This window comes from Verrucomicrobiaceae bacterium (assembly GCA_016713035.1).
In the GTDB taxonomy this organism is placed as follows: domain Bacteria; phylum Verrucomicrobiota; class Verrucomicrobiia; order Verrucomicrobiales; family Verrucomicrobiaceae; genus Prosthecobacter.
Map to the genome: position 1 here is coordinate 1 of JADJPW010000001.1, position 57,671 is coordinate 57,671.

Below are 57,671 nucleotides of genomic sequence, written 5' to 3' on the forward strand. Positions count from 1 at the left end.
CCATTTTTGGAGCACAATCACGCTCCTCACTGGCGTATAGTGGGCATGAACTCTCCTTTTGGCCTCTACCGCCGCGAGATGCTGCGCCAGTCCTGCGCTGGTTTTGGCATGCTTGCGCTCCAGGGTTTGCTAGCGGGCGAGGCAGCGGCCTCTGCCGTCCCTGTGGCCAATCCCATGGCAGCGAAGAGGCCCCACTTCACGCCTCGGGCGAAGCGGATCATCTTTCTCCTCATGAAAGGCGGCCCCTCACAGGTCGATACCTTTGACCCGAAGCCGCTGCTGGATCGCGACCATGGGAAGCCGCCGCCCTTTGCGCTACCGAGGGTGAAATTCGCCCAGACGGGCAATCTGCTACGCTCGCCGTGGAAATTCCGCCAACACGGTCAAAGCGGTCTGCCGGTGAGTGATCTCTTCCCTCATGTGGCGCAGTGCGTGGATGATCTGTGCATCATCCGCAGCATGCATGGGACCAATCCCGCTCACGGTGGAGCCTTGCTGAAGCTGCACACGGGCAGCGATACCTTTGTGAGGCCGAGCATGGGTGCATGGATCAGCTATGGTCTGGAAATACGGAGAATACGGATCTACCCGCCTTTATCACCATCTGCCCTACCCTGGCCCATGGTGGCGTGAATAACTGGGGCAGCGCCTTCCTGCCTGCGAGTACGCCAAGGCACGCCGCTGGGCAATGCCAGCGTCACCGCCGAGCAGGCAGTGGTGAAGCACATCACGAACAAGCGGCTCTCCCCTGCCCTACAACGCATGCAGCTCGATTTTGCCTCGGAAATGAATCGAGATCACCTAGCCGCTGTCGGTGCCAATCAGGCCCTGGAGGCGCGGATAGAGTCCTTCGAGCTCGCTTATCGCATGCAGACATCCATGCCACAGCTCCAGGACATCCGTGGCGAGAGTGAGGCCACCCGGAAGCTCTATGGCATGGATGATCCGCTGACGGAAAACTTTGGCCGTCAGTGCCTCATGGCGCGGCGATTTGCAGAGGCAGGCGTACGCTTCATCCAGGTCACGCATAGTGATGGTTTTGTGCAGTGGGACCAGCACAGTGATTTGCTCAAAGGGCACAGCGAAAATGCGTCCGAGGTGGACAAGCCTATCGCGGGCCTGCTGCGTGATCTGAAGGCGCGTGGACTGCCAGAGGACACTCTGGTGCTCTGGGGCGGTGAGTTCGGTCGCACGCCCGTGGCCCAGGGCAGTGATGGCCGTGATCATAATCCGCATGGCTTCACCATGTGGATGGCAGGTGGCGGGGTCAAGGCGGGCACCGCCTACGGTGCCACCGATGACTACGGTTACTATGCCGCAGAGGATAAAGTCCACATCCATGACCTGCATGCCACGATCCTGCATCTCATGGGCATGAATCACGAGAAGCTGACCTACCGCTTCGCGGGCCGTGACTTTCGCCTCACGGACATCGCCGGTGAGGTGGTGAAAGGTATCATGGCCTGATTGGGCGGACTTATTTCGCAGGCTCCGCTGGGGCGGGCTCTGGCGCGGCCTTCTCCGGCTCGGCAGGTGCGGCGTCTTTCTGCGGCTCTTCTTGAGCAATCAGGCGCAGACGCTCCAGGTCACTCTCCGCCCATTTGCTGCGCGAGCCACTCTGGAGGACTTCACGGGCCACTAGGCGGATATCTTCTGCATTGGGTGATCCTGGATAGACCAGCCGCTCCCATAGATTCAGCACAGCGCTGTCCTCACGCTCCAGCAGTAAGCGGGCTGTCTGCTGGCACATTTCGGCATTCTGGGGCGGATCGAGGTGCAGCCAGGTGAGGAAGATGCTGTACTTTTCATGCGAATAGGGCAGCTGATCGCTATGGCCGGAGAGCAGCATCTGCGTGTCCTTCCAGGTGCCATTTTGGCGGTGATGAATTGCTCTGCGATGTCGGTGTGCTTCGCAGCCATGCTCGCAGCTTGGTTTTCTCTCCAGCTACGTGCTTGTTCTGGCGTGAGCTTTTCTACAGCGTCCTGCGCGGGGAGCGGCGGCGTTCCTCCACCCAAAAACAGCCCACGGAAATCTTTTGCAAGGCGATACACGCCATCAGGAGCGAGCAGTATGGTGCCAGCCATCATCAGCACTCCGAAAGACCAGCCCAGGAAAATCCGCGCCATGCTGCTGGCCTGCGGCTGCACACCATAGACATCTTCATAGTTTGGGCGGCCCCGGTTGAGATAGTTTGCCGGTGGCGCTGTGGTTAGCTCCGGTGCTGGACTAGCACTGGGTGTCGTAGATGCTGCTGCGTCCGTAGTGGGGGGCACGGCTTCTTTGCGCCGCCGTAGCTCGGCCTCCACTTGGCCTTTTTGGAGCGCTAGGCTCCACCACGCGGCTGGGGCCACGCTGGAACACCTCAGCCCCTGGTGCATCCGCATCCAGGCACTCCGCCATCGCATTCAGCGCCTTCACTTCATCCGCAGATTCCCACTTCCAGGCCACGCGTGGGCGGCGGGCACGAGTATCCCATAAATCACGCACTTCTTGGGGCATGCTGGCCGTCATGCGACCTGCCTCGATCCACTTTTTCGCATCGGCCAGTGCCTCAGCATGCTCTTCACCCGCATTTGGAAAAGCTGCATTGAAAAGCTGCTCCGCACGGGCAGGACGGGTGACCGCCAGTGTGGCCGACAGCGCCAGCATGACCTCTGTGGCGGCGCTGTTTTTCATATTTCCCTGCGCAGCCAGGATCGACTCTGCCAGGCGTGCCAGCCGGTGCGTCTCGCCCCGTGTGGCCCACTTTGATGCCACGATGCATGAGATCGCCGCCTCTCCACAACCCAGCTCGATCACTAGGTCTGGCACGCGTGCGAGTTCGGCGAGTCGGTCCTCCTCGCCCTCGAATAGCTCACTGATGAAGGCACTAGCCGGCACGGCACGCTCTGGCTTGGAAAAGGCCTCCGTGCAAAAAGCATCAAAACGCACAGAAATGCCCGCCTGGTGCTTGAGCGAGTCCATCAGGTCGATCGCGGGCTTGCGCAGCTCTGGGGGCAGAGCGGACTCGATCAGCGTCTGCAAGACACCTTCCTTCTGCTCACGCTCGGCCACCGTTTCGAGCAACTGCCCCGGCGCATGTTCCATCACATGCGTGAGGTGTGGGGAGGCGGTCGTGACGGGAGATTCAGCAGACATGACTCTGCATATAAGTGGGGAAAACACGGATGCAAAACAAAGTCTCCCCACTTAGTCCCACCATCACTGCTCCTGCACCTTCAGGCGGAAGAAGCGCATCGGCTCGCCCGATGGTGCGAGCACTACCACAGCGCCACCCTCCGCGAGCGCCACTGCCACCGTTTTGAGTTCAAAAGCAACTACCAATTGATGATGGAGGAGAAAGGCATGCTCATCATCGAGCTGCCCTCGCAAACGTCTTCCGTGCCTTGCAGCACCTCAGCAGGCCGAACCACCCACATCCGCTCTTCCACGCGGTGCTGAAGCCGAGATGCGCGTGGGCCGGTGTACTCTTTGATGGAGACCAGTTGAGGACATGGAGTGAGGAGGCGCGAAGAAGCCTCAACCCACACCTCAGTGCCGTACTTCATATAGCTCTCCGCGTCCGCTACACCGCCTCCCGGCTCTCCCGCAGCAACTGCTGCGCCTCCGCTAACTCGCGGTCAGCGAGCTTCTCAAATATCTCCACCGCGCGATCGGCCAGCGGCAGGCCCTCCGCCGCCCGTCCCTGTCGCAGTAGGGCCAGGGCGAGGTGGTGAGAATGTGCACCGATCAAGTCCAGTCGGCCCAACTGCTCCGCCAAGGGTAAGGCCTGCCGCGCCAGCGCCTCCGCCTGCGTCCAGTCCCGCCGGTTCAGAGCCAGCAAGGCCAGATTCCCTATGTACATGGCCACGCCTTCGCGGTGGCCGACGGTCTGGGCGATGCGCAGGGCCTCCAGGTAGTCCGCCTCCGCAGCCTCCAGCTCTCCGGACCGGCGCTCGGCCTCCGCGATGTCGTTCAGGCAGATGGCTATGCCCTCGTTTTCCGGCTGTGCGCTCCGATGCAGCGCCATAGCCTCCCGGTAGGCGGTAATAGCAGCATGGTAGTCCTCAGTCAATTCATGCCCGATACCACGCAGGCGAATGGCGATTGCCTGCTCGCGTGCCCCGGCCTGGGCCTGGGTCCAGTGGCGGGCCGCGCGCTCTGCGCAGGCCAGCACTTCGGCGGCCTGCCCGCGTTGGTAATACACGAAGCCACTGTCGTAGGCGCGCCAGCCCGCCTTCCCGTGGTCTTGGGTGGCCAGTGCACGTGCCTCTGCCGACTGCACGAGGGCTTGCCACTCATCCCAGCGGCCTTGAAAGTGGAGCACATGTTGAAAGGCATTACACAACTCTTGCAGCCGGTCATTCGGCCCGCTGAGGAAACGCGGCAGGGCGGCAGCCAGGGCAGGCCAGGCGGCATCGATGAGCGGGAAGCGCTCGTGATTGTCCCAGCCGTTTTCCAGGGCCAGGGCGAAGGCGCGGTCCTCCAGGCGCTGGCCGGCCTCGCCGATCAGCTCCGGTTTGGCCACGCGCAGGAAGTCCGCCACCAGCGGCACGAGGGTGTAGTGCTGCTCCTCCGCGTCCGGCACTACTAGGGAACGGTTGATGAGGCTCTTGAGGGCGCGGGTGAGCCAAGGAACGGCGGTTTCCAACCGCTGATTCCCGGCGCTTGAAAAGCGCTTCTCCTTGTCATCGATGAGCAGGGCGATGTGCTCCACCTTCGCCGGAAGTGTGAAGTGGCTCAGGGCACAGAGGGCCTGCGTCTCCTCGGGGGTGAAGTCCTGCACCAGATCGCCAAAGATGAACTCCAGCGGATCATTACCCGGCGGGCAGGAGCGCAAGAAGTCGATGGCGTCCGTGAAAGTGCGGCAGTGGCCGCGGCCGATTTGCCCGGCGGTCCAGCGCAGCAGCAGCGGTTTGCCGCCCGTTTCGCGGTAAAGCACCATCCGCTCCGCCTCGCTGGTCTTGGCGAGATCTGGGTTGTGCCGCGCGAGGTCGGCCAGGGTGTCCAAAGCGGCCTGTTCATCAAGTTTTTCGAGAATCAGCTCCTCAGAGCCGGAGCCGATGCGTCCGCGGCTGGTGAGGATGGCCTTGCAGCCCTGCGGCAGTCGCTTCACGAAGGTGAAGATGTGATCGCGGTCGCCCCGCGCCAGGGATTCGAGATTATCGAGCACCAACAGCGTGCGCGTGGGCCGCAGCGCCTCCAGCACGAGCCGCGCACGCTCGTTTTCGGCGGACTTCGTGATGTCCGCATGCCCTAGCTCGCGGGCGATCTCATTGAGCATCTCCAGCACGCCGTCGATGCGCCCGAGCGAGAGATCGCGCACACCGTCATCATCCAGCTCACGCTGCTTGATGGAGACAAAGACGATGCGCTCAAACTGCTCCGGCGTGCATTCAAGCGCCGCACGCACCGCCAGCGAAGTCTTCCCCATGCCTCCAGGCCCGTCGATGAGCGCCCCCCACGTACGATTCTCCGGATCCAAGGCCTGACGGATGTGAGCCAGCTCTTTTTCGCGACCAAAAAACGGCTGGAGGCGCGGCAGATTGTGAGGGATCGCAGTGCGTGGAAGTACGGCGGGCACGCGCTCGATGTGATGAAGCAGCGCCTCGCTCACCAAACGGCGCAATTCCTCGACAGACGCGAAGGTTTTGCGCACTCGGCCGTCGCAGGCTCGGTTTTTGAAGGCCTTGAGCTTCTTTTGTGCCTCCGCGTCGGCCTCGATGTCTTTTGCCGTGAAGGCGTGATCGTCGGCGGCGATGAAGATGAGCAGTTCCTTTAGTTTGTCCTCGCTTTTGCGCTTCACCGCGTGGTCGAGCTCCATCTCGGTGATCGATTTATCTCCGCCTGCTGGCACCCAGCCGTAGCGCCACGCGTAGATGCCGATGTAAAGGTCTGCTTTATCCACCATGTCGAGCGAGACTTTCACGCCCGTCTGATCCTGCGCGGGCAGCGACTCCATGCCGATGGGAAACACCCCCGCGTCGATGCAGGCGTCCTTCACAGCTTTGCGATGCAACGGCAAATCAATGGCCGTGCTGCTAATCATGGCGGTGATTTGGCCGGGCTTGTGAGATGCGGAAGTGGGAGCGGTCATGCACGAGAGGAAACTCATCCGTATAGAACACCCGCCGAGGCAGCGCGCAAGGAACGGAGAAAAGTGTGCTGTGCATCTGTCTCCTTCTCGTTCCGAGCATCTCAGGCACTCCACCGACTCACTGCTCCTGCACCTTCAGGCGGAAGAAGCGCATCGGCTCGCCCGATGGTGCGGTGATGCTGCGTGTCGTGCCGGTGGGCAGAGGTAGGCCGTTGTTGCTCGGCACATTCCAGAGGGACCAGGTTTGCAGGTTTGTGCTCGTTTCGATCCAGCTTAGGCGGCCTTGTAGGTTCGGGAATTGCACGGTGTAATTGCTCGATCCACTGCCGATGGCTGCCTGGAGCATGCTCGCACCATTAAGCGGCTGCGTGAGGCCGAGAAATTCGTTGTAGTTCGTGATGCCATCTCCGTCGGCATCGGCACTGGGATCACCCGCAGGACTGCTGGAGCTACCGAACTGGGCTAGACGCCATTCTGCATAGGTTTGGCGGCCCGCGATGCTGTTGATCCAGTCCATCACGACCTGAGTGCCATCTGGATCGATGACAGCAGTGCCCAGAGGCGGCATGCGGGTGTAGCCGCCACTGGCGCTGAGGCGATTCCAGATGACAGATTTGTCTGCAAAGCCCCGCACCACGGCTTTATGATCGGGTGCCTGCACATTGCCGACGTGGGCGTCGATCATGGCGGTCTGTGTGAGGCTGAGTTCGGGTCGCAAATCAAAATTCCCGATTCCCGTGCCGCCCGCTTGATGGCAATACGAGCAATTCACCGCCAACCAGCTCCGCGCACGTGTCTCCAGCGTGGCACTGGTATCTGTGGGGGTGTGAAATTTCGGCAGCGTGTTGAACTGTGTCGGCGCATTGCTGAAATAGCCTGCATTGGCGAGGAGCTCCAGGTAGTTGCCAGTCTGGCCTCCCAGCGTGCCCGTGCGATTGAGCTGCGCAGTCTCAAAACTCAATCCATGGCCACCCTGTGGTGTGTGGCATGCTAAGCACTCACTGCGGCTGGGGATACGCCAGTGCACATTCGTGGGCGTGCCTCCGATGGTCACGTTCATGTCAAAATCCTCGCCTCCATCGGCCACGAGGAGGGCATCCGTGCCGGTTTCATTCCAGCGGTAGCTGACTCCATAGCTGCCGGTGGCATTGACCATGAGCAGGCGTGTCTCCAGGCGGATTCTACTCGCTGGATTGCCGCGTGTGACTCGTAGTCGAAGTGCTTGATGAACAGTGCCCCCTCAGGCAGTGACCAGTTTCCATCCTGCACATAGCCGAAGGTGTCCGTATCGTTCGGCAACATGAACCAGCGGCCCTTGATGGCATAATCGCTCCAAAACGGCAGATTGATGTCGTAGCGCTCGATGCCGGGATTGAAGCTCAAATCACTCAAATCGGCAAAAAGGCCCGTTTCGCTCAATTTCGCCGGGAATGTCGTATCGACCGTCTGCGACACGAGACGACGCACTTTGCCCTCACCGTAGTCGAGCATCAAAATGTCGCCATTGGCCGGATCGGGATCGAGCATGAACGCGACAATGCCAGATTCACCCGTGATGCGTTCCACTGTCGGCGGATTGCTGCCATTGCGTGTCAGCGACCAGATGTGTCCGCTGACGAAGTCACCAAAAATGTATTTCCCGGTTAGCGCAGGATATTTGGAGCCACGGTACATCAGCCCACCGGTGACACTACGGCCCTCCAGGGCACCACCACCATGAAAGTAGCTCCACAGCGGCGCGATGGGTGTGAAGCCACCGGGTGGATTGGTCTTCGGCCCTGGTGCTGCGGCCTCCAGATAGCTCCAACCGTAGTTGCCGCCTGGCGTGATGACATTGACCTCTTCCCAGCTATCCAATCCGACCTCCCCTGCCCACATCTCGCCATTCTGCGGGTCAAAGCTGAACTGCCATGGATTGCGCATGCCGATGGCGAAGATCTCCGTGCGCAGTGTGCCTGTCAGAGCCAGTCCATTGAAGCTGGTGGCACCGATGAAGGGATTGTCCGCTGGCACTTTGAAGTAGGCCTGGCTGCTACCATTGAGCACGATGCCAGAGTGCGCATTCGGCTCCAGATTCCCGGCGAGTCGATCCACGTCGATGCGGAAAATGCCGCCCCAGAAGTCCTTGTCGATGCGCTGGGCGTTGTTGTTGCCATCATTGAGCCCACCTGCATCACCTGCGGCCCAGTAGAAGTAACCATCCGGCCCGAATCGGCAGGAGTCGATGTTGTGAATGCTGGAGGGATTGGGGAATGAGATGAAGGGCTGCTCACTGGCGAGGTCTCCCAGATCGAGATTGCCACTCACCGCTGTGAAACGTGAGACGCGGGCATAATCGACACTGCTGATGCGCAGATTGTAGGTGACAAAGAATTGCCGATTCGTGGCGAACTGCGGATGCAGCGCGATGCCTTTGAGCCCCAGTTCATTGCCGTCGTCATACACCGGTAGCGTCATGAAGAGCGACTTCGTCGGCGTGGCACTATGGATGTCGTTGATGAGCCAGATCTGGCCGTTGCGCTGACCGACGAGCACTTTGTTCACACTCCCCGGCACCGCCGCCATGCAGCTCGGGGCATTGAAGTTCATCCCCGGCGTGGAATCGACGACCGCTAAGCCTGTTGTCGGTGGTAGCAGCGGCACGGTGCTGGTCGTATTGGCGATGCGTAGCGCAGAGGTGAAGCTGTAAGTCACCGTGACCGGCGCAGACTCTCCATTGGTGCCGACGAGCTTGTAAGTCAGCGAATCACTGGCTGGAGTGCCTGTGGTGTGCTGGTAAAAAATGCGACCTGCACTATCCACGCTGGCGGTGCCACTGCTCGGTGGTGTGACGATGACCACGCTGCCCACACCAGCGTCGTTTTTGCGCACGTCGAGCAGCGCTTTCTTCGTGTGGCGCATGGTGATGGTATCCGGGAAGGCCGTGGGAGCACCGAGAGCGCTCTGGAGTGACCGCCAGCTCGTGGTGACGGCGAGATTGTCCCACTGCGTATCGCCATCCGCACTGGAGGCAAGGCGCAGGCCGGTGATCCAGTTTGTGCCGGTGTAGGCACGCTCGGCGGCGATGGTGTTGCTGCCTTCCGACCGCGTGAGATCTGGATTCACCCAAAGCAGCAGTTTGTTGGCCACAAAGTCCAACTTGGCCACCACGGTGTAGTTCGTGCCCGCGACGGGCACGATGCCGGAGTAGGTGTGGCCGCTGGCGAGATCATGGATGGCGAACTCCTGCACGCCGCTGCTCGGATTCACCGCAAAAGGCACCCCAAAGAGAAAGCGCTCCGTGCCGAAGTCATACAGACTCATCCCGCCCCAGGTCACGCCGGCATCGCGCTGCATCTCGTAGCGCACGTAGATGGCCTTCGCGGCGGAGGTGTCGGCATCATTGATGGCCCCATCTGCCTCCACGCCATTGAAGCTGCGCATGGCACCAGCATTCCAGGTGCGCAGCTTCCCGGCTGCGATGTAGGGCGAGTTGAACTCATGGCTCCACGCCGCAGGATCACCGGTATAGGCTGGACCAAAGGCGTTCTGGAAATCCCAGTGCTCACCGCCTTGCCGCAGTGCCACAGGGCCATCTCCATATGTAAAGGTATCCGTGCCGATAACGAGATCGCTGCCGCTGGTAGGCGTAGCTGCCGGATACGTCGGCGTCACGACCGCAGTCCAGCTCGTGCCGATGAGGCATTTATCCCAATACGTCGGTGAGTCCCCACCAGAGCCGAAGCGGATGGCGCTGTGAGCATTGGTGAATGCCAATGTCGCATTCGGTGTCCCTGGCTCACCGCCTGTGAGGCTCGGATTCACATACAGCGAGGCAAAACCGGTGGTGTAATCGACTTTGGCGATGATTTGGTATTTCAGACCCGCTACCGGGGCGATACCACTGTAGTTCCACTGATTGGCCCCGAGATTATGGATGCCGAACTCACGGCGGTTGCTGCTCGGATTCTGCGCAAAGGGCACGCCGAACATCAGCCGCTCATTATTGCCCTCATACAGACTCAGGCCGCTCCAGGAGACATTGTCGGCGCTGCGTTGCATCTCGAAGCGGTAATACACCACCTTGTATTGCGAGCTCGTGGCATTGCTGAAGGCACCCTGCGCCTCGGTCCCGTGATACTCGCGTTTTGCGCTGCTATTCCATGTGGTGAGGCGTTTGGAAAAGATGTAGGGCCAGCCTTCGACGTTGTCCCAGTTGCTCGGCGTCTGCGTGTGGCCGATGAAGGCATCATTGGTGGTGCTGTTGTCAAAATCCCAGCCTATTCCGCCATCACTGCCCACGATGTTCCCATTCTCGCCATCGAAGTCCTCACGGGCGATGAGCACATCCGCGCCAGTCACTGCGGTGCTTTGTGGATAGGCCTTTTGCATCGCACCCCAGCTCGACCCCACGGCCACATCGTCCCAGGTCGTCGGCGCACTGCCACCACTACCGAGGCGCAGGGCACTCATCCAGTTATCACCCGTATAGGACCGTGTGGCGTTTGGTAGCCCCTCCGGCTGTGTCAGGTCAGGATTGATCCAGATCGAAAGCCGGTCGTTGAGGAAATCCAGCTTCCCCACAATGACATAGTCCACCCCATCCACCACCGGCACCCCAGTGTAGGTCACGCCACTCTCTCCGATGATGAACTCACGCACACCGCTAGCGGGATTCACCGCATCCTGCACGCCAAAGAAGATGCGCTCATTGTTGAAATCATACACACTCAGCCCACCCCAGGTCGCCCCCGCCGTACGGTTCATCTTCACCCGGTAGTAGGCCGTCCGGTAGCGAGTGCTGGCCAGCGGATTGACCACCCCATCCACCTCCGTCGCATTATGCTCACGCTTCGCCGCAGAGTCCTGGGTCACCAGCGCATTGCCAGTCACCGTCGGTGTGCCGAACACCGCATCCCAGTTCGCAGATGGCAGATGCGTGTAACCAATGAAGGCATTGTTATTCGTCGTGTTGTCGAAATCCCAGTACGTTCCCCCATTTTTGCCTGCGATGGCCCCATTTGCATAGGTGAAGTCATCCTGACCAAAGATCACATTCTGCCCCGCTACCGCGACGGGATTGGGGTCGATCATGGAGGCGAGTTGGAGGCGAAAGCTATCCAAAGCCACCCCATCCTCACGGGCCACCACACGCAGCGTGTAGATGCCGCTACTCGGGATGCTAAAGACCATCGCATTTTGTGCAGGTGTCACCACATTCACCTCCGCCTCGCCACTGCCATCCCAGTTCTGCTGGCCGAATTCCGCCGTCGTATGCGCATAATCCTCATGCCAATCCGCATGCGTGCCACCGACACCATCTGCTAGCTCCACGATCCCCGCATAGATCGAGTCCGAGGCCCCATCATGTCCATCCCAGCGCAAATACAGGCGGTAGGTGCCCGGCGTGGTGAACTGCACGTAGTAATCAATGCTCGGCCCACTGCCCGCACCACTGAAAGGCACCGACCCCGGCCCATTATCCGGCTGCGCCTGCATCAAGAGGCCCCCTGCCCCCGTCGCATTCTCAAAAGTCACGCCCGCTGGCACCACCGCATTTGTAGGTGCCTCTAGCCACTCATCCCCATTGCCTGCCGCCTTTGCATGATAATCCTCCGCCTGTCCCTCCACATAGCCATTGGCCACCACATAAGGCGAAGTAGGCGGCAGCAGTCCCGCATACGCGGAACCCACCAACACCAGTATCAATAGAGAGAAAAAACGAACAAACAGCATGGAGTAAGCCAGGGTAAGACAATGCAGAGTCAAAAAGACCTCAAAGACGATCCTGCCCCCTCTCTCGCTCCTGTCGCGTAGATGAATGAACAAAGCCTGCGCCCCTATTAGGCCTCCTTTCCCCATATTTTGCCCACTTCGTCTGTAAGGGAGCCAACCGAACCTAGTTCATCGCGGACTGCCTTTTTGCCAATGGGGTCGAAAACATCGCGGCGATCACGAAGGTCACTAGGGTGCCACAGGTGATGCGCCAGGGGAAGGACAGCACGAAGGGCGTCTTCACGCCGAGTTGGTTCTGGATGTTCAGCACATTGCTCAGATAGGCCACGGCAAAGATGCCGCAGCACATGGCGATCACATTGCCCACGTCATTGCCACGCGTTTTCGTCAGCACGGCGAGGAGAAAGACGGCCAAGAGCGAGCCGAAGGTGAATCCTAGGATGCCCAGCACCAGCGGCAGGATCTCCACCTTGGGATTATGCGCCATGTAGTAGGCGGTCCATACGCCTACGCCGATGATCAGCACGGCAAAGCCCACGGTGCTCCAGCGCAGCACGGCCATCTTTTCCGACTCTGCGGCATCGGCTCGCAGACGCGGGAGGATGAAGTCACGGCTGAAGCTCGTCGCCAGTGCATTGAGCGCGGTGCTGAGTGAACCCATCGCGGTGGCCAAAATCCCTGCTGTGACGAGCCCCCTCATGCCTGCGGGCATCTCATGCATGATGAAGAAGGGGAAAACCTCTCGTGATTCGGCTGGCAGCGCTACGGAGGGGTGCGCCGTGTAGTAAGCCTTCAACAAGACGCCGATCAAAATGAAGGCTGAGACGATCGGCAGATCGACGATGCCGCTCAAAATCGTGGCGAAGGCACTCTGGCGGCGGTTTTTGGCTGTGAGCATGCGCTGCACGGTGTCCTGGTCGATGCCGTGCGTGCTCATCGTGACAAAAGTGCTGCCGATGATGGCTGCCCAGATGGTGTACTCATTGGTGAGCACATTTTTGATCCAGGCCCACACACCAGGGTCATCCGCCGGTTTCGCGAAATCAAAGAACACAGGCGACTTGATTACGTCCGTCACTGCTCCCCAGCCGCCGGGGATTTTGGAGAGCAAAAAGGGAATCGTGAAGCCCAGTGAGGCCACCAGCACGCCCACCTGGATGAAATCGGTCCAGATCACCGCGCGGATGCCACCCACGGAGGTGTAGATCGCCGTCAGGATCGTCACCAGCACGACGGCGCCTGCGTAGAGCCAGAATTTCGTGTTCGCATCCACCGCACCGCCTTGCCACATCGAGACTGCGATCACCAGAATGATGGCGGAGACATACAGCCGCGTCCCCATCGCCAGCACACGCGTGAACATAAAGAGGAAAGAGGCGAATTTTCTCGTCACAGGGCCAAATCGGCCGCCCAGGAACTCATAGAGCGAGATGACGTTATGTTTGTAGAAAATGGGGATGAACAGAAAACTCACGATGATCCGCGCCATGACGGTCCCGATGGCAAACTGGGCATAACTCCAGTTTTGGCGGCTGTAGCCCGATTCGGGCGCTCCGAGGAAAGTGGCCGCGCTGATCTCAGCGGCCAAAATGGACGCCAAAACGGCCCACCACGCGATTTGCCGGTCTCCGAGCGTAAAACCCTCCACGCTGTCACTTTTGCTCCGCTGCGACAATCCAATGCCGAGGATGATGCCGAAGTAGGCGATGAGGACGATTGCGTCGATGAGGAATGGGGTCATGCAGCGGCGAGACTAGCGGTGTGATGGCCCTGCGGGCAACGAAGAATTTACGCGGCTTCAATTCCCCGCTTTCACCTCATCCCAGACCTTCGTGTATAAGGACAAAGCCTCGCCAACATCTTCGATGACCTCGCTTTTCGCCCGCACGGCCTCTGGCACGGCCACAGCAGGGTTCGCGAGGAATTCTGGGCTCACTTTTTTCATCCCTCCCACATTCGGGCAGACGTAGCCGGTCCACTCCATGTTTTCAGCCGCCACGGCAGGATCGAGCAGGAAATTGATGAACGCATGCGCCAGCGCGGGCTGCGGTGCGGTGGCGGGGATGACCATCTCATCACAGGCCATCACCAGGCCCTCACGCGGCAGGAGCACGCCGACATGGTCATTCTCTGCGACCACTTGGAAAAGATCCCCGCTGTATCCATGGACGAGCACGAACTCGCCGGAGTCGATGGCGCTTTTGTACTGCTCGTTGTCAAAGCGGGCGACCGATTGCTTCCAGCGCTTCACCACGGCAGCGGCGGCGGTGAGCTGCGTGGCATCGCGTGTGTTCACACTATGCCCGAGTGATTTCAGCGCTGCGCCCAGGGTCTCACGCATGTCATTGAGCAGGCAGGCTTTACGATTCACTCCCGGCATCTCCAGGGCTGCCCAGGAGTCCGGTGGTGAGGTCAGGCGGTCTTTGCGATAGGCCAGCACGCCGTAGCCGATGGCGTAGGGTACGCCGTGGCGCATGGTTTTGTCTTCCAGCTTGGCCAGCACCTGCGGATCGACTTGCGCAGCATTCGGCAGCAGCTTGGGATCGAGCTCGCGGAGCAGGTTCTTCTGCACCAGGAGGCCCAACATGTAGTTGCTCGGCACTAGAATGTCGTATCCAGCCGCTCCAGCGCGGACTTTGGCGAACATCGACTCATTGGAGTCAAACGTATCGATCACCACCTCGCAGTCCTGTTCATCCTGAAAGCGCTCGATGAGCTCCGGCTTGATGTAATCCGCCCAGATATAGACATGCAGCTTCTCCGCCGCCTGCGTGGCAGTGCTGAGCAGCGAACAGAGTGCAAACAGAGCGGTGCGCGGTGTGATGGGATTTTTCATGCGGATTTCGGCTTCAACATACGATGCCCCACCGTCGCCACGATCAAGGTGACGACGATCAGCAGGGTGGAGAGTGCATTGATGACGGGTAGCGAGCGGCTGGTCTTCGCCAGACCATACACGCGAGCAGGCAGCGTCGCATTCCCAGGCCCAGAGACGAAGAAGGTGATCACAAAGTCATCCACAGACAAAATAAAGGCCATCATGCCTGCCGCTAGCATTCCTGGCACTAGCAGTGGCAGCACCACACGCCAAGCCACCTGCCACGGCCCCGCTCCCAGATCCCGCGCGGCATCCAGCAGCGCTATATCAAAGCTCTGGAGCCGTCCCACCATCAGTGCGGTCACGTAGCACAGGCAAAAAGTGACATGCGCGGCCAGCACGGTGCCGAATCCCAGCTCCCAGCCCACTTGAACAAAAAACAACTGCAAGGCCACGCCGATCCAGATGTCTGGCACCGCCAGCGGCAGCTCCGTCACCACGAGATGCAGCGATTGCAGCCGGGAGCGATATCGATGCAGGCACCAGGCCGCCAGCGTGCCCAGCAGCGTCGATCCGAGCGTGGCCAAAGCGGCGATTTTCAGCGTGGTCCCCAGCGCAGTCAGCGTCGCACGGTCTTTCCACAGCTTTTCATACCAAGACCAGGTGAAGCCCTCCCAGCGTCCGCCGTATTTGGATGCGTTGAACGAATTCACCACCAGCACCACCAGTGGCAAGTAGAGGAACAGCACCACCAAGCCCAGCATCAGACTGGAGAACCAGGAGCGCTCACTTTTGCCAGTTCGCAGCACGCCTCGGTCACTCATGCGGAGTCCTCCTTCCCACGTCGCAGCGTCAGCCATACCAGCGGCACCGCCGCTAGCGCCAGCCCACAGGCCAGCGCCGCAGCCTGCGGTAGATTCCGATCTGAAAAGAGTCGCTGACCGATTTTGCTACCCAGCATCTCTGCATCCAGCCCACCCACCATCTCTGGTACCACGTAGGAGCCCAGACATGGTATCCCGACGAGCAGCGCGGCGGCAATGATGCCCTTTTTCACCGCAGGCAGCACCACATGCACAAAGGCACGCCACTGCCCTGCACCCAGATCCCGCGCAGCTTCATACTCGCTGAAGTTCAGCTTCTCCATCGCCGCATACAGCGGCAGCACGGCCAGTGGGAGTGAGGTGTAAACCATCACCAGCAACACCGCTGCTGGATGATAAAGCAGCATCGTCCCCTCATCGATCACGCCCAGTGCGCTCAACAATGAGGCCACCGGTCCGCCGGATTGCAGCAGGGATCGCCAAGAGAACACCCGCACCAAAAAACTCGTCCAAAAAGGCAACACCACGATCAGCAGCAGCCACGGTCTCCACGCCGCATCCGCCAGCCGCACACGCCAGGCCACAGGCAGCGCCAGCAGCACGCAGATCAGCGTCGTTGCTCCGCTCATCCAGAGCGTCCGCCATGCCGCTGCTGCATAGCCCGGCTGCGCAAACACCGACCATGCCTCCAGCGTCCAGCCCTTCCCCGCTTCCCCCGTCGTATCCACCGGATGAAAGGCCATGAGGAATAGATTCACCGCCGGTAGCGCAAAGAAAACGCCCATCCACGCCAGTGAGGGCAGCGTCATCCACCATTCATGCTGTCTTCCACGTCCACGCATGCACTTGAATCATCTTTTAGGCCGCGCAGAGCCCGCACCAGGCAGCGCACTGAGGAAAAAGTAACGCGGAGAGCGTAGCACGTCCCCCACCTCGCGAATCGCCATCACGCCCAGCAGCTCACGCAGCCGGTCATGCGCCTGCGGGTGCTTGGCGAGGTGCCGCTCCAAGAAATCCCGCAGCCGCCGATTCGCGGCGAACTCCACCGGCAGCGTCCCCACATTCAGCAGCACCAGCAGGCAAAAAACCGCCGCAAAGACCAAGATCGCAATCCGTGGCACCATCACACGCCCTACCATCAGCCCACCCACAGCGATCAGCGCCGCCACCGGCAGATAGCGCCCCATGCGGATGCAGCTCTGACGCCATTTGAACTCCGACAGGCCCTCCTCATCCGTATGCAGCGCATGCGCAGCCTCATGCAGCGCTGTTGCCCACGCAGTCAGCGTCGTGCCCTGCGCGATGTCACGGTGAAGAAAGAGCCGCCGCCGCGCTGGATCGAAGTAATCGGTCACCACCCCTCCGTGCTCCACGATTTGCACATCCGTCACGCCTTCACTTTGCAGGAAAAGCAGTGCGATCTCCCCACCTGTATGCGCTGTGGGACTGGTCACGCGGCTCCCCTTCCCCATCATGGTCATATACCGCCCCAATGCCCACTGACTGGCAGCAAAAGCGAGCCCTGCGATGACAACGATGAGGAGAAAAACCATGTCCCCACCTTTGGCGCGGTGGGATGAAAAAGAAAACCAAGAACTGTGAATCCACCACGCCCCCAGATTTCTCGAAAGTAAGGGCGAACTCACCGAGGCTACCTGTTGACGCTGCTCCCTCGCGGCTCATCCTGCGCTCACATGAGCGAAAACGCCGCCTCCCAACCGCCCACCGTGGGCATCATCATGGGCTCCAGCTCCGACTGGCCCACCATGCAAAATGCCGCCCAAGTGCTGGCAGATTTTGGCATTCCATTCGAGAAAAAAGTCGTCAGTGCCCACCGCACCCCCGGCCTGCTCTATGAATACGCCACCACCGCAGCCAAGCGCGGGCTAAAAATCATCATCGCAGGCGCTGGTGGAGCCGCTCACCTGCCCGGCATGACCGCGAGCATGACGACGCTGCCCGTTCTCGGCGTCCCGGTGCAAAGCCGCGCTCTCAGCGGCGTGGACAGCCTTTATTCCATCGTCCAGATGCCCGGCGGTGTGCCTGTCGCCACCTTTGCCATCGGCAATGCTGGAGCGCTCAATGCGGGGCTCTTCGCCGTATCCATGCTGGCCAATGAAAACGCCGATCTCGTCGCCAAATTGAAAGCCTTCCGTGATCGCCAGACTCAGAAGGTCCTGGAAAGCCAAGTGGAGCTAGAGAAATGAGTTCCTACTTCCCTCCTCCCACCACCATCGGCATGCTCGGCGGCGGACAGCTCGGGCGCATGTTTGCCCTAGAAGCAAGGCGTGCAGGCTACCGTGTGATCATTTTCACCGATGAGCCCAGCGGCTGTCCCGCAGGCCAATTCGCCGATTTGGAGATCAATGCCGCCTACGACGACGCAGCGGCCCTCCAGCGCTTTTTGAGCCAAGTGGACGTCGTCACCGCTGAGTTCGAAAACATCCCCGCAAGCTGCCTAGAGGCCGTGGAGGCCGTCAAACCGCTGCGTCCCGGTGCCAAGGCCATTTTCACCACCCAGCACCGTGAACGCGAAAAACTCTTCCTTCGTGAAAACGGCATCGCTTGCGCCGAATTCCGCGTGATCGAGGACTTGGCAGGCCTGGAAGCCGCCGTCACCGCTCTCGGTAGGCCCTGTGTGATCAAAACGGCCGCTTTCGGCTACGACGGCAAAGGCCAGTGCAAAGTCAACGCAGACACCGATCTGGCTACAGCCTGGCAGCCCTTCACCGGCCACCGCGCCGTCGTGGAGCAATGGGTGCCCTTTGTCTGCGAAGTCAGCGTCGTCGGTGTGCGCAGCGCAGATGGCAAAATGGCCGTCCATGGCTGTGTGGAGAATCAGCACACGCATCACATCCTCGATGTCAGCATCTCCCCCGCCCGCGTGGAGCCCGCCGTGAAGGAGCAGGCCATCGACCTCTGGGAAGCAGTGGCCGAAGGCCTCAACTACATCGGCACCATGGCTGTGGAAATGTTCGTCACAGCCGATGGTCGCGTGTTGGTGAATGAGATCGCCCCACGCCCGCATAACAGCGGCCACTACACCATCGACGCCTGCGTCACCAATCAGTTCCAGCAGCAGCAGCGTGCCGTCTGTGGCCTGCCGCCCGGTGATCCCACCCAGCACACTCCCGCCGTGATGATCAATCTCCTCGGCGACATCTGGCCCGCTCCCACCCAGCACCCAGACTGGTCCCCAGTGCTCAATCACCCACGGGCCAAGCTCCACCTCTACGGCAAAAAAGAAGCCCGTCCCCGCCGCAAAATGGGCCACTTCACCGTCCTCGGCGACACCATCGAGGAAGCCCTGGAGCACGCCCTGCGCATCCGTCAGGCACTCGGAATCGGCTAAACTCAGTTTGTGCTTCACAAAGGACGCATTTCATGGCGTTCTACGCGGGTGATGAAATTCGCCCTCGCCTCACTCCTCCTCGCCACCGCCTTGACCGCTCCCGCCGCAGAGACGCGGGATGCTTTGTTTCAAAAAAGCATCGAAAGCATGTTTGAGAGCCTCGTGGAGATCCGCCGGGACATCCACGCACACCCGGAACTACCCAACGAAGAAGTCCGCACCGCCAAACTCGTCGCCGATCGCCTCAAATCCCTCGGATTCACCGAAATCCAGACCGGCGTCGCAGGCACGGGCGTCGTCGCTTTGCTCCAAGGTGGCCAAAGTGGCCCCTGCGTCGCCGTGCGGGCCGACATGGACGCCTTGCCCATCAAAGAGCTGCGCAGCACGCCCTACCGCTCGCAGAATCCCGGTGTCATGCATGCCTGTGGGCATGATGTGCACACCACCTGCGCCCTCGGCGTCGCAGAGCTGCTCTCTCGGCACAAAGACCAAGTGAAAGGCAGTGTGAAATTCATCTTCCAACCCGCAGAGGAAGCCATGCCTGCTACTTTTAAAGGTGATTGGGGAGCCAAGCTCATGGTGACAGAAGGCGTCATGGAAAACCCGAAACCCGCCGCCATCTTCGGTCTCCACACCACCGCGCAGGTCATGCCCGCTGGCACCACCGATGATGAAACGCATTATTTAAAAGCCGGGCAGCTCGGTTACACCCCAGGCATCGACAACGCGAATAGCGACCGCTTCCACATCGTCATCCAAGGCAAAATGGCACACGGCAGCACACCCCATAAAGGCGTGGATGCCATCGCGGTATCCGCAGAGGCCATCATGGCCCTGCAAATGATCAAAAGCCGCCAGACGAACACACGCCAGCCCCTCGTCATCAGCATCGGCACCATCAAAGGCGGCGACCGTGAAAACATCATCGCCGAAAAAGTGGAACTCGGCGGCACTGTCCGCACCTACGACGCCAAATTCCGCGATGGCATCATCGAGCAAATGCACCGCATCCTCAAAGGCATCACCGAGGCCCACGGAGCCAGCTACGAGATGGAATACCGCAAAACCTACCCCAGCATCCAAAACGACACCACACTCCTCCAGGCCACGCTACCAGCCTTTCGCCGCATTTGTGGCGAGAAAAACGTCATCGAACTCATCCCCGGCATGGGCGGCGAGGATTTCAGCTACTTCGCCCAAGTCGTTCCCGGCTTCTACTTCCGCCTCGGCGTCGCCAACGAGGAGAAAGGCTTCACTTACGGCGGCCACACGCCGATGTATGACTGCGACGAGGAAGCGATCAAAACCGGCGTCGCCGCCATGGCCGCCGCCGTCTGCGACTTCCTCGATAGCAAAGCGGGTGGACGCTAGTGTGGAAATGCCCCTTGGGGCGGAGGTGGGTTACACTGTCTTCGGGGGCTTTTTGCCAAAGTGCTCAGTGCTTAGTTCTCAGTGAGGAACCACTAAGAACTGAGCACTTCTTTTCTACTGCGTGGCAAACTTCGTGAGCAGCCCGCGCTTGCGTGTGAGATTGAGAATCCAGACGAAGAGCCAACCTGCGAGGGCCAGGAAGACGAAGTTCAGCACGACCGCGTAACCGAGGTAGCTCCAGTTCATCGTGCCCGTCTTCATCACCGCACGCATTCCTTCGAAAATATACGTCGGTGGAAAGCACCATGCGATAGGCTGGCTCCAAGCTGGCATATCATCCACATTGTAAAAGACCGCCACGACTGGCTGGAAGAAAAACGGGATCGCCCAAGCCAGCGACTCTGCTGCCTGCCCCCAACGCAGGATAAGCGCCGTGGAAATCATCCCCAGCGACCAACCAAAAAGCATCAGGTTCGCAAAAAACGGAATCAGCCACCAACTGAGCTGAAACACATTAAAGGAATACCCAACCCACGAGATCACACTCAGAACCACCGCAGTCATCGCAATGCGGATCGTGCCAACGATGAATGTGGCACTGACATATTCAGCCGTGCGAACAGGTGCGACAAAAATGTTCAGCAAATTCCGCGTCCAGACATCCTCCAAAAATGAAATGGCCACTCCTTGCTGTGCACGGAACATGATGTCCCAGAGAATCATCCCACCGAGGAAAAACAGCACGTAATTGCCAAATTCTGGATTGGTATTCTTCTGGATAAACACAGTCACATTCCCCCACACCACCAGATCGACCACGGGCCAGAAGATGAGCTCCACCAGACGCATCGGCGTCCGCGTGTAGAGGAATAGGTAGCGTAAAACAAGGGCGCTGATGGTGCGGAAATTCATGAGGGGGAGGCGGACCATGAACGGTGGAGCGGGCCGCTTCAAACCATACTTCCCATTCCATTCAATAAGAGCCCTGTGAAACCATCGCTGGAGGAGTCGTCGGAATGGCAAAAAGCGCTTTGGCACCCAATCGGTGGCTTTAATCCGTTCTGGGTGGTCCTAGGAACGCTGATCCGGCGAGGAAGCGCTGCATGGTGGCGTATAGGCCTCTTATGCGCACTCTCGCGGCCTCCATTCTCGCTCCATTCATCCTCACGACTCCGTTACATGCCGTGAGGCCGGATGCGGCACTGCCGCCTAGTGTCTCGGTGGAAAATGGGGCTCGGTTTGCGGATTTGGATGGAGATGGCTTCGATGATCTCGTTTTCTCCAATGCCCAAAACTATGCCGTCATTCTCTACAATGACGTGGAGAAGAAAAATCTGGGCTGGTTGCGCGGATGGACGCATGTGATGCGGGAGGGCCATGCGGGGGATGCCCATGCGCTGCCGCTGACCACTCGGGAGGATGTGGAATTGCGTGATGGAGCACTGTGGGTCGCGGGGAAGAGCCTGATGAGCTTTGCAGAGCTCCTGCGTCCGCCTGCGCCAGCTCCACGCTCACCCGCAGAGTCCATGCGGGCCATCCACCTGAAGCCAGGGTTTCAGATCGATCTCGTCGCGGCAGAGCCGCTGGTGCAGGACCCGATTTTCATCGACTGGGATGCGCAGGGCCGCATGTGGGTGGTGGAGATGGGCGATTACCCATTTCATGTCCATCAGGGCGTCACGCATTCTGGTCGGGTAAAGACGCTGACGGATGAAAATGGCGACGGTATCTACGATAAGGCCGTCACCTTCCTCGATCGGCTGCAATACCCCACGGGACTGGCTTTTTGGAAAAAGGGCGTTTTTGTCGCCAGCGTGCCGGATGTGGCCTTTCACGAGGATACGGATGGAGACGGCATCGCGGACAAGCGCAGCCCCATCCTTACCGGATTCCGTGAGGGCAATCCGCAGCATTTGGTCAATGGATTTGCCTGGGGGCTGGATGGTTGGCTTTACGGTGGCAATGGTGATAGCGGCGGCATCGTGACGGAGGTGCGGAGTGGCAAGACTTTCGATCTCAGTGGCCGGGATTTCCGGTTTCAGCCTGAAACGGGTGAATTTCAACTCATCGCAGGCCGTGCGCAGTATGGCCGCTGGCGGGATGACTTCGGGAATTGGTTCTCTGGCAACAATAGCAACCTCGGTTGGCATTATTTCCTCGACGATCGCTACCTCGCGCGGAATCCGCGCCTCGCAGTGCCGACTCTGCGTCAAAATCTCAATCTCAGTGGCACCAGTGTGTTTCCTGTGAGCACTCCGGTGCGGCGTCTGAATCAGCCGCAGTCGGTCAATAAGCTCACCAGCGGTTGCAGCGTCATTCCTTTCCGAGACAGGCTTTTTCCAGATAGCCTGTTCATCTGCGAACCGGCGAACAATCTCGTCCACCGCGAGGTTTTGGTGCCGGATGGCATCAGCTTCACCAGCCGCCGAGCGGAGGATGAGCAGGACCGCGAGTTTTTGGCGAGTGAGGACCACTGGAGTCGCTTTACGCAGGCACGCACCGGGCCAGATGGCTGCCTCTATGTCGTGGATTTTTACCGGCTGATTCTTGAGCACCCAGAGTGGATTCCGCCGCAAATGATCGCCCATCTCGATCTCTTTGCAGGCAGTGACAAAGGGCGCATCTACCGCGTCAGCGCTGCTGGTCAGGCGCGGAAAAGCGCCGCGATAGGCATCGACTCGGAGAACGGCTGGGCACGCGATACGGCGCAGCGCCTGCTCATCGAGCAAAAGGGCCACTACTCGCCCGATACACTCCACACCACGCCCGCCATCGTCGTGCAGCAGCTCTGGACCATGCACACGCTCGGCACGCTCACGCCAGCCCACCTGCTCACAGCGGCGAAAAGCAGCTCCGCCCAGGTGCGTGAGCATGCCGTGAGGCTCGCGGAAGATCAGCCTCGCGTGCTGGCGGAGCTACACGGTCTCGCCGCTGATCCCGATGTGCGAGTCCGCAGCCAACTGGCCTTTTCGCTTGGCAAATCCAGCGATGGCACGCTGCACACGCTCGTCGCACGCGACCCGAAGGATAAAAACATGCTCATCGCAGCGCTGTCTTCATCACCAGATCATCCTGACGCGGCGCAATGGTATGCGGCACTGAAATCCCCTGCCCCACAGACCGCGCCTGCTCTCCAGATCATCACGCATCAGAATCCTGATCGCAGCAAAGTCGTCGCGGCTTATGCCAAGGTGGCCCAGATCCGTGGTGATGCGACGAAGGGCCACGCACTCTACCTCGCCGCCTGCTCCGCCTGTCACCGCCTGAGGAATGAAGGCACAGAGATCGGCCCCGATCTCGGCACCGTCGCTGCAAAGCCCACCGAGCAGCTTTTGGAGGCCATCCTCGATCCGAATCGAGCCGTGGAGCAGCGATACCTCGCCCACACCCTCCGCACAAAGGATGGGAAAGACCACATCGGCCTCCTAGCGGAGGAAACCGCCAATAGCATCACCCTGAAACTCGCTGGCAGCACAGAGGTCATCCTGCGGGCAGATCTTTTAAAGAGCACACCCGGCACTCGCTCGCTCATGCCTGAGGGGCTGGAATCGGTGCTCCAGCCGCAGGACATCGCGGACATCCTCGCCTGGATGCGGGAAAAGTGAGTTGCATAGTCGCTGCATCCTCCACTAAAAGCACGGCGCATGACCATCACCACCACTCTCGTCGCCAGCGCTGTCTGCGGCTACCTGTGCGGCTCCTTGCCATTCGGCTATTGGGCCGGGAAACTACGTGGCATCGACATCCGCCAGCATGGCAGCGGCAACATCGGTGCCACCAATGTCATCCGCGTGCTCGGCAAGCCTATCGGCATCCCTGTTTTCCTGCTCGATATGCTCAAAGGCTGGCTGCCCGTGACTCTCGCACGCTCATGGATGAGCGGTGTGGATGCCAGCCCGCAGATGCTCTCCACAGCGGCTGTGATTGCCGGATTCTGCGCGGTGCTCGGTCACATGTTTACCTTCTGGCTTCAGTTCAAAGGCGGCAAAGGCATCGCCACCACAGCGGGAGTGCTGCTGGGCATTTCGGCAGCGGGATTCATCGGCGGCTGGATCGCGTGGCTGGTGGTCTTTTTTGCTACGAAATATGTTTCACTCGCCTCCATCGCAGCGGCGCTGGCAGTGCCTAGCTCGATGGCGCTCATGATGTGGCGTGAGCAGCGCTGGGACGGCGTACTGCTCGGATTCGGCATCGTGGTGATGATCCTCGCGATCGTGAAGCATCGTGCGAATATCCAGCGCCTGCTCGCAGGCACCGAAAACCGCGCTGGGGCGAAAAAAGCATCATGAATCACGTCACCGTCATCGGAGCAGGCTCCTGGGGCACCGCGCTCGCGGCGTCATTGGCGTGGCGTGGGATGGAAGTGCAGTTTTGGGGCCGCGATGCGGATCTGATGCGCGAAATCGCCTCCACCCGCTGCAATAGCCGTTATCTGCCCGGATTGGCTTTACCGGAAAAAGTGAGCGTGATCGCTGATCCAGCCACTTTGAAGCCTGCGGACATGCTTTTCTTTGTCGTGCCCTCCAAAGGCATGCGAGAGGCCGCACAGCTCATCGCCAGCACTCCCGCAGCCACCACGCCACTGCTGGTTTCTTGTGCCAAAGGCATCGAAATGGACAGTGGCCTGCGCATGAGCCAGATCATCGCCCAAGCACTCCCGCACAGCACCCTGGCCGTGCTCACGGGGCCGAATCACGCGGAGGAAGTGGCCGCACAGCTCGCCACTGCCGCCGTCGTGGCCTGCGAGGATGATGAGGCCGCGAAAAAAGTGCAGCATGCTCTCACCCTGCCCTTTTTCCGCACCTACACCACGAGTGACGTCATCGGAGCCGAGTGGGGCGGCGCTTTGAAAAACCCCTACGCCATCGCCGCCGGCATCGCCCGTGGGATGAAGCTGGGGGACAATGCCATCGCGGCACTCGTCACCCGTGCCCTCGCGGAAATGGTGCGCTTCGGCGTGCGGATGGGTGGGCGGGCAGAGACCTTTCAGGGCCTCAGTGGCGTGGGTGACCTCATCGCCACCTGCTACTCCGAGCATAGCCGGAATCACCGCGTGGGGCTCCAGCTCGGCCAAGGCCGCACTTTGGAGGAAATCCTCACCAGCACGCGTATGATCGCCGAGGGAGTGCCGAATACGGCTAGCATCCACCAGGCCGCCCGTGCCCATGATGTCCGCACACCGCTGCTCGATGAGATTCACTCTGTCCTTTATGCTGGTAAGCCGCCGCAGGTTGGTATGAAAGCCCTCCTCTCCCGCGATCCAAGGCCAGAAATGGATGTGTGAAACCCCACCTGGATAGCCAGGTAACACTTTCAGCACAATCCCCGCTCAAAATAGGCGATACATTATCAAAAGGCAGACCGTAGCCGCTTCATTCAACCATGCTCATCCTTCGCAAATCCTCCCTTTCTGCGGTGCTACTCGCGCTCTCGATTACGACAGCGGCCAGTGGCATCGAGTTCAATAAGGACATCCGCCCCATCCTCGCGGATGCCTGCTTCCACTGCCATGGGCCTGATCCAGGCACGCGCAAGGCTGGTCTGCGCCTGGATACAGAGGCCGGATTCTTCACCGCCAAAAAAGGCGAGCAACCCACCGTCATCAAAGGTCAGCCGGAGAAGAGCAGCCTCTACCAGCGCCTCCTCTCCACCGATGAAGACGAGGTCATGCCACCGCCAGAGAGCCATAAGGAGCTGAAGCCCGCGCAGATCGCCCTCATCAAGGCGTGGATCACCGAAGGAGCCCCCTGGCAGCCGCATTGGAGCTTCATCCCACCGCAAAAGGCCGCACTACCCGCAGTGAAGGACGAGGCGTGGGTGAAAAATGGCATCGACCGCTTTGTGCTGGCCTCGCTGGAGAAAAAAGGCCTGAAACCCGCTCCAGAAGCGGATGCGCACACCCTGGTGCGGCGCATTTCGCTCGATCTGACCGGGCTACCGCCTTCACCAGAGCTCTTGGCTCGCTTCGCAGGAAAGAATCAGGAATCAGGAATCAAAAATCAGGAATTAGAGGCCCTCATCGACGAACTGATGAAATCCCCCGCCTACGGCGAGCACCGCGCCCGCTACTGGCTCGACGCCGCTCGCTACGGCGACACGCACGGCCTGCACTTTGATAACTACCGCGAGATGTGGCCCTACCGCGACTGGGTGGTGAAGGCCTTCAATGCGAACCAGCCTTTCGACAAATTCACGCTCGACCAGCTCGCAGGAGATCTGCTGCCGAATCCGACCGATGAGCAACTCATCGCCACCGGTTTTCAGCGCTGCAACATCACCACCAATGAAGGTGGCACCATTGATGAAGAAAACCTCGCCAACTACGCCGTGGACCGCGTGCAGACCATGGGCTGGGTGTACATGGGCCTCACCACGAACTGCTCACAGTGCCACGATCACAAATTTGATCCCATCACGCAGCGTGACTTCTACTCCCTTGCTGCCTTCTTCCGCAACACCACGCAGGGAGCCAAAGACGGCAACGTGAAGGACGGACGCGGCCCCATCCTCGTCATCCCCAGCATGGAGGATAAGCCACGCTGGCAAAAACTGCCCACCGAAATCGCTGAGGCGCAAAAGCTCCGTGATGAACGCCGAAAAGCCGCAGGAAAAGACTTCAATGCCTGGCTCGCCTCGGCAAAGCCCGAGCACCTCGACCAGGATGTGCCCACCAAGGGCCTCCAAGTCCATCTCCCACTCAATGAAGGTGTGGGCAATGAAATCGCGAACGTGTGCGGCTCACCCGCAAAGGCCAAAGCACTCGGCCAGATCACCTGGACCCCCGGCGGCAAGCTAGGCCCAGCCCCGGTCATCAAACCCGGCAGCACCTTTGAAGTGAGTGACGCAGGCGATTTCGAGCTGAATCAGAAGTTCAGCTACGGTGCCTGGGTCAAAGCTGGCCGCAATGGCGTCTTCGGTGCCATCATGTCCCGCATGGACGAGAAGAACGGCTACCGTGGCTGGGACCTCTGGCAAAGTGACCGCGCCATCTCCGTGCACATCGTCAATAAATGGAGCGACAACGCGCTCAAGGTCAGCACACGTGATGCGGTGCTCAAACCGGGTGAGTGGCAACATGTGTTCATCACTTACAATGGCAGTGGCAAAGCCAACGGCGTGCAGATTTACATCAACGGCGTGCTGCAGAAGCGCCTGGTGGTGATCACCAACACGATCAAACCGAAGTCCAGCATTCGCACGACCGTGCCGATGAAAATCGGTCAGCGCAGTGATGGCGCTATCTTCGCGGATGGCTCCGTGCAGGACGCCCGTGTTTATGACCGCCAGCTCAACGAAACAGAGATCAAGACACTCGCCGATGTCGGCCCGCTGCGTGCCATCCTGGCCGCCACGAATGACAAACGCACGCCACAGCAGCGCAACGCACTCTTTGCGCATTACCTCGCCACCCGTGACACCGAGTGGCAAAAGCATGAAGGCACCATGAAGCAGCTCGAAGGCGAAAAAGAGGCCATCCGAGCACGCAGCCCCATCACCCATGTGCAGGAAGAGGTGAAAAACGTCACGCCCATGGCCAATGTGCTCATGCGCGGTGCCTACGACAAACCCGGCGAAAAAGTCACCGCAGAGGTCCCTGCCGCATTGGGCAAACTGGACGAAAAAGCGCCTCGAAATCGCCTGGGACTGGCCCAGTGGGTCGTGGACGCGAAAAACCCGCTCACCGCCCGCGTGACCGTGAATCGCTTCTGGCAGGAGCTTTTCGGCCAGGGCCTGGTGAAGACCGCAGAGGACTTCGGCATCATGGGAGCCGCTCCGAGCCATCCTGAGCTGCTAGATTACCTCGCCGTCGATTTCCGCGAAGGCGGATGGGACATCAAAAAGATGCTCAAACTCATGCTCACCAGCGCCACCTACCGTCAAAGCGCCATCACCACGCCTGAGAAGCTCGAAAAAGACCGCGACAACACCTTGCTGAGTCGTGGCCCGCGCTTTCGCATGGACGCCGAAATGGTGCGTGACTACGCCCTTGCAGCCAGCGGCCTGCTTTCCGCAAAAATGGGCGGCCCCAGCACCAAGCCCTACCAGCCCGAAGGCATCTGGGACGTCGTCGGCCTACCCGGCGGCGACACCCGCAACTACGTGCAGGACAAAGGCGAAAACCTCTACCGCCGCACGCTTTACAACTTCTGGAAGCGCATGGCCCCACCGCCGAACATGGAAGTCTTCAATGCCCCCAGCCGCGAGGCCAGCTGCGTCCGCCGCGAGCGCACCAACACGCCCCTGCAAGCCCTTGTCACCATGAACGACCCCCAATTCGTCGAAGCCGCCCGCAAGCTCGCGGAGAAGGCTCTCGCATCACCCAACCCCCTCGAATTCATCGCCGAGCACATCCTCTGCCGCTCCCTGAGTGCCAAAGAAAAGCCCCTCGTCGAAGCCAGCCTCAAAGACCTGCGTGCTCACTACTCGCAAAACACCACCGATGCCGAAGCGCTGCTCAAAGTCGGCGAATCCCCGTCGATCCCAAGCTCGCCAAACCCGAACTCGCCGCCTGGACCATGCTCGCGAACCAGCTTTTCAATTTAGACGAAGTCCTCAATAAGTGATGTCGAACCCGCCCTCCAGCACCGCATCGGCGAAGCAAAGTAGCCATCTCGCTCCGCGAGATGAGCTGGCCGCTTGGCAAGCACGACAGACTCCCGCATCCGCGCCAGCGTCGTGGAGTGCGGTGACAGAGATGCGCGGGTGCAGCCTCGCATCGGCGGCACCGCTGTCGATGGCTCCACGGCTTTCAGCACACCCATCAGCCATCGACAGCGGTATCGCGCAGTTTTGGCTACGCCTTCTGTGCTTGTTCGTTTTACCGCTCTTGTTGTCTGGCTGCCTAGACTTCGGAGCAAAAAGCGAGTTTTTAGCCCCAAACGTCACCGATCAGCACCTCTCAATCATCGAAAAGCGCACAGGTATAAAGCTGCCTGAAGGCTCCATCGGGCAGGCTCTCTACTCCGACGCATCCGGTATTGATCCCTGGATGATTGCCAAGATCCAACTTCCAAACGACAAGGTGGACGACTTCAGGAAGTCCGAACAGCTTCGGAAAGAAAAATCAGAAAAACATTCCATCACAACGGAGCCAAAACACACCTGGTGGACGCCAGGAAAACTAGAAAGCAACTCATCTGGTCAATTCATGCAAGCCAACGCCCGTGTGACTTGGTTCTTAGGCCGAGAAGTCTCGAACTACATACTCTTCCTCCGCTGGGATACCTTCTGAGCCGTCAAATTCCACCTGAAACTTGAAAAGCGCCTCCCCATACCCCTTTCCAGGACTGAACCCCTACTTCGAGAGTTGGTGGTTTGAGGTGCACCCGTTGCTGATTGCGCATTCTTTGGGCCGCTTGCAGCGTCAGCTACCGAACGGACTTCACGCCTCTATTGAGCACGGAATGACGATATCAGGCACAGGCGGCTGCGAAACGAGCACCAAACGGCCGGATGTGACCATCACCCGGCTTCGTGAGGATACCCCGACACTTGCTCCACCTGCCAACTACGTCGCTCCGGTGCTGACGAAGATCGTGGCTCCAAAGCCGCGGCATTTGGACATTCGTGAACTGGATGGCACCCTGATCACTGTGATCGAATACCTAAGCCCGAGCAATAAGCATGCGGGAGGCTCCTTGATGTATGCGACCAAGCGCAACGCCATCATGGACGCAGGCGTGAATCTGGTGGAAGTCGATCTTATTCGAAAGTGGGGACTGGCCTTCACCAGATTCGATCCTTACAACGTCGAGGAGGATGTGGTCAAAAGTCTCGGACGACAGCCCGCCCATGCGGTCATGGTTTTTCGGGCTGAGATACCGGAGCAGCGAGAGATTTATCCTGTTCACTATCAAAACTCCCTACCCGCCTGCAAGGTGCCACTGCGCCCCGATGACGCTGACATCTGGCTAAACCTTCAAGAACTGGCTGAACTCTGCCACGCAGACGCCGCCTTCGATCAGATCACCGATTTTACTCGCGATCCCGAGCCTCCGCTTTTCTCCGAAGACGCCACATGGCTCGATACATATCTAAAAGCCAAAAAGCTCCGCTGAGCCCATGATGAACCGCTCCACCGATTTCACATCAAGCATTCAAACACACGCTGGCTTGAGCCTCCAAGCCCCATGAACCATCGCCAACGCATCTTCCTAAGTTTGCTCATCGTCATCAGCTTGATCGCGCTGGTCGGATGGTGCCTGCTTAAGGTGGGTTACGAGAACGCGGGACCACTCAAGGACTCGCAAGGCAATGAACTCGGTTTCAACAAGCCGCTCACCACCGAATTGATGCAGGGGCTTGTTGCGGCGGCTCTGAACGCAGGTTGGAGCAAGTGGTCTCGCTGCGGCTGGAGCATGGCTTGTGCGATCATGCACCTCTGGGGCCTGTTCTGGCTTTGGCGTCCTTCCTGCACCTCATCGATCGCCCGAACATGGTTTGCGCTCCAAACCGTCTTTTTCTACCCAGGGCTACTCGGGCTCCTCGTCTGGCCACACCTTCTATTCAGTTCGCAGCCTTGGGATGGCGAGACGATTTCAGACATCGCAGACATCTTCGTCACAGCTACCCCATGGCTTCTCATCACCTGGACTTATTTATTCATTACCTGCCGCCAATGCTTATCACAGCCTGAAATGGCATTCTCTTAAAGCTTTCGACTGGCACCTTTTGCATCTCGATAAACTCATGAACAAGTAATGTACCTCAACCAACCCATCTCCACAGTCACCTCGGGCAATCCGAGCACATCAATCGGAAAATGGATTGTGCGGAGTTTCTTGGCTCTCGTGGTTGCCACTGTCTTAACTGTTGGCGCTGGCTTACTTTACATCCGAGGCCAAACATTGGTCGAAACCGTTTACCCGAATGTGTCTTCAGCACAGCTTGCCGACATTGAGAAACTCACTGGCATTACATTCCCATCAGGATCTATCGGGCTTGGATACGAGTACGATCACTGGACTTGCATAGATCCATCCATGACCGCCAAGGTCCGAATCCCTTCAAACCTGCTCGACGAGTTCAGAACAAACAAACTCCTCTCTCCCAAGTCAGAGCGCTCCAACATCTCCGCCGATTTTCCTTTGTGGTGGAAGCCTGATGAACTGACTAAGATTGCCGAAGGAGAATACCACACCGATGCCGCATGGGTTCAATGGACGCTGGGAACCGAAAGCAACGATCACGTCATCTACATTTACTGGGCGATCTATTAAAGACTTTACGCCGACCACCTTGAAACTTTAAACCTCACCCCCCCCCATCATGTCCCCCTTCTCTCGCCGCCAATTCTTCACCAACGGCTCCCATCTCCTCGGTGGGGCCGCTTTGACTTCGCTTTTCGGTCAGTCCATCGCTCAGGCGGCCTCGCATGCCGCCAGCGGGCCGCATTTTGCGCCGAAGGCGAAGCGTGTCATCTACCTGCACATGGTCGGCGGGCCTTCGCAGATGGATCTTTTCGATCACAAGCCGGAAATGATGAAGTGGTATGACAAAGACCTGCCGGACAGTGTGCGTCAGGGCCAACGACTCACGACAATGACCAGCGGGCAGGCACGTTTTCCCATCGCGCCGTCGAAGTTCGACTTTAGCGCAGCGGGCCAATGCGGCATTATGATGAATACCGAACTGCTGCCGAATTTGGCCAAGAAGGCGGACGAAATCTGCTGGATGCGCTCGCTGCACACGGAGGCGATCAATCACGAACCAGCCATCGCGGCGATGCAGACAGGGAATCAGATCGGCGGGCGTCCCTGCCTCGGCTCCTGGGCCTCTTATGGCCTGGGATCGACGAATGAGAACCTGCCGACCTTTGTCGTGCTCGTGGCCACGCCGACGAATCGCGAACAAGAGCAGGCCATTTCTTCACGCCTGTGGAGCAGCGGCTATCTGCCGGGCGAGCACGCAGGCGTGAGCTTCCGCAGCAAGGGCGATCCCATTCTCTTCATCAACAACCCGCCCGGCGTGCCGGATAGCGTGCGCAAACGCACCATCGAAGGTTTGAACGCGCTCAACGAACTCAACTACCAGCAGGTCGGCGATCCCGAGACGCACACGCGCATCCAACAGTATGAAATGGCCTTCCGCATGCAGGCCAGCGTGCCAGAGCTGACCGATCTGAGCAAAGAATCCGAGGCCACCATGAAGCTCTACGGTGACGACGCGAAGAAACCGGGCTCCTTTGCCAATAGCGTGCTCATGGCTCGCAGGCTCGCTGAACGTGGCGTGCGCTTCATCCAGCTCTACCACAACAACTGGGATCACCACAGCAACGTCGGCGGTCGCATGCCCAGCCAGTGCAAAGACGTGGATCAGCCCTGCTATGCGCTGCTGGAGGATCTTAAGCAACGCGGCATGCTGGATGACACGCTCGTCATTTGGGGCGGTGAATTCGGCCGCACCATCTACTCCCAGGGCGGCCTCTCGAAGGAAAACTACGGACGTGATCACCACCCACGCTGCTTTAGCATGTGGATGGCCGGTGGCGGAGCCAAAGGCGGCACGATCTACGGGGAAACGGATGATTTCAGCTACAACATCGTCAAAGACCCGCTGCACATCAGTGACTTCCACGCCACAGTGCTGCACCTACTAGGCTTCCATGCAGATCGCTTCAGCTTCAAGACTCAGGGACTCGATGGAAAGCTCATCGGCATCAATCCAGCAAAGCCAGTGAAGGCGCTGATGGCTTGATGGAGCACCGAAAAGGAACTTCACCATTCCAGATTACACTTTCAGCGCTTTTCGGCGGCGCTGGAGTGCCTCGCACGCCCCGATCAGCAAAAGCAGCGCCCTACCAGGCTCCGTTGCTCCAGCGATGATGAAGCCCAGAAAGCCCTCTGTGCCTGGGAAGAGTTGATTCGCGCCTGCACCCATGTGATTGTTCGGACTGACGAAAACGCCAATACGGCGGGAGAAGATGGCAATGGCGCAGGCATCCCTCGTTTTTCGGATTTCGTAGCCGCTGCTGATATCCGCAGTAGCGGAGAAGATGGATCTTTCCTGAAATGATTTTCCTAGAAAGAAAAGAGCCGCGGAAGAAAGACTAAGGCACCTATGGCACTGGCGGCGATACTGGCGACGAGTACGGCAGCGGCAGCGGCATCTTTGATGTCGCGGATGGCGTCTTCTCGCTCTCGGCTGACTCGATCAGCGAGCCATTCGAGAGCGGTGTTGGCCAGTTCTGCCGTCCAGACGAGGCCTGAGGCCAGAATGACTGCACACCACTCCCAAATCGCGATTTGCAGCTCCCAACCGAGTGCGATGACCGTCATGAGCGCCACGGCATGTATGCGCAGATTTCTCTGGGTGCGCAGAGCGATGCCTATACCTCGAAAAGCATGCCCGAAGCCACGCAGGAATGCGTGGAGACTGCTGGAGGGGCTACTCTTCATCCGAGGAAGACATTTTTATGAGGCTCAGCCTCCAGTGCCTGTTGGTGTGGCGGGTGCCCCGCCGGAGGGTGCTGCTGCGCCGACGGCCGAGCGCAGCTCTTCGAGCCACTGTGGGGCGTCTGGATGGCCTGGATAGGCTTTGATATGATTGAGCATGTCTGCCAGCGCATTCACGGGAGATGGGCCATTGGCGACGAGATATTTGGCCCGCTGCCATTTCATGGGAGGCAGCTCCTGCTGCCCCCAGATCATGAATTCTGGCTCCGGCATGCGAGCTTTGTTCAAAATGGTCTCCGCACTGAGGCGTGCATCCCATTGAGCAGAGAGCTCTTCCTTACGCCCATCTGCTAAGTAAATGGGAAGGATTGTATCATTCCACATGGCGCCGAGGTTCAGCGGATTGGTCGTCCAACCATCCGCTGAGACAAAGCGCCGAATCTGGAGGGCATCGACGATGACGCTGCCACCGAGATCTCGTCCGAGGGTCTGTCCCGCACGGCCTTTGAGCTTGTCTGCGCTGGCGACGACTTTTTGGATGTAGGCCTGTAGCTTGGGCAGGAGCTTGGTGCGGTCCTCTGCCTTCGTTTCATGTGCTTCGAGGGTGAGTAGGAGATATTCGATCTGGAGTTTCGCCGCAGCACCCAGGTCTCCCTGGTCCTCTTCATTGCCATCTTTGCGGCGCTCTGCCTGGCGCTCCATTTGCTCTTTGCGATCTCGCTCTTCTGTTTTGGCCAAGTCTTTGCGCTCGATGTTGACGAGTTTTTCGCAGTCGAGGTGGAAATTAAGCGCCGCAGCCTCACTCGCGACGGCCGAGCGTAGTTTGGCCATGATCGATGTGAGGGAGCTGTTGCGCATTTCTAGGATTTGCTTTTCCACATCCACGAGCTGCTTTGTGATGACCTCGATCTGCTGCGGAGTGAGCGGCACAACGGGCAGTGCAAGAGCCTCCGGTTGCTGTTCCCGCTGGCGGCCACGCTGTTGAGCGTAACTAGGTGCAGACACTGCGGACAGTAGGATGAATGAAAAAAGAATGCGAGGGATGCTCATGGCGTGGTGGGAGGGACGTAAGGAGAATGAACGGTCTAACCGCAGAGTGGAACGATTGGAAGTCGGAAAAGTTTGGAGATAAATCTCATCTTTACTGACCTAGAGGAGACGAAGCTAGCTGGAATGCTCTGCATATTCTTCTTCCCAAATTAGTTAAGAGATGCTAAACAATGCGCTCTCCCATGCCTCCCGCCGTCCTCACAGAGCGTCCAATCGCGAAATCGAAGAGCATGCCGTGCCCACTGATCGACCTTGATACCGTGGTGCATGACCTCATCGCTACGGGTGGCCCGATGCCGGAGGATTACACGGCGGTGAATCTCCAGCTCCGCGTGCTCGGTGATGCTGTGCGCGAGGGCTCGCTCAAACGGGCTGATGTCCTGGCCTATGCACGGGATATGACGGCGCGGAACTTCCTCGGCACGATGCAGTCACAGGCGCTGGAGCGGAAATACGGATACAGCGGCGACTTCGAGATCATCGACGCGATCTACCGCATGCAGACATCTCCTCTACCCAATTTGACGCGGTGGGACCTCTTTTTTCATGCCCAGGCGGCTCCGATGGCGGTGCGAAATCGCAAGTCCTACTTCCAAACCCTTCTGGATGCGCACCTCGCCGATGTGCCGAAAGGCCGCCCTCTCCGCGTGCTCAATGTAGCAAGTGGCCCAGCCCGGGATTTACGCGAGTGGCTGTTGGAAAATCCCCGTGCTGATGTGTTCATCGACTGCATCGACGCGGATGTGCATGCCATCGACCATGCGCGGCGCCTCTGTGCCCCATTCGCTAGCAAAGTGGAGTTCCATCATCGCAATGCGCTGCGCTTTTTACCCTCAAAGGGATACGACCTAGTCTGGTCCGCTGGTTTGTTCGATTACCTGATGGATCGCAGTTTTGTATTCCTGCTAAAATCGCTGATGGCCGTGACACGACCCGGTGGAGAGATCGTGGTGGGGAATTTCTCCGACTTCAATCCAAGCCGCGACTACATGGAGCTACTGGGCGACTGGGTGCTGAACCACCGCTCTGCCGAGCACGTCAGTGGCCTCGGTCGTGAGGCAGGTGCTCCGCCAGATCACATCCGCGTGGGCTGGGAGCCGCAGGGGGTGAATCTCTTCCTTCATGTGCGGCGCTGAGTGTTTTCACGCGGCTCCGCGAGGGCTGAAAATAGAAAAAGCTCCCCGCTCTTGCGCCACGGCGCTGCCTCCGCATGTATCGTGCTGATTCATGACTGATTTTGCTTTGTTCCGACTGCCGGATGGCCGTGCGTGGCTGGGTGAGGGGCCTTTCGAGGCACTTTCCGCTGCGCCGCCGAATGGTGGTGCCTTTTACATCAATGACTTCGATTTGAGTGATCCGCTGCCGTGGAAGCGGCCTGCGCGGCTGCACACGCTGACGCTGGAAAATCACGCGGCACTGCTCCAGCTCAATGGCGCACGCCCTCCTGTCATCAACTGGGCCAAGCCGGCCACCGAGTGGTTTAAGATGGCCTTCCGCCGCATCCGCCGTGAGGTACTGGCACGCCGGATTGAGAAAATGGTGCCCGTACTTACCGAAAAGGGCACTTTGGCCTCTGGCAGCCCGCTTCGACTCATCGAGCGCATTCTCGCTGCACCCGCGAATATGTGGGCCTACGCCCGCTGGCAGCAAAACAGCGGTTTCCTCGGAGCGACGCCCGAGCTCCTCTTCCGCATCCAAGATGGGGAACTGGAAACCATGGCTCTCGCAGGCACCGCGAAGCCCGGTAGCAGCGTGGAGACTTTCCAAAATGACGTGAAGGAGATCGACGAGCACGAGATCGTCGTCCGCTACCTCACTGAGAGGTTAGCCTCACTCGGCACCGTCACGCGTGAGCCACGCACATTCTGCCAGACCTCCGGCCTCACTCATTTCCAAAGCGCCATCCGTGTGAAAATGACGCAACAGGCCGATCCCGCTGCGCTGGTGCCATTTCTACATCCGACGCCTGCGGTCGGCTGTTTGCCACGAGATGAGGGCACCCTGGAGCGGCTGCGTGAGTATCGCCGCCAGCTACATGTACCGGGCTTTTTCGGGGCACCCTTCGGCTTTGTGGAGCCAGGTGGTGCCAAAACGCACCTCGTCGTCGCGATCCGTGGCATTGAGGGAGATGGGGAGCACATCCGCCTGCCCTCTGGCTGCGGCATCGTCTGCGGCAGTGCCTTTGACCATGAGTGGCGGGAGCTACGACTGAAGCGTGAGGCGGTGATGCGCCTCATGGGGCTCCAGGCCTAATGAGCGAGAGCAAGAGGCTTGCCAGATCATCCACTGCGCCCTTTAGTGCCACCTTTCGCATGGCGGAGAGCACGCACGCATCATCCACGACACCGCAGTCACCACACGCGGACCGTTTTGCCCAGGAGCAGCAGGAGCTGAACCTGCGCAATGCACGCCTCGGTGCCTGGTTCGTCATGATCCTGGTGCCGCTCTGCTGGTTCCTCGATTGGATGGCCTACCCAGAGCGGAAGTGGGAGTTTCTCACGCTACGCCTGGCCTGTGCCGCTGCCTGCGTGCCGCTCCTGCTCGCCCTCAATGGCACCTGGGGGCACCGCTGGCACCGCATCTATCCCATCGTGCTACCGCTGCTGCCTGCGCTGGTCATCGCAGGCATGATTCATCTTAGCGGTGATCCTGGGAGCGGTTATTATGCCGGGCTCACACTCTGCATCGTCGCCACCGCGTTTGTCTTCCATTGGACCTTCCGTGAGATCGGCGTGACGCTCGCACTCGTCCTCCTGGCCTATTTTGCCGCGACTTTGCCCAATCTGCTGCACGGCGTCGATGCACGGACGCTGGGCATTTTCGTCAACAATACTGGTTTTCTCCTGCTAAACTGCGTCGTCCTCTATTTCGGTAGCCGCCAGCACATGACCATCCGCCAGCGGGAGTTCGATGCCCGGGTCAAAATCGAAGAGCAGCGTGAGGAACTGGCCGCACGAAACGAGGAGCTCACCACCACGCTCAAGCGCCTGCGTGAAACAGAGGCCCAACTCGACCAAAGCGAAAAACTAGCCTCCATCGGCCGCCTCAGTGCCGGGATCGTGCATGAGATCAATAATCCGCTCAATTATGTAAAGTCCGCCATCTTCCTGCTGAAGAAAAAAGGCAAAAACATGCCCCCAGACATCGCAGAGAGCGTCAATCGCATCGCCGCAGACATCGGCGAGGGCATCGACCGCGTCGCTGCGATCGTCAGCGATCTGCGCACCTTTTCCCATCCAGAGAATCGTGGCTCACGCCCCGTCAATCTGCATGAAATCAGCCGCAAAGCCCTGCGCCTGCTCAATAAAGAAATCAGTGATCGCTGCGTCACCTTGATCGATGAGATGCCCGAGGGCATCACCGCCCAAGGAGATGAAAACCACCTCATTCAGATCCTCATCAACCTGATCCAAAATAGCCTCGATGCCCTCCCCGGCCGCCCAGAGCCCCAGATCCTGCTGAAGGCCGCCGAGAATGGCCCCCGCATTGACCTCATCGTGCGGGACAACGGCAGCGGCATCCCCAAGGCCAATCTGGATAAGATTTTCGATCCATTCTTCACCACCAAGCCCGTCGGTCAGGGCATGGGACTCGGTCTGAGTCTCTGCTTTCGCATGATCCAGGGCATGGGTGGAGAGGTTCAGGTCGAAAGCGTCGAAGGTAGCCACACCCAGTTCACCCTTTCCCTCGCCAAGCCCGCCATCCCCGCCTGAAACTTACGCAGTGGTCGTGCCGGACGAATAATCCTTGTCCCAAAGCCCTTGCGCCTCCCTGTTTTCATACTAACTGCCCCTGACCAACCTCTCTCTACCACGACTCCATGCCCATCGCTCGCGCTCTGCTTTCTGTCTCTGATAAATCGGGTCTGCTCGACTTCGCCAAAGGCCTCGCCGCGCTCGGCGTGGAATTGCTCTCCACTGGCGGCACCGCGAAGCACCTGAAGGACGCCGGGCTGACCGTGATCGACGTTTCCGACTACACCGGCTTCCCAGAGATGTTCGATGGCCGGGTGAAGACCCTGCACCCGAAAGTCCACGGCGGCCTGCTCCAGCGCCGTGATAACGATGAGGACAAGCGCAACGCCACCAAGCACAAAATCCCCCTCATCGACCTCGTCGTGGTCAATCTCTACCCCTTTGAGCAAACCGTGGCCCAAAAGGACGTCACGCTCGAAGAAGCCATCGAGAACATCGACATCGGTGGACCATCCATGCTGCGTAGCGCGGCCAAAAACCACCGCTGGGTCACCGTCATCACCGATCCGGCAGATTACACCAGCGTGCTCGCGGAAATGCAGGAGCATCAGGGCGATACCACACTCGCCACCCGCGAAAAACTCGCCTGCAAGGTCTTCCAGCGCACAGGAGCCTACGACACAGCCATCGCAGCCTTCCTCAACAAGGAGCAAAGCACGCACAAGAACTTCAACCTCAGCCTGCCACTCTACGCAGAGCTGCGCTACGGTGATAATCCGCACCAGAAGACCTCCCTTTACGGCAATTTCGGCGACTACTTCGTCAAGCTACACGGCAAAGACCTCAGCTACACGAACGTGCTCGACATCCACGCCGCAGCAGAGATCGCGCTGGAGTTCCGCCGCCCCACGGTGGCCATCTTGAAGCATACCAATCCCTGCGGCGTCGGCTGTGCGGATGAAGATCTACGCGAGGCCTGGCAGAAGGCCTTTGAAACCGATAAACAAGCTCCCTTCGGCGGTGTGATCGTCGTCAATCGCAGCATGACACTGGGCCTTGCCCGCATCATCTCAGAAATTTTCACCGATGTCATCATCGCGCCTGATTTCGATGCAGATGCCCGCGCTCATTTGCAGAAGAAAAAGAACCTCCGCCTCATCCAGATGCTCCCCGGCGTGGCCGAGGCACTGGCAGAGCCCATCATCCGCTCTGCCCCAGGTGGCGTGATGGTCATGGACAGTGATCCACGTGCGCTCGGCCTCGACGACCTCGAAAACAAGGTCAAAACCGTCCGTCCACCCACACGCGATGAGCTGGAGGCCATGCGCTTCGGCTGGCGGGTGGTGAAGCACGTCAAATCGAACGCCATCGTGTTTTCCACCCATGACCGCACACTCGCCATCGGCGCAGGCCAGATGAGCCGCGTCGATTCATGCCGCATCGCCGTCTGGAAGGCCCAGGAAGCCGGTTTGAGCCTAAAAGGCAGCATCGTAGCCTCAGATGCCATGTTCCCCTTCCCTGATGGACTCATGGCCGCAGCCGATGCCGGTGCCACCGCCTCCATCCAGCCCGGTGGATCGGTCAAAGATGCCGAAGTCATCGCCGCCGCAGATGAGCGCAAGATGGCGATGGTCTTCACCGGCATCCGCCATTTCCTGCATTAAGCCTCCACCAGAATACCGCGCCGCTCTTTACACCGGTAAATAAGGTGTGAAGCAGCTCTCGCGGCGGAACCAGGTCGCCTGTCGCTTCGCATACTGCCGCGTGGCGATTTGCATCGCAGAAATGGCCTCGGCACGCGTGCTGCGGCCCGCGAGCAGCTCACGTACCTCACGGATGCCGATGGCTTTTTCCGCCGTGGCAGAGAGCGGACCGAGAGCGGCGACCTCCTCCACCAGACCGCCTTCAAACATCGCCACCGTGCGGGCGTCGATCCGCTGACACAGCACCGCCCGCTCTGGACAGAGGCAGATGCCCCGAATCGGCTGCGGCGGTTCACTGAAACCGCTGCGCAGCACCGACTGCGGCTGCCTCGTGAGCAGGCAGATTTCCAGTGCACGCTCGACATAGCGCGGATTGCGTAAATTCACGGTTTGCGCCGCAGCGGGGTCCAGTGCCAGCAACTCGGCCACCTTTTCATCCAATGGGCGAGCGCGGAGAGCTGCACGCATCTGCTCATCCCCCTGCGGCAGCGGCGAAAGGCCGTGGGTCAGTGATTTGATGTACAGCCCCGACCCACCGACGATGATGGGCAACTTCCCGCGCTGGAGGATGTCCTGGATGACAGGCAGCGCTAGATCGTGGTAGCGACGTGCATCACAGACCTCTGTGAGCGGCAGCACGCCGTAGAGGTGATGCGGCACGCTGGCCATCTCCGCCGCACTGGGTTTTGCCGTGAGGATGTCCATGCCCGCATAGAGCTGAAAAGCATCCGCATTGACGATTTCCCCATTCTCCCGCAGCGCATACTCGACCGCGAGCGCAGACTTCCCCGCTGCCGTGGGCCCTACGATGAAAAAGCTGTGAGAGAGATCCAAGAGAGTGCAAGCAAAAAACGGAACCAACACCAGTCATGAAGCTTTACATTCACGCTGAAGGCAAAGCTCCACTCACTGGCAGCATCCATTCTTAACCCGCCAATTGCCCCACACGCACGTTTTTTGGCAGAATTTCATCCCTTTTGCTCCTGCTCTTGCTCTCACTTCTAAATTCCATGCAACCACGGATCGGACGGATGAGAGGCTCGGACCATCCCCCCAGGCGGAGGGGAAACGGCATCGCCGGGGTTGTTGGTGCTGTGACAACCATCCTCCTCCGCCCCCATAAAGCCGCAGAGTTCTACCACAGGGCTCACCGAGGAGCACAGAGGGTGGGTAGGGTTCGTTGTTCGCAGTTCCCAGTTCGCGGTTCGTCCTCGAACTCGAACTCGAACTCGATCCTGCAGCGTCTTTTTTACCACGGATGAACGGATGGTTTCACCACGGATCACTTGGCAGTGGGCTCTTTTCTATCCTCTCTCCTCTCTCCTCTACCTTCTCCCCTCTTCCTCTACCCTCGTCCTCGATCCTTCCCCGTCCTTTTCACCACAGAGATCACCGAGGAACACAGAGCTTCCCTTTCTTGCTCTTGCTCTTGCTCTCGCTCTTCATCTTGGTTCTTGGTTGATCCGCCTCCGCCTCCGCCTCCGTCTCCGTCTCCTCCTCCGCCTCGATCCTGCGGCGTCTTTTTTACCACGGATGAACGAATGCTTCCACCACGGATCACTTGGCAGTGGGCTCTTTTTTTCCTCTCTCCTCTACCTTCTCCCCTCTTCCTTGATCTTGATCTTCATCTCTCAACGAGTCGCGGAGCATCGGGATGCTTGCGGCGCGGAAGCATCGAGGACGAGTAGGAGTAGGAGGACGAGTCGGATCACTTGGCAGTGGGCGCTCTTTGTCTTGCCTTGCCCTTCATCTGTTCCTTCCGCACCATTGGCAGCACAGGCCACTAGAGCGCGATGTTGCCCCGATGCACGTCGAGGTAATGGATACCCAGCAGCGGCAGTTCCCGTAGTGCCCGCTTGACCATGGGCCAGTCGTCCTCGTAGCGGCTCTCCCAGGTCTCCAGGCACTCCTGCCAGACCTCCTCGGGGAACTCCGGCGGCGTATCCAGATAGGCCTGGGCAAAGTCCAGGATGTAGGGCCGGTCCACGATGCTCATTTCGATAGCCCGCCAGCGCTCCTCCGCGTGGATGAGCACCGGCACGTTGAATCCGGCCAACTCCGTCACCTCCAGCTCCGCCAGACGCTCGTAGCAGGCCAGTTCCAGCCGGAAACCCTGCACATCCTGGATTTTCAGCGCCCAGGCACGTTTACGGTTGTCACGGACTTTCCACACCCTACCATTCATCCCAGCGCCAAGCTGCCCAGTGAGCTCAAAGCCCCTCAGTAGCGCATAAGCCTCGGCCATCTCGGTTTCATCTTCCTTCATCACGGCATCCTAACCATGTTCACCTCTCGTCCAGCCCATTCTGCCCAGGTCAGCATGGTTCTCCACCTTGGAGGGCAGGATGTGCCGCTGGCCCAGATGGGGCCGGATTTCATCATTTTGAAGCAGGCCCTCACCCACGGAGCGCGGCCCATGGCTGCCAGCATCACCCTCACCGTCGATGCGCGGTCCGAAGAAATCCCCGTGGACTTCCCTCAGGGCATCCCCGCCGGACAGCGGCGAGTCGCCCTTGCCGAAGTGCGTGAAGCGGTGGCAGCCTAGAAGAATTTCACGGTGGTAAGTGGCCCAGTTTTCAGTTCCCAGTTCCCTGTTCCCAGTTCGCGGTTCCCTGTTCGTCCTCGTCCTCGTTGATTCGCTTCGCTCCCTTCGGGCTGCCTTTGGCAGTCTGTCTCGCTTCGCTCGGCTCTCGAACTCGTCCTTGATCCTCCGGCGTCTTTTCACCACGGATGAACGGATGGTTTCACCACAGAGGTCACAGAGGAGCACAGAGTTCGGATTCAGATCACTTGGCAGTGGGCTGTCTTTGTCTTGCTCATGATCTTGATCTTCATCGCACTCTCTCAACGAGTCGCGGAGCACCGGGTGCTTGCGGCGCGGAAGGACCGAGGAGGAGTCGGAGTAGGAGGACGAGTAGGATCACTTGGCAGTGAGCGCTCTTTGTCTTGTGAGCAAGACAAAGACAGCCCACTGCAAAGTGATCCAAATCAGGACTCTGTGCTCCTCCGTGTCCTCTGTGGTGAAAAGGACGGGGACGGAACGTTCAACATCGGACATTCAACGTTCAACGGCCAAGAACCAGGAACGACGAACCAGGAACCAAGAACATCAAACCCTTAACCCATCCGTGGTGAAACCATCCGTTCATCCGTGGTAAACTCTGCGGCTTCGGGGAGGCGGAGTAGGAGGCGGAGGCGGATCAACCAAGAACCAAGAACCAAGCACGCAGGACCAAGAACTTGGTGTTTATTCTGCGGGCTCGGGGGTGGGGGTGTAGGGGATCTCGGTGCCGCGACCGAGGCGGCCGCTGTAGAGGTCGATGGCGCGTTTGGCGATGATGTCGATGACGGCGGGCTGGAGGGTGCGGGTGGCGACGTTGGAGACGGCGACGCTGGCCCACATGACAGGGGATTTGAAGCGCAGGACTTGCCACACGGGGAGGAGGCGTTTGTACCATTTGTTGGCGGCCTGGACGGTTTCGTGTTTGGCGAGTTTGTGGGTGACTTCCCAGGTCTTGAGGGCGGTGCTGGCGCTGACATCGACGAGTTTGCCGATGCTGCGTGTTTGCAGGAAGTCGGCGATGTCCATGGAGGCGAGGTGGACGGCGCGGCTGAACTGGCTGAGGCCGGGGGCGAGGAGTGGATTCTCTTTCCCTGGGTGGTAAATGGTGGCGATTTCTCGCACGAGGCGTGGGACTTCATCGACGAGCGGTGGGAGCCACTCGGGGTTGAGGTTTTTCTGCCAGCGGAGGCGTTTTTTAGATTCTTCGACGGCGTTGCGGGCGAGGGAGTCTGCCTCGGTGCTGAGGAGGAGGTCGTAGGCTGCGAGGGCGTGCTGGGCGGCTTTGAGGTCTGCGAGGAATTGCAGCAGTTTGTAAAGGATGACGCCCGCTGCGCCGAGGAGGAGTCCGGCGAGAAAGGTGAAGATGTGACTCCAGGGCATGGCAGCGATTTGAGTGCTGAGTAGGGGACGAAAGGAGGACGGTGGAGAGGCTAACCGTCGTCGCGGGCGAGGGTGCCGATGTTCCAGAGGAGGATGCGGAAGCCGACATCTGGGAGGCGTGCGTCCTGGGGGGCCTCGTGGCGGTGGGAGGAGAGGAGCTCGTTCGGCTTTGCGGTGAGGTAGGAGCCGCCACGGAGGACGCCGGAGGTGGAGTCATGCTTCCAGGGCGTGGAGACCCATTCCCAGACGTTGCCGGAGAGGTCATGGACGGCGTTGGACCCGACTCGGAGGCTGGCGACGGGTGCGAGGGTGGCAAAGCTGTCGGTGTAGGCGGGGATGGCGGATTTTCCGGTCTTGTCGGCGCTGAGGTCGAGGAAGTTGCCGGTTTTCGGCGGGGGTGGCCACTGAAAGCCCCAGGGATAGATGCCGCCAAAGCGCTCATTGCGCTCTGCGGGTGTGGCGCCGGGCTCGGGGGTGAGATCGGCGGCCATGCTCCATTCGTCATCGGTGGGGAGGCGGTATTCCTGATCGGGGTCGATGAGGCCGCGGCCGCGCTCTCGCTCGGTGAGCCAGCGGCAGAATTGATCGGCGTCTGCTCGGCTGACGTGGGTGACAGGGAGGGAGATGTCGGCATCTAGGATGCGGCCGGGGACGGGTGGGAGCTTGGTGGCCTTGGCGTATTCGGCGAAGTCTCCACGGCGGGTCTCGGTGGCGGCGAGCATGGCACGCCCGAGGGGCACCATTTTCATGCCGAGGCTGTTTTGCCAGACGCGGTCAAAGACGACTGCGCCCGTGGCTTTGAGGCGGAGATTGAAGTTCACGCTTTGGCCTTGTTTCAGGTCGCCGGTGGCGTGCTCGTCTTTATAACCGGGGAGGCTGATGATGTACTTGAATTTGACGGCGCGGGCTCGCTCGAGGCGTAGCGGGGTTTTCCCGAGGAGGCGACCATCATCGACCACTTCTGCGCCTGCGGGGATGGAGGTGATGCTGACGGTGCCATAGCGTGAGGCGACGATTTCACAGATGAAGGCACTCATTCCAGCACGCGCTGTGCCGGTGCCGCTGCGCACGATTTTGTGGGGTTGCCAGGCGTATTCGTGGTCTGTATCGAGGCGGCGGCTGCGGCGATCGAGATCGGTCATCCAGTCACAAAAGGCGTCTGCATCTACTGGGGCGACGGTGGCTAGGTAGTGCCATTTTTTGTCCGGTTGGAGGACGCCGACGGCCTCGTACTCGCTGGCGCGTTCGGTGGCCTGGAGGAAATCACGGAACAATTCAGCATAAACGGGCTGATCGGCGATGTGGCGGCCATTTTTGAAGCTGAACCACTGTTTGAGGCGGTTTTGCCATGGTTTGTTTGGCAGGGGCACCTGGGGCTCTGGGGGGCGCGGGCGTGTCGGGGCGGCGATGTCGTATGCCCAGGCCTGCTGGTGCCGTGCCATGACGAGCCCGGAGGCGAGGATGAAGGAGCCGAGGACGGTGATGAGGGCGGCGCGGCTGAATCGACGGATAAATGACTCGGGGCGCTTTTCACCGACATGCTGGAGAGCTGCGGCGAAGTCGGCCGCGGTGGTGTAGCGCTGATTGAGGTCGTTTTCGCAGGATTTGCAGATGCATTTGTTCAGATCGAGCCAGAAGGGCCACTCCTCCTCGCTGATCTGGTCTGGCACTTCGGGGAATTCCATGCGGTCCTTCCCGCTGCTCATTTCATAGAGCACCTTGCCCAGGCTATAAAGGTCTGCCTGGGGGGTGCCGGGGCCTTCTGGAGGCACAAAGCCCTCGGTGCCGACAAAGGTGCGCTCACCTAGTGCGGCGACGAGGCCGATGTCGGCCAATTTGCACACGCCACCGACGAAGATGATGTTGGAGGGCTTGATGTCACGGTGGGTGAGGCCGTGATTGTGCATGTAGTGGAGTGCATCGGCGAGGTACACGCCCGCATCACGGCAGAAGAAGGGATCGAGCCGCCCGTGGCGGCGCATGTCGGTGGTGAGGGTGCGGGGGACGTAGCTCTGCACGTCGGGGATATTCGCTCCGTGGACGGCGTCGTCTGCGAGCTCCATGACGCAGTAGTAGAAGCCACGCTGCTCATTCCAGCCGACGTGGAGGATCTGCACGAGGCAAGGATGCCCGCGTGAGATGGGCTCGAACTGCTGGATGCCCTCGAACTCACGGTGGAAGGTCTTGGTGAGCTCGAAGTCCTCCCGCCAGACGATTTTCACCGCCCGCAGGGCTCCGGTGACGCTCTGTGCGAGCCAGACCTCTCCATAGGCACCACTGCCGATGCGCTTGATGAGGGTGTAGTCAGGGATGACGATGTCATCGCGGTGGGATGGTGGATTGCTGCCGCTGGCTGCGGGGTGCGGCTTCGGGCGGCGCTGCACGGGTGGGGCTGGCAGGGCGATGTTGCTGTTGTCCGTAGCGGATGCCGGTATCGGCGCAGCCGCTGGTAAGGCGGGAGCGGGAATAGGGGCGGCAGCAGCAGGCTCAGTCATCAGGTGTCGGGATTTTTCATCAAAGCGTGCTGCCGGAAAAGTCGAAAGACTTTTCTGCTCATCCAAAGGACAAAATTGAAGCCCTCCATCGCCTTTCCTGGTCAGTCTGAGCAAACTGGCAGGCAGGTGCCTGATCAATCCGTAAGCGGTGGGAGACGGCGGACGGCCTCCTCGACGATGGCGATCGCTTTGTCCTGCACCTCTTCACCGAAGGACTGCTGGAGCAGGCGGACTTGGCAGGAGTATGCTTTGCCCTGCTCGAAACGGAGGGTGAAGTCGGTCGTTTTGAAGTGATCCGACGATTTGCGGCGATTGAGATCCGACCACGCAAAGGTATGCACACCGGAAGGACTGAACTCCGTGAGCCCGCTCTGACTCAAGACGACTTTGTAGCCCTGATTTCCCAGCCCGATGAGGGCGAGGACGCCACCAATGGCGATGAGGAAGAAGCCGATGATGATGATGCCGGAAATGGCCTTGAGGCGTCCGCCCATGCCGCCGTCTCCGAAATCCCGTGCGAAGAACCGCACCCGCTGGTACATCACCCAGATAAGGATCAAGGCGGAGAGCACAAATAGGGCTCCTAGTGCGAGAAACCCAGTCGAATACAAGCTGCCCACACTGAGAGTGACTTCATTGCCGAGAACTTCCCCGATGGATAGAAAGTCTGCCGGAGCTGGAAGGATGGGATTGGCTGCAAAAAGTGAAACAGATGACATGGGACTGAGGAAAATAGATGCCGAGGGACGCGGCGGTGGTTAATCTGGGGTTGTTTTCCTGCTTCGACAACTTCTCATCTCACCCTTCAAGTCCCCTACCCTAACCAATCTGCATGTTCCAAACAGGTCAAAAAATCGTGTGCATCGATGACGAGTTCGCCCCGTGGGTGTACGATCTCTACCGCATGCTCCCCAAGAAGGATACGACCTACACGGTGCGAGCTGTGGGCGTGGGTAGGAGCAATCCGAAGTTTGAGGTCAATGATGACGCAGAGATCAAGATGACGGACGCGGAGTTCGACATGCTGATCTTGCTGGAAGAGCTGCGTAACCCGGAAGATCCGCATTCGAGCGTGAAACAGGAGCTCGGCTTCCGGGCGGAGCGCTTTGCGCCACTGCTGGATGAGGAAATCGAGATCGAGGAGAAGGCCTGGATCGATCCGCCTCGCCGCACGGTGAAGGAGCGTGAGCTGGAGTTTGTTTGAGGCGTTTTGCGCTGATATTTGGCTCATTTTGCCCTATTCGGCTCTGTTTTGCGCCGCACGGAACGCAGGTGGAAACGTCAAGCGGTGAATAACAATCACGCGGACGTTGCCAGCACTTCAATTCGCGGTAAGAGCAAGGTTCGCTTTTGCTCTTTTCTCATGTCTCAATTCGCTCCTGCCCGTCCCAGGCCGCTCGATACTCCGGTATCTATCGCGGTCGTCGCCAGCTTGTACAACCATACTTTCGTTCAGGGGCTGCTCAATGCAGTAGCGGCAGAGCTGGAAGATCTGGCTCCACAGGCGACGCTGGATGTGTACCGCGTGCCGGGGGCGTTTGAGATCCCGGTGACGACGGAGCTGGTGCTGCGCAATAGCACGCCAGATGCCGTGATCGCTCTCGGCGTGATCATTCGTGGCAGCACTCAGCATGCAGACTTGGTGGGCAGCAGTGTGACACAGGCGCTGCAAGACATGGCGGTGAAGCATTGCACCCCCATCGTACATGAGGTGCTCCTCGTCGATGATGCCCAGCAGGCGGAGGAACGCTGCCTGGGGGCCACGATCAACCGTGGCACCGAGGCTGCTCGTGTGTGCGTGCAGATGATCAATCTTTTCGCCAAAATGCGTGCCGGATTCGCCGGTGAAACCGAACTCGCCTGATCACACGACCATGGGAAAACGCCGCGAAGGCCGAGAAGCCGCCGTCCAATACCTTTTCTCCCGCGATATGCATGGTGGGGGAGATGATAGCTTATTAGAGACCTTTTGGTCCCTGCACACGGCCAAGCCCGGAACCCGCCAATATGCTGAAAGTCTGATCCAGGGTGTGCTGAAGCATCAAGAAGCGATCGACGAGCATATCCGTGGATCTTTGGTGAATTTCAGTTTCGAGCGGCTTTCCACCGTGGATCGCAATGTACTGCGTCTGGCGGTGTACGAGCTGCTGCACTGCCCAGATGTCCCCCCACCTGTCGTGCTCAATGAAGCCATCGAGGTGGCCAAAGCTCTCAGCGCAGGTGAATCGGGCTCTTTCGTCAATGGCGTGCTCGATCGCCTGGCGAAAAAGCTGCGGCCAGCGACCAGTGCGGTCACTTCCGAAAAATGAAAAACACGGCTCCGCACATGCACAGTGCGGCCCAGAGGTAGTTCCAGCTCATCTGCTGCTTCATGTAGAATACCACAAAAGGCACAAACACGGCCAGCGTGATGACTTCCTGGAGGATCTTGAGCTGTGGCAGGCTCAGCGCGGTGCTGCCGATGCGGTTGGCCGGGACCTGGAGCAAGTACTCGAAAAGGGCGATGCCCCAACTGACTACGGCGGCGATGAACCAGGGCTTTGCCCTCATGTCCCGCAGATGTGCATACCACGCGAAGGTCATGAAGACATTGGATGCCACCAGCAGGCCCACCGTTTTGCAAATCGTCCAATTCATAGCCGTTCTTTTGCCCTAGCTGATCGGACTTGAAACCAAAAATTTGAAACTCTTGAACCTGCTGCTCCGCCCCGCTACGCTCCGCCCACTGTGATCCCCCGATTCATCGCCTCCATCTGTCTGCTGCTGGCCTGCGCCACCGCTGCGCCAGTGGAGCCGCGCACAGATGACCCCGGCGGCAGCCGCGAGGTGTCGCAGGAGCGGCAAAACTTCGAGCGGGCATGGATCGTGGCCACGCTAGGGCCGATCAAAAAGCATGTCCTCTTGCTCACCGAGCTGGAGAAGCGGCTCGCTACTGCTCGTGACTACACCGGTGCCATGAAGGCCCGTGAGCAACGGGTGGAGATGCAAAATGAGCTGGAACGACTGGATAAAAACCTGCTGCTGCTCCAGTCACGCGAGCAGTCGCTCCGTGCGGCGGCTTTGCCAGAGCGCATCACGCTCGCAGTGGAGGCGGCGACACTCCAGGGGCCGCGATTGGAGGCCGGGGCACTCACAGGCTGGTCGCGGCCTGGTGCAGCGGCCACGTGGAAGCTGCCCATCGGGCTGCCTGCGGGTGGCTATGAGGTCGTGCTGCGTTACCGCTGTGCTCCGCTGGAAGGCGGCAGCCTCCGCGTCAGTGAAGCACGCTTCACACTCACGGGCGACATCGAAACGACTCTGCGTGGGCCTGAGGAACGCGTGCTCGGCACCCTGAAGCTGACCGAGAATGCCCCCTCTCTCACACTCACAGCCGCCACGATTTTTAAGGACAACTTGATGCAACTCCTCGCGGTGGAGCTGATCCCATCCGCCACCCATTGATATGATGTGTCGTCGTCCCCATAAACTCCGCGCACTCTGTCGATCAGCCATCCTGCTGCCCACGGCTGCCGTGCTGGCGCAACTGGCCCCTACCACGCCGACAGCGCTGGAGACCTCTCGGCAGACGATGCTGCAAAAAGCCTTCGCCGACTCACAGCAGCTCACGGAGCAATACGCGACAGCCCTAGCGGCACGTGAGGCGGCACTCTCCGCAGCGGGTCATTACGAAGAAGCTGCCCGCTTTCAAAAGCGGCGAGAGGAGCTCACAGCACTCTATTCGGATGTGCCACGTGCCACCACGAGCGCACTCCCCTTGCCACTCGCCTCGGCACGGCTCGCAGGCTCCGCACAGGTGGCCAGTGAGACTTTGAGCACCCTGCGTAGCAGTGGCAGTGGAGCAGAGTGGCCGCAGTTTCGGCTCACACCAGGCAGCTATCATTTGGAAATGGAGGCGAGCATGCTGCCCGCGCCAGCGACCTTCTCGACACGCTTTCGTCCGCAGGACATGGCGGAGCTCGAGTTCAGTGAGGTCACCAGCCTCGCGGGCACGGCCACACCGACACGTTTCCCCGTCGTGATCCGTCAGAGCACCGACGAAACGACCTTCACCACGATCCGGGTAGGTCCGATGACATTCACACACGCGACGCCCACTCTGCGGCTCGTCACCACGGCCAGTTATCCGGCGAATGTGATCCGCATTCGGAATCTACGCCTCATCCCTCAGGCGGCTGCCAATCTGCCCGCAACACCGGCACAGGCCACGGCTGCCGCAGTGGACAGCACACAGGCACTCGAAGAAGCACGCCTCAGCCTCATCACGGATCTCGCAGCCGCGCAGCGTCCAGTCATCGATGCCTACCTCGCGTCTCTGGCCAAGCTCGCGACGACCGCCCCCACGCTCAAATCTCAAACAGACTCGGAGACACAGCGACTGGAGAAGTTCATCCAACGCGGCTTCAAAAGCACCCGCTTTTCTCCCCCCACGGCCATCGCCCTCATCGCACGCGGGCTGGATGGCTTCGAGGACTGGAGTGGGGCGCAGATCGTGGCCGATGCAGTGACCGCAGGGGATCGCTTCACCGTGCTGCATGAGAATCAAAAATGGCCCATCCGGCTACTCTGGCTCTCCTGCCCACCACCAGAGCCCGACGCGGCAGGTTTGAAGACAGCGGCGAGTCAGTTCGGCATCGAAGAGGATGATGCACTCACCGTGGGCCGCGCCGCACGCGAATTCACCACGGCCTATCTGCGTGACAAGCCACTGCGGCTGCTGGTGCGGCCCGTGCGTGACAAAGACGGCACCGCCGCCGCGCTGCTCTTTTTGTCCGATGTGGGTCTTTATCAGAATGTGCTCATCGAGCAGGGCTTCTCCACGCTGCAAGCACCACCGAAGGCGCTCAAACTCGGCACCGCAGAAAAATCGCTCCTCGATGCCCTCTCCCATCGTCAAACCGTCGCCCAAAAACGCCAACCGCCCGTGGGAGCATGGGCACTGAAAGTGGAGGCCACCAAATGAGACGTCCGCATGCCATCTGCTACTTCGCGGTGTTTTTCGCCATGCTCTCGCTCGCTCAGGCGCAGCAGCCCCCACTCACGCTTGATCAAATGGAGGCCATTTATCAGCGTGAGCTCAGCACGCGGCATATCCCACTGCTCACGCGCCATTTGCTCGAAGTGCAGCGCCTCGCCGCCACAGCCACAGATAAAGCCCCCTATGAAAAAGAGATCAATAGCCTCCAGCAGCTACTCAAAACAGGCGTGATCGACCTACGCACGGCCAAGGCCGGTGGCGAGACTCTCGCCCCCATGCCGATGCCTGCACCTGCACTGCCCAGAATAGCCGGCGAGGCCGTGATCACGCTCTTCCCTGCCCTAGCTGAAAATGCCACCAGCACCTCCACCACCTCCAACGTCGGCCAGATCGAGTGGCGGCTCGATCACATCGACGCGGGTCAGCATGACCTGCATCTCGAATATGCCGCTCCGGCCGCCGTGCTCGCACAGCCGATGCCACTCGTGCTAGAGCTCGGCACTGAGAAAATCGAGTCCACCCTGCCCCCCCGAACGCGCCACCGCAGACGACCACAGCTTCCGCATCATGCGCCTGGGCCGGATCAGCCTCACCGCGCCGCTACGGGGCTCCCGGCTCACTTTCACAGCCGGGCTCAAAAGTGCTCCAAACTTAGTTTTGCGGCATCTTTTCATCACTCCGGCCAAAACAGCCACTCCAGCACCGTAAACCGCCCGCCGCATGCTCCGCACCGCCTTCACACTTCTTTTCACCGCTCTTGCCGTCCTCTCACTCGGTAGCTGCAAACGCATCCAGGACAAGTTAGAGCGTCTGGCCGAGAAAAGTGGTGCCGTCACACCCAAAAAGACTGCCCCCAAAAAGGCCGAGCCCGTGCTCACCCCAGAGCAGATCGCGATCCAAAAGAAGCTCCAAGACCCTGTCATGATGCAGGGGGCCGCCCCCGAGCCCGTCATCCCTGCCGCGCCCGTCTTTGAGCTCAATAAATCTGCCAGCGTGGCCATCCTCGGATACCATGACGTGCGAGAGCGCGGTGGTAGCCCCATGCTCATCGCCGGGAGCAAATTCCGCCAGCAAATGCAAGCCATCAAAGACTCTGGCATTCCCGTCATCCCCCTAGCGGATGTCATGGCGTGGAAAAAAGGGGAGAAAAACATCCCCCAAGAAGCCATCGTCATCACTTTCGATGATGGCTGGGAAGGCGTCTATGAGCATGCATTCCCCGTGCTGAAGGAGTTCGGCTTCCCCTTCACTTTCTATCTCTACAAAAAATACGTCAACATCGGCGGCCGCAGCCTCACCTGGGACCAGGTGCGTGAAATGATGAAACACGGTGGCGAAGTGGGCAGCCACAGCGTCTCGCACGAGAACCTCAAAAAGAAGCCGAAGGCCCGCATGACCGATGCGGACTACCAAGCATGGATCCTCGCCGAATTGAAGGACTCCCGTGATTACCTGGAACAGACGCTCAAAATCAAAGTGCCCTCCTTTGCCTATCCCTACGGCATTTTCGATGACGAGATCATGAATACTGGCCTCCAAATCGGCTACGAGAGCCTCGTCACCGTCAACGGCCAAAAAGTCTCCTGGGAGAGCCCCAATGGCAAACTCGGGCGCTACATCGTCCATGGCGATAGCGATACGAACTTCAAACTCGCCACCAGCTTTCGCGGTCGAGGCGATGTGACCAGCAATAAATTCCTCCTCGCGGATGCGAAGAACGAGCAGGGCGACTTGCTCGTCAAACTCAGCCCAGCCCCCGACAGCACCATCACCGAGCGCAGCCCCATCATCACCGCAGATCTCAAAAATGCCGGCACCGTCGTCGCTGAAAGCGTGAAGCTACGCATCGGCGGACTCGGCATCGTCCCCGCTGAGTATGATGCGGCCACCATGACCCTGCGTTACGCCTTTCCCTACCGCCTGCGCCGCGAGGACTGCCTCGCCAGCCTTACCTTTCAGCGAGATGCCGCATCCCCCGCTGAGATCATCAACTGGCGCTTCAAAATCGACCTAAACGCCAGCTATGTGCCCGTGAACCACACACGCTCCACCACACCGAGCAGCACCCCGGAGTAATCGGTGCCCAGAATCACGCCGCGACTAGATCGTAGCCGCGCCAGTCTTTGATCTTCACGTCAGCGAACTGTCCCACGGGCAGTTTTTTGCTCACAAAGACCGTCGTGTCGATGTCCGGCGCATCCATCGCACTGCGGGCCACGCCAGGTTCCTCGACGAGCACGCGGACGGTTTTACCCACCTGCGTGTGATTGAATTTTTCAACGCTGCGCTGGATCGCACGCATCGCCTCATTCCACCGGGCCTTCCGCGTCATGTGGTGAATCTGGTCCTCCATCTGCGCTGCACGAGTGCCTTCCTCACGCGAGTAATTGAAGACTCCAGCACGCTCAAAACCCGTGTCATCAATGAACTGAATGAGCTCATTGAAATCCGCCTCCGTTTCACCGGGGAAACCCACGATGAATGTGGTGCGGATGGCGATGTCTGGGATGCCTGCGCGGATGCGTTTCACCAGATCACGGATGTAGGCACCATCCGTCTCTCGCTTCATCAGGCCGAGCATGTGGTCACTGATGTGCTGAAGAGGCATGTCGATGTAGCGGGCCACTTTCGGACTCTCTGCGATCGCCGCGATGAGGTCGTCACTCCAATGCGCAGGATGCGTGTAGAGTAACCGAATCCAGAAATCGCCCTCGATCTCATTCAAAGCCCGAATCAGCGTGGAGAGTGACTCCCCCTTGCTCGAATCCACACCACTGCGTGGCTTTGGCCGATCCTCAGTCCATTTATCCATACCGAAGTAAGTCGTATCCTGGGAGATGAGATTGATTTCCTTCACACCACTGGCCACGAGCTGCCGCGCCTCCTGCACGATACTCTCCTGCGTGCGGCTACGGTGCCTGCCACGAATGCGCGGAATGATGCAAAAGGAACAGGGGTGATTGCAGCCTTCCGCGATCTTGATGTAGGCCATGTGCTTCGGAGTCAGGCGGAAACGTGGCGTATTGTAGTCGGGGATGTACTTCGGCTGCTTCGTCACCAGGTTTTCCTGCTCGTGATCCTTCGTCCCCATGAGGTTCTGGATGATCGGTGCCACCTGAGTGATCTGGTCTAGCCCGATGAAGGCATCCACCTCAGGCATGAGCGAAGGCAGCTCCTCGGAGAAACGCTGCGAGAGGCAACCCGCGACGATGATCTTCTGCTTCGCACGCTTTTTGACCTCGCCACGCTGATCCACCGCATCATGCACAGCGCCGATGCTCTCCTTCTTCGCCATATCGATGAACGAGCAGGTATTGACGATGAGCACGTCTGCCAGATCGGCCTCGGGTGTCATGACCATGCCAGCCTGCTGCAGGTGGCCGATCATGATCTCCGAGTCGATGAGGTTCTTCGCGCAACCGAGGGAAACGAGGCCGACTTTAATCATGGGGCGCGGAGACTACCGCCTTTAAGCATCGCGGAAAGGAGAAACTAGCCTCCCTTTGCTACAGCGACTCATTTCGCATCCAACACCGAGCGCCAAAACGAGCGCATCAGGGCCTGAACAGTACTTTTTCGCCCCTTCATGTCCATAGGCCGGCCCATGTGAGCCACGCCGACGAGCGCAGGCATTACCTCGCCATACGCAGGCATTTCTCGCCAACCGAGCGCGGGTTCCTCTGGGGAATGATCAGGATTTGGGAGGTCAGTTTTCATAGGTCGGAAATCGGTTCAGAGGCTTTGAATCGCAGAGTTGGTTCGTTCGTTCGTTTCGAGAGTGAGAATCGCGTCACAAAAGTGAGAATTAAAGGCCAGCAGGATGACGAGCAACGAAGCCAGCCATGCTGCGGCTCTTCACACGCCATCTCGGGCCCTCGCCCACGCTACCACCGCTGGTGTCCATGCGCAGTCCGCAGATCGTCATGAACACATGCTCCCCGGGCTTCACCCACACCGTGATGAAGCGACCCTGACCCGCTTCGCCATAGTTCATGAAAGCACCGCTAGCCAAAGGCGCACGCAACAGTCCCGCTTTGATCAGCACATAGCTGACGCTGCCACTGCAATCATAAGCACTGTCTTCCACGCTGGCGTGGCCACCGCCGCGTAGGTAAGGCTTATTTTGAATCTTGTTAGCCGCATACACCGCATGCTGCACCGCCGCAGGAGCACCGGAAGCGAGTGACGCAAAACGACCATCAAAACGGATCGAGGAAGAGCTACCACCGCCGATAGCAGCCTGTGGAGCTGCCTGCCGAGGAGAGGGAGCCGCCTGGCGTGGAGCCACAGCGACAGCACGCGGAGCAGCCTGCTGCTGACGTGGAGCGCGGCCCGCAGCGGCCTGTTGGGCATGGTAAGCAGCCCAAGCGGCTTGGTTCTGGGCATAAGCCTGCTGCTGGCGGTGGTAGGCAGCCCAAGCAGCCTGGTTCTGGGCGTAGGCCTGTTGTTGGGCTTGATAAGCAGCCTGAGCCTGAGCGGCGGTGTAGTTGCCAGCGGCGTAGTAGCCGTTTTGAGCGAGGGCGGAGGAAGGTGCCGCCAGAACGAGCAGGAGGAGGCAGAGGGAAGCCAGAGCAGCGAAAGCAGTGCGTAGCGCAGAGCTGAAGGCGAAAGGGGTGGCAAAGAGGAGCATGGCAGATGCGTTGTTATGGAAAATATAGCTTCCATAACAACCACATCAACCATTTCTCATAGAAATGTGATAATTTCGTAAAATTGAGAAAACCGGAACGCTTGAATGCCCTGGTGGCAGGAATCAGGTCCACCTCACCCGGCTAAGCCGAGGACTTGCAATATGTATACCGCTAAAAGCGCGTTGATAACTGTAGTCGGCTATGAGTCTTTGCGCTGTCTAGTAGTTGGCGCTGTTTATGTTAATGCTCATGGTTTTGTTTATTATATGCTTGCACCTACACTTCATCCTCTCCCTCCCCATTGAAACGAATTAGCCCATCGCCCAAAAATGTTGCCCCATGAAGTTTCGTCGCCGCCCGCCATTTGTCCAAACCAGAGGTATCTCGCTCTTACCCATGATGTTGCCTATCACCTGCAAATATATAAGCTGAATAGGTCTTATGGGTCCTGTTGCATGATTCTCGTTTGAGCCAGGCCTGTGGTTTTGGGTGGCGATTAGGGTAGAGATGAGAGAAGAAAATTGGGGGGGGCGAGAGCTTGTTACTCTGTGTCTCTCCGTGACCGCTGTGGTTCACAAGACTTCTGAGTTCAAGGAGGCGGAATTTTCGATCAGGTGAGGGCTTTGGGTGGGCCGAGGACTTCGCTGAGGATGATGGCTTGGCGCATGGCGGCTGGATTGCCTCGGAGCTGGTGGAGGGTGCCGAGCAGGCTGTTCGCAGGGGTGGGTGTGGGGTGTCCTGCGGTGATGGGGTGTTGCTGGGCGCTTGCGGCTTTGGGGGCTTGGATTGGGGGAGCTGGTGCGGGCGTGGGGGCTGCTTGGCGCTTGGCTGGGCTACTGCGGGTGGCGGGAGCGGGCTTGGGGGGCTGGACTTTGGCCTCGCGGATTTCTTTCCAGGCTTTGCGGAGCTCTTCCCATGGGGGAGTGATGGTGGGGAGCGGTTTTTGAGGCAGCGGCGGTGGTTTTGCGGGCTGCGTGGGTGGCTTTATGTCGCGGCGGGTCTCGCGGGCTTTTTCTTGGCGCTCGAGGATTTCTTTGGCCTGTCGCTCGCCGGTCCAGGTTTCCCAAAGCCATTTCACGAAGCTGTAGATGACGGCCAGGACGATGATGGCGGCCTGGAAGTAATCGAACTCGGCGTGAAGCACGGTGGGAGTCATGATGCGGTGGTGGCAAGGGCTGCCTTATTTCGCGGTGGGGGCGTCGGAGGCGATTTTGGTGCGCATGTCGGTGTCGGCGAGCATGTTTTTGTATTTGGTGTAGTCCATGATGCCGAGTTGGCCGTTGCGGAAGGCTTCTGCGATGGCCATGGGGACTTGGGCCTCGGATTCGACGACGCGGGCACGCATTTCCTGGGTGCGGGCGGACATTTCTTGCTCCAGGGCGACGGCTGCGGCGCGGCGCATTTCGGCATTGGCTTGGGCGATCTTTTTATCGGCTTCTGCCTGTTCGGTTTGGAGCTTGGCACCGACGTTTTCTCCGACGTCGATGTCGGCGATGTCGATGGAGAGGATTTCAAAGGCGGTACCGGCATCGACGCCTTTGTGGAGGACGAGCTTGGAGATGCTGTCGGGATTCTCCAGTACGTCTTTGTAGGAAGCGGAGGAGCCGATGCAGGTGACGATGCCTTCG

The 57,671-nt window shown here is 59.4% G+C and carries 47 protein-coding genes and 2 pseudogenes (1 of these 49 running past the window's edge); 25 read left to right on the forward strand and 24 right to left on the reverse strand.

Annotation, left to right across the window (positions count from 1 at the left end; translation table 11 throughout):
• Nucleotides 1–45 precede the first annotated feature (45 nt).
• Nucleotides 46–1,467 (forward strand): annotated as a pseudogene (locus IPK32_00005) (DUF1501 domain-containing protein).
• A 10-nt stretch (nt 1,468–1,477) separates the two neighbouring features.
• Here the strand turns inward: IPK32_00005 and IPK32_00010 are convergent.
• From IPK32_00010 to IPK32_00055, 10 genes are all read right to left on the reverse strand, one after another.
• A complete protein-coding gene (locus IPK32_00010) occupies nt 1,478–1,849 on the reverse strand; it encodes a hypothetical protein (protein MBK8090409.1) in 372 nt (123 codons plus the stop codon).
• 378 nt (nt 1,850–2,227) lie between these two features.
• On the reverse strand, nt 2,228–3,139 hold the full coding sequence (locus IPK32_00015; protein ID MBK8090410.1) for a hypothetical protein: 912 nt from the start codon (nt 3,137–3,139) through the stop codon (nt 2,228–2,230).
• A gap of 427 nt (nt 3,140–3,566) precedes the next feature.
• A complete protein-coding gene (locus IPK32_00020; protein MBK8090411.1) occupies nt 3,567–6,077 on the reverse strand; it encodes a DUF4062 domain-containing protein in 2,511 nt (836 codons plus the stop codon).
• 118 nt (nt 6,078–6,195) lie between these two features.
• Nucleotides 6,196–7,233 (reverse strand): hypothetical protein, encoded by a 1,038-nt coding sequence (locus IPK32_00025; GenBank protein ID MBK8090412.1) that lies wholly within the window; start codon nt 7,231–7,233, stop codon nt 6,196–6,198.
• The gene (locus IPK32_00030) at nt 7,134–11,750 is read right to left on the reverse strand and encodes a PQQ-dependent sugar dehydrogenase (GenBank protein MBK8090413.1); all 4,617 of its coding nucleotides are present in this window, start codon (nt 11,748–11,750) and stop codon (nt 7,134–7,136) included. Before IPK32_00030 ends, IPK32_00025 begins: the two co-directional genes overlap by 100 nt.
• A 205-nt stretch (nt 11,751–11,955) precedes the next feature.
• Entirely contained in the window at nt 11,956–13,533 is a 1,578-nt protein-coding gene (locus IPK32_00035; GenBank protein MBK8090414.1) for a sodium/solute symporter, read from the reverse strand.
• Between the two features lie 57 nt (nt 13,534–13,590).
• Nucleotides 13,591–14,628: a spermidine/putrescine ABC transporter substrate-binding protein gene (locus tag IPK32_00040; GenBank protein MBK8090415.1), complete on the reverse strand. Its 1,038-nt coding sequence runs from the start codon at nt 14,626–14,628 to the stop codon at nt 13,591–13,593.
• A complete protein-coding gene (locus IPK32_00045) occupies nt 14,625–15,434 on the reverse strand; it encodes an ABC transporter permease (protein MBK8090416.1) in 810 nt (269 codons plus the stop codon). The genes IPK32_00040 and IPK32_00045 overlap by 4 nt, the downstream gene beginning before the upstream one ends.
• Nucleotides 15,431–16,243, reverse strand: a complete 813-nt coding sequence (locus tag IPK32_00050; protein ID MBK8090417.1) for an ABC transporter permease — start codon at nt 16,241–16,243, stop codon at nt 15,431–15,433. The genes IPK32_00045 and IPK32_00050 overlap by 4 nt, the downstream gene beginning before the upstream one ends.
• 42 nt (nt 16,244–16,285) lie before the next feature.
• Entirely contained in the window at nt 16,286–16,987 is a 702-nt protein-coding gene (locus IPK32_00055) for a zinc metallopeptidase (GenBank protein MBK8090418.1), read from the reverse strand.
• Nucleotides 16,988–17,128: 141 nt separating this feature from the next.
• Between IPK32_00055 and purE the strand changes: the two genes are divergently transcribed.
• Genes purE through IPK32_00070 form a run of 3 tightly spaced genes read left to right on the forward strand, consistent with a single transcriptional unit; the run spans nt 17,129 to nt 20,157 of the window.
• The gene (purE, locus tag IPK32_00060) at nt 17,129–17,641 is read left to right on the forward strand and encodes a 5-(carboxyamino)imidazole ribonucleotide mutase (GenBank protein MBK8090419.1); all 513 of its coding nucleotides are present in this window, start codon (nt 17,129–17,131) and stop codon (nt 17,639–17,641) included.
• On the forward strand, nt 17,638–18,786 hold the full coding sequence (locus IPK32_00065; protein ID MBK8090420.1) for a 5-(carboxyamino)imidazole ribonucleotide synthase: 1,149 nt from the start codon (nt 17,638–17,640) through the stop codon (nt 18,784–18,786). Before purE ends, IPK32_00065 begins: the two co-directional genes overlap by 4 nt.
• 51 nt (nt 18,787–18,837) lie before the next feature.
• Nucleotides 18,838–20,157 carry an amidohydrolase gene (locus tag IPK32_00070; GenBank protein ID MBK8090421.1) on the forward strand — a complete coding sequence of 440 codons (1,320 nt, stop codon included), beginning with the start codon at nt 18,838–18,840 and terminating at the stop codon, nt 20,155–20,157.
• 114 nt (nt 20,158–20,271) lie between these two features.
• Here the strand turns inward: IPK32_00070 and IPK32_00075 are convergent, their stop codons facing one another.
• A complete protein-coding gene (locus IPK32_00075; protein ID MBK8090422.1) occupies nt 20,272–21,069 on the reverse strand; it encodes an ABC transporter permease in 798 nt (265 codons plus the stop codon).
• A 212-nt stretch (nt 21,070–21,281) separates the two neighbouring features.
• On the opposite strand from IPK32_00075, the gene IPK32_00080 reads away from it, so the two are divergent.
• From IPK32_00080 to IPK32_00095, 4 genes and pseudogenes are all read left to right on the forward strand, one after another.
• A complete protein-coding gene (locus IPK32_00080) occupies nt 21,282–23,762 on the forward strand; it encodes a c-type cytochrome (GenBank protein ID MBK8090423.1) in 2,481 nt (826 codons plus the stop codon).
• Nucleotides 23,763–23,801: 39 nt separating this feature from the next.
• Nucleotides 23,802–24,446 (forward strand): glycerol-3-phosphate 1-O-acyltransferase PlsY, encoded by a 645-nt coding sequence (plsY, locus tag IPK32_00085; GenBank protein MBK8090424.1) that lies wholly within the window; start codon nt 23,802–23,804, stop codon nt 24,444–24,446.
• Nucleotides 24,443–25,441, forward strand: coding sequence for an NAD(P)-dependent glycerol-3-phosphate dehydrogenase (locus IPK32_00090; protein ID MBK8090425.1), 999 nt, complete (start codon nt 24,443–24,445; stop codon nt 25,439–25,441). The genes plsY and IPK32_00090 overlap by 4 nt, the downstream gene beginning before the upstream one ends.
• Nucleotides 25,442–25,539: 98 nt before the next feature.
• Nucleotides 25,540–28,721, forward strand: a pseudogene (locus tag IPK32_00095) (DUF1553 domain-containing protein).
• On the opposite strand, the gene IPK32_00100 reads toward IPK32_00095, so the two are convergent.
• Nucleotides 28,711–28,926, reverse strand: a complete 216-nt coding sequence (locus IPK32_00100) for a hypothetical protein (GenBank protein MBK8090426.1) — start codon at nt 28,924–28,926, stop codon at nt 28,711–28,713. The pseudogene IPK32_00095 and the gene IPK32_00100 sit on opposite strands and share 11 nt — an antisense overlap.
• Before the next feature lie 61 nt (nt 28,927–28,987).
• On the opposite strand from IPK32_00100, the gene IPK32_00105 reads away from it, so the two are divergent.
• The 5 genes from IPK32_00105 to IPK32_00125 all read left to right on the forward strand — a co-directional run bounded on the left by IPK32_00105 (nt 28,988) and on the right by IPK32_00125 (nt 32,853).
• Nucleotides 28,988–29,389 (forward strand): hypothetical protein, encoded by a 402-nt coding sequence (locus tag IPK32_00105; protein MBK8090427.1) that lies wholly within the window; start codon nt 28,988–28,990, stop codon nt 29,387–29,389.
• Nucleotides 29,390–29,411: 22 nt separating this feature from the next.
• Complete coding sequence (locus IPK32_00110; protein ID MBK8090428.1) at nt 29,412–30,215, forward strand: DUF4058 family protein; 804 nt, start codon at nt 29,412–29,414, stop codon at nt 30,213–30,215.
• Nucleotides 30,216–30,317: 102 nt separating this feature from the next.
• Nucleotides 30,318–30,809, forward strand: coding sequence for a hypothetical protein (locus IPK32_00115; protein ID MBK8090429.1), 492 nt, complete (start codon nt 30,318–30,320; stop codon nt 30,807–30,809).
• Between the two features lie 48 nt (nt 30,810–30,857).
• Nucleotides 30,858–31,376 carry a hypothetical protein gene (locus tag IPK32_00120; protein MBK8090430.1) on the forward strand — a complete coding sequence of 173 codons (519 nt, stop codon included), beginning with the start codon at nt 30,858–30,860 and terminating at the stop codon, nt 31,374–31,376.
• Between the two features lie 49 nt (nt 31,377–31,425).
• Nucleotides 31,426–32,853 (forward strand): DUF1501 domain-containing protein, encoded by a 1,428-nt coding sequence (locus IPK32_00125; GenBank protein ID MBK8090431.1) that lies wholly within the window; start codon nt 31,426–31,428, stop codon nt 32,851–32,853.
• Nucleotides 32,854–33,176: 323 nt separating this feature from the next.
• On the opposite strand, the gene IPK32_00130 is transcribed toward IPK32_00125, so the two are convergent.
• Nucleotides 33,177–33,554, reverse strand: coding sequence for a diacylglycerol kinase family protein (locus IPK32_00130; GenBank protein MBK8090432.1), 378 nt, complete (start codon nt 33,552–33,554; stop codon nt 33,177–33,179).
• 24 nt (nt 33,555–33,578) lie between these two features.
• Nucleotides 33,579–34,601, reverse strand: a complete 1,023-nt coding sequence (locus IPK32_00135) for a hypothetical protein (GenBank protein MBK8090433.1) — start codon at nt 34,599–34,601, stop codon at nt 33,579–33,581.
• Between the two features lie 182 nt (nt 34,602–34,783).
• Between IPK32_00135 and IPK32_00140 the strand changes: the two genes are divergently transcribed.
• The 4 genes from IPK32_00140 to purH all read left to right on the forward strand — a co-directional run bounded on the left by IPK32_00140 (nt 34,784) and on the right by purH (nt 39,960).
• A complete protein-coding gene (locus IPK32_00140) occupies nt 34,784–35,737 on the forward strand; it encodes a class I SAM-dependent methyltransferase (protein MBK8090434.1) in 954 nt (317 codons plus the stop codon).
• A gap of 91 nt (nt 35,738–35,828) precedes the next feature.
• Entirely contained in the window at nt 35,829–36,854 is a 1,026-nt protein-coding gene (locus tag IPK32_00145; GenBank protein ID MBK8090435.1) for a chorismate-binding protein, read from the forward strand.
• A gap of 59 nt (nt 36,855–36,913) precedes the next feature.
• The gene (locus IPK32_00150) at nt 36,914–38,314 is read left to right on the forward strand and encodes a hypothetical protein (protein ID MBK8090436.1); all 1,401 of its coding nucleotides are present in this window, start codon (nt 36,914–36,916) and stop codon (nt 38,312–38,314) included.
• A 107-nt stretch (nt 38,315–38,421) separates the two neighbouring features.
• Nucleotides 38,422–39,960: a bifunctional phosphoribosylaminoimidazolecarboxamide formyltransferase/IMP cyclohydrolase gene (purH, locus tag IPK32_00155; GenBank protein ID MBK8090437.1), complete on the forward strand. Its 1,539-nt coding sequence runs from the start codon at nt 38,422–38,424 to the stop codon at nt 39,958–39,960.
• 27 nt (nt 39,961–39,987) lie between these two features.
• On the opposite strand, the gene miaA is transcribed toward purH, so the two are convergent.
• Nucleotides 39,988–40,833: a tRNA (adenosine(37)-N6)-dimethylallyltransferase MiaA gene (miaA, locus tag IPK32_00160; protein ID MBK8090438.1), complete on the reverse strand. Its 846-nt coding sequence runs from the start codon at nt 40,831–40,833 to the stop codon at nt 39,988–39,990.
• Between the two features lie 949 nt (nt 40,834–41,782).
• On the reverse strand, nt 41,783–42,265 hold the full coding sequence (locus IPK32_00165; protein ID MBK8090439.1) for a hypothetical protein: 483 nt from the start codon (nt 42,263–42,265) through the stop codon (nt 41,783–41,785).
• A 54-nt stretch (nt 42,266–42,319) separates the two neighbouring features.
• Between IPK32_00165 and IPK32_00170 the strand changes: the two genes are divergently transcribed.
• Nucleotides 42,320–42,544 (forward strand): hypothetical protein, encoded by a 225-nt coding sequence (locus IPK32_00170; protein MBK8090440.1) that lies wholly within the window; start codon nt 42,320–42,322, stop codon nt 42,542–42,544.
• Between the two features lie 702 nt (nt 42,545–43,246).
• On the opposite strand, the gene IPK32_00175 is transcribed toward IPK32_00170, so the two are convergent.
• From IPK32_00175 to IPK32_00185, 3 genes are all read right to left on the reverse strand, one after another.
• Nucleotides 43,247–43,942 carry a hypothetical protein gene (locus tag IPK32_00175; GenBank protein MBK8090441.1) on the reverse strand — a complete coding sequence of 232 codons (696 nt, stop codon included), beginning with the start codon at nt 43,940–43,942 and terminating at the stop codon, nt 43,247–43,249.
• 50 nt (nt 43,943–43,992) lie between these two features.
• A complete protein-coding gene (locus IPK32_00180; protein MBK8090442.1) occupies nt 43,993–46,437 on the reverse strand; it encodes an SUMF1/EgtB/PvdO family nonheme iron enzyme in 2,445 nt (814 codons plus the stop codon).
• 134 nt (nt 46,438–46,571) lie between these two features.
• Nucleotides 46,572–47,156 carry a hypothetical protein gene (locus tag IPK32_00185; GenBank protein ID MBK8090443.1) on the reverse strand — a complete coding sequence of 195 codons (585 nt, stop codon included), beginning with the start codon at nt 47,154–47,156 and terminating at the stop codon, nt 46,572–46,574.
• Between the two features lie 113 nt (nt 47,157–47,269).
• On the opposite strand from IPK32_00185, the gene IPK32_00190 reads away from it, so the two are divergent.
• The 3 genes from IPK32_00190 to nusB all read left to right on the forward strand — a co-directional run bounded on the left by IPK32_00190 (nt 47,270) and on the right by nusB (nt 48,746).
• Nucleotides 47,270–47,641 (forward strand): hypothetical protein, encoded by a 372-nt coding sequence (locus IPK32_00190; GenBank protein ID MBK8090444.1) that lies wholly within the window; start codon nt 47,270–47,272, stop codon nt 47,639–47,641.
• Between the two features lie 159 nt (nt 47,642–47,800).
• Nucleotides 47,801–48,301 (forward strand): 6,7-dimethyl-8-ribityllumazine synthase, encoded by a 501-nt coding sequence (gene ribH, locus IPK32_00195; protein ID MBK8090445.1) that lies wholly within the window; start codon nt 47,801–47,803, stop codon nt 48,299–48,301.
• Nucleotides 48,302–48,311: 10 nt separating this feature from the next.
• Nucleotides 48,312–48,746, forward strand: a complete 435-nt coding sequence (gene nusB, locus IPK32_00200) for a transcription antitermination factor NusB (protein ID MBK8090446.1) — start codon at nt 48,312–48,314, stop codon at nt 48,744–48,746.
• On the opposite strand, the gene IPK32_00205 is transcribed toward nusB, so the two are convergent.
• Nucleotides 48,730–49,074, reverse strand: a complete 345-nt coding sequence (locus IPK32_00205; GenBank protein MBK8090447.1) for a DMT family protein — start codon at nt 49,072–49,074, stop codon at nt 48,730–48,732. The genes nusB and IPK32_00205 overlap by 17 nt on opposite strands.
• Nucleotides 49,075–49,164: 90 nt before the next feature.
• On the opposite strand from IPK32_00205, the gene IPK32_00210 reads away from it, so the two are divergent.
• From IPK32_00210 to IPK32_00225, 4 genes are read left to right on the forward strand one after another with little or no spacing between them, the layout of a single operon-like run.
• A complete protein-coding gene (locus IPK32_00210; protein MBK8090448.1) occupies nt 49,165–49,878 on the forward strand; it encodes a hypothetical protein in 714 nt (237 codons plus the stop codon).
• 1 nt (nt 49,879) lies between these two features.
• Nucleotides 49,880–51,397, forward strand: coding sequence for a hypothetical protein (locus IPK32_00215; protein ID MBK8090449.1), 1,518 nt, complete (start codon nt 49,880–49,882; stop codon nt 51,395–51,397).
• Nucleotides 51,394–52,191: a hypothetical protein gene (locus IPK32_00220; GenBank protein ID MBK8090450.1), complete on the forward strand. Its 798-nt coding sequence runs from the start codon at nt 51,394–51,396 to the stop codon at nt 52,189–52,191. Before IPK32_00215 ends, IPK32_00220 begins: the two co-directional genes overlap by 4 nt.
• On the forward strand, nt 52,133–53,488 hold the full coding sequence (locus IPK32_00225) for a polysaccharide deacetylase family protein (GenBank protein MBK8090451.1): 1,356 nt from the start codon (nt 52,133–52,135) through the stop codon (nt 53,486–53,488). The genes IPK32_00220 and IPK32_00225 overlap by 59 nt, the downstream gene beginning before the upstream one ends.
• 13 nt (nt 53,489–53,501) lie before the next feature.
• Here the strand turns inward: IPK32_00225 and rimO are convergent, their stop codons facing one another.
• The 4 genes from rimO to floA form a co-directional block, all read right to left on the reverse strand.
• Complete coding sequence (gene rimO, locus IPK32_00230; protein ID MBK8090452.1) at nt 53,502–54,860, reverse strand: 30S ribosomal protein S12 methylthiotransferase RimO; 1,359 nt, start codon at nt 54,858–54,860, stop codon at nt 53,502–53,504.
• Between the two features lie 357 nt (nt 54,861–55,217).
• A complete protein-coding gene (locus IPK32_00235) occupies nt 55,218–56,042 on the reverse strand; it encodes a hypothetical protein (GenBank protein ID MBK8090453.1) in 825 nt (274 codons plus the stop codon).
• Between the two features lie 611 nt (nt 56,043–56,653).
• Nucleotides 56,654–57,199, reverse strand: a complete 546-nt coding sequence (locus IPK32_00240; GenBank protein ID MBK8090454.1) for a hypothetical protein — start codon at nt 57,197–57,199, stop codon at nt 56,654–56,656.
• Between the two features lie 24 nt (nt 57,200–57,223).
• Nucleotides 57,224–57,671, reverse strand: partial view of a flotillin-like protein FloA gene (gene floA, locus IPK32_00245; GenBank protein ID MBK8090455.1) — the 3' end only. Its footprint extends 563 nt past the window's final position; only the last 448 of its 1,011 coding nucleotides appear in the window; the start codon falls outside the window, past its right edge; its stop codon occupies nt 57,224–57,226.

Bases quoted from the DNA above. Each gene is read 5' to 3' on its own strand.
- IPK32_00075 (MBK8090422.1), bottom strand. From the start codon at position 21,069: ATGAATTTCCGCACCATCAGCGCCCTTGTTTTACGCTACCTATTCCTC.
- IPK32_00125 (MBK8090431.1), top strand. From the start codon at position 31,426: ATGTCCCCCTTCTCTCGCCGCCAATTCTTCACCAACGGCTCCCATCTC.
- IPK32_00220 (MBK8090450.1), top strand. From the start codon at position 51,394: ATGAGACGTCCGCATGCCATCTGCTACTTCGCGGTGTTTTTCGCCATG.
- IPK32_00050 (MBK8090417.1), bottom strand. From the start codon at position 16,243: ATGACGCTGCCCTCACTGGCGTGGATGGGCGTTTTCTTTGCGCTACCG.
- IPK32_00035 (MBK8090414.1), bottom strand. From the start codon at position 13,533: ATGACCCCATTCCTCATCGACGCAATCGTCCTCATCGCCTACTTCGGC.
- IPK32_00065 (MBK8090420.1), top strand. From the start codon at position 17,638: ATGAGTTCCTACTTCCCTCCTCCCACCACCATCGGCATGCTCGGCGGC.
- IPK32_00100 (MBK8090426.1), bottom strand. From the start codon at position 28,926: ATGGCTGATGGGTGTGCTGAAAGCCGTGGAGCCATCGACAGCGGTGCC.
- IPK32_00235 (MBK8090453.1), bottom strand. From the start codon at position 56,042: ATGCTCCTCTTTGCCACCCCTTTCGCCTTCAGCTCTGCGCTACGCACT.
- IPK32_00135 (MBK8090433.1), bottom strand. From the start codon at position 34,601: ATGAGCATCCCTCGCATTCTTTTTTCATTCATCCTACTGTCCGCAGTG.
- IPK32_00010 (MBK8090409.1), bottom strand. From the start codon at position 1,849: ATGCTGCTCTCCGGCCATAGCGATCAGCTGCCCTATTCGCATGAAAAG.
- nusB (MBK8090446.1), top strand. From the start codon at position 48,312: ATGGGAAAACGCCGCGAAGGCCGAGAAGCCGCCGTCCAATACCTTTTC.
- IPK32_00120 (MBK8090430.1), top strand. From the start codon at position 30,858: ATGTACCTCAACCAACCCATCTCCACAGTCACCTCGGGCAATCCGAGC.
- IPK32_00215 (MBK8090449.1), top strand. From the start codon at position 49,880: ATGATGTGTCGTCGTCCCCATAAACTCCGCGCACTCTGTCGATCAGCC.
- IPK32_00090 (MBK8090425.1), top strand. From the start codon at position 24,443: ATGAATCACGTCACCGTCATCGGAGCAGGCTCCTGGGGCACCGCGCTC.
- IPK32_00150 (MBK8090436.1), top strand. From the start codon at position 36,914: ATGGCGGAGAGCACGCACGCATCATCCACGACACCGCAGTCACCACAC.
- IPK32_00070 (MBK8090421.1), top strand. From the start codon at position 18,838: ATGAAATTCGCCCTCGCCTCACTCCTCCTCGCCACCGCCTTGACCGCT.
- IPK32_00015 (MBK8090410.1), bottom strand. From the start codon at position 3,139: ATGTCTGCTGAATCTCCCGTCACGACCGCCTCCCCACACCTCACGCAT.
- IPK32_00130 (MBK8090432.1), bottom strand. From the start codon at position 33,554: ATGAAGAGTAGCCCCTCCAGCAGTCTCCACGCATTCCTGCGTGGCTTC.
- IPK32_00165 (MBK8090439.1), bottom strand. From the start codon at position 42,265: ATGAAGGAAGATGAAACCGAGATGGCCGAGGCTTATGCGCTACTGAGG.
- IPK32_00205 (MBK8090447.1), bottom strand. From the start codon at position 49,074: ATGAATTGGACGATTTGCAAAACGGTGGGCCTGCTGGTGGCATCCAAT.
- IPK32_00045 (MBK8090416.1), bottom strand. From the start codon at position 15,434: ATGAGTGACCGAGGCGTGCTGCGAACTGGCAAAAGTGAGCGCTCCTGG.
- IPK32_00180 (MBK8090442.1), bottom strand. From the start codon at position 46,437: ATGACTGAGCCTGCTGCTGCCGCCCCTATTCCCGCTCCCGCCTTACCA.
- IPK32_00025 (MBK8090412.1), bottom strand. From the start codon at position 7,233: ATGGTCAATGCCACCGGCAGCTATGGAGTCAGCTACCGCTGGAATGAA.
- plsY (MBK8090424.1), top strand. From the start codon at position 23,802: ATGACCATCACCACCACTCTCGTCGCCAGCGCTGTCTGCGGCTACCTG.
- IPK32_00145 (MBK8090435.1), top strand. From the start codon at position 35,829: ATGACTGATTTTGCTTTGTTCCGACTGCCGGATGGCCGTGCGTGGCTG.
- IPK32_00020 (MBK8090411.1), bottom strand. From the start codon at position 6,077: ATGACCGCTCCCACTTCCGCATCTCACAAGCCCGGCCAAATCACCGCC.
- IPK32_00140 (MBK8090434.1), top strand. From the start codon at position 34,784: ATGCCTCCCGCCGTCCTCACAGAGCGTCCAATCGCGAAATCGAAGAGC.
- purH (MBK8090437.1), top strand. From the start codon at position 38,422: ATGCCCATCGCTCGCGCTCTGCTTTCTGTCTCTGATAAATCGGGTCTG.
- IPK32_00170 (MBK8090440.1), top strand. From the start codon at position 42,320: ATGGTTCTCCACCTTGGAGGGCAGGATGTGCCGCTGGCCCAGATGGGG.
- IPK32_00185 (MBK8090443.1), bottom strand. From the start codon at position 47,156: ATGTCATCTGTTTCACTTTTTGCAGCCAATCCCATCCTTCCAGCTCCG.
- IPK32_00225 (MBK8090451.1), top strand. From the start codon at position 52,133: ATGCTCCGCACCGCCTTCACACTTCTTTTCACCGCTCTTGCCGTCCTC.
- IPK32_00175 (MBK8090441.1), bottom strand. From the start codon at position 43,942: ATGCCCTGGAGTCACATCTTCACCTTTCTCGCCGGACTCCTCCTCGGC.
- ribH (MBK8090445.1), top strand. From the start codon at position 47,801: ATGTCTCAATTCGCTCCTGCCCGTCCCAGGCCGCTCGATACTCCGGTA.
- IPK32_00240 (MBK8090454.1), bottom strand. From the start codon at position 57,199: ATGACTCCCACCGTGCTTCACGCCGAGTTCGATTACTTCCAGGCCGCC.
- rimO (MBK8090452.1), bottom strand. From the start codon at position 54,860: ATGATTAAAGTCGGCCTCGTTTCCCTCGGTTGCGCGAAGAACCTCATC.
- IPK32_00080 (MBK8090423.1), top strand. From the start codon at position 21,282: ATGCGCACTCTCGCGGCCTCCATTCTCGCTCCATTCATCCTCACGACT.
- purE (MBK8090419.1), top strand. From the start codon at position 17,129: ATGAGCGAAAACGCCGCCTCCCAACCGCCCACCGTGGGCATCATCATG.
- IPK32_00040 (MBK8090415.1), bottom strand. From the start codon at position 14,628: ATGAAAAATCCCATCACACCGCGCACCGCTCTGTTTGCACTCTGTTCG.
- IPK32_00055 (MBK8090418.1), bottom strand. From the start codon at position 16,987: ATGGTTTTTCTCCTCATCGTTGTCATCGCAGGGCTCGCTTTTGCTGCC.
- IPK32_00190 (MBK8090444.1), top strand. From the start codon at position 47,270: ATGTTCCAAACAGGTCAAAAAATCGTGTGCATCGATGACGAGTTCGCC.